Source organism: Pseudoclavibacter sp. Z016, assembly GCF_002931215.1.
Classification (GTDB): domain Bacteria; phylum Actinomycetota; class Actinomycetes; order Actinomycetales; family Microbacteriaceae; genus Pseudoclavibacter.
Genome location: NZ_PSTU01000011.1, coordinates 969,575 through 1,027,245, shown reverse-complemented (window position 1 = coordinate 1,027,245; position 57,671 = coordinate 969,575). Strand labels below are relative to the sequence as shown.

The following is a 57,671-nucleotide window of genomic DNA, read 5'->3' as shown; positions in this document are numbered from 1 at the left end:
CCGCCGCTGAGGCGAACCTCGACCACAGGTGCGAGTGCCCGCCGATGACGAGGTCGACGCGCGCAGCTTCGAAGAGCGGTGCGATGTCGCGCAGCAGGATGCTCTCGGCCAACGGGTAGTCGTAGCGCACGCCGGTCAGCTCACCGAGTCCGTCGCGCTCCTCGAGGCGAACGGGATGCGCGAAGTGCGGCATCGCGTTCACGCCGATGCTGTGCGGGCTCTCGTGCATGACGACCACGCGCAGCCTCGCCTCCGTGAAGGCGGGGCTCGCGAGCTCGCGGCGCAGCCACTCGTACTGCGGGCTCCCGGCCTGCAGGTCGTCGACGATGTGCGACCCGTAGCGCTGAGCCAGCGGATCCTCGAGCGCGTGCGCGGCCTCCTGGTAGCGGCTCGACACGAGGCGAGCGGCGGGGTCGTCGTCGGCCCGGTCGGAGCGCCACACCCGCGTCGCGCTCAGGGCGACGATGCGCACCCCGCCGAAGGTGACCGCGTAGAAGCGGGAGCCGGACGGCGAGGGGAACAGGGTCTCGTAGTTCGAGAGGCTCAGACCGTCGTCGGACACGCGCACGGGCAATGCGCCCTCGAAGGACTCCGAGAGCGTCCGCCCAGGCTCTCGCCTGCCCTGGACCTCGTGGTTGCCGACCACCGAGAAGATCGGCGTGCTCGGCAGGATGTCTCGCATGGACGGGAAGAACGCGGAGCCGCGAGCGTCGTCGAACCACTCCGAGGCGCGGTCGGGGACATTCACGAAGTCGCCCGCGTACAGCACGGCGTCGAAGGGGCCAGCGGCTTCGCTCGCATGCCGCATGGCTACCGGGACGGGAGCGCCGAGCTGGTGGTCGCTCGTCAGCAGCAGACGCAGGAGCGGGGCGTCCGCGGGCGGAGCTGCGGAGAGGCGTGCGACCCGGGAAGCGGCGGCACCGCTCACGACCCGATACGCGCAGCCGACTCCGGGCTCCAGGCCCGAGGCTCGAGCCGACTGGCGCCACACCTCACGCATGACCGTCGTCTCCGTCTCGAGTGCGTTCCGGAGGTCCTCGAGCCCGGCGGGGAGGAAGCTCTCGCGGTCCTCCGCCATCGCGGACAGTCGAACGCCAGCGGATCTCGTCACCTGAGCGCCCGGCAGCGAGCTCGCGAGCGCAGGGTCCCTCAGCTCCTCGACCGACAGCTCCGCGAGACGCTCGCCGAGCTCGATCGGCACGACGATGAGGCGGGAGTCGCGAGCCTCCCCGTCCGTCACCCAGGCGACCTCCACGCCCGAAGCGTCGGGCAGCACCAGATACGGCTCGCACAGCAAGCTGACGTCGTTCTCGTCCCGCATCGTTCCGCCCTCCGCCGACCCCGGCCGCAGATCCGGCCCAGCCAAGCGTAATCACGAGGGCGTCTCCCGCCGCGCCCTCGAGGCCCAAGACGCCATCGCGAAAACATCACAAGGCGAACACGATCTGCGGATGCTGTCATACAGCAGACTCCCAGCCAGGTAGCGTTGCGCTCACAATTCGGTTGCTGCGATCTGCGGCTGCTGACAGACCGGCAGAAGCGGGGGCTGCGCCGGGTACCGCCAGGTTCCAACGCTCCTCCAGAAACTGCCCTGGCCGAGGAGCACGATGCGAACTTCGCTCACCTCACTCCTGCAACGAGTCGCAGACTCACGAAACCAAGTCCTGTCCGTCATCGCGGTCGCACTGCTGCTGCTGTTGACCGGTGGAGCCATCGCGGGAACCGCGCAAGCGGCCACGATCGGCAAGAGCGCGGTCGAGGGACAGACCTACACGATCGCCACCGACACCACGTGGGCGCCGTTCGAGTTCGAGATCGACGGCGAGCTCCGCGGGATCGACATGGACCTGATCAACGCCATCGCGGAAGATCAGGGCTTCAACGTCGAGATCAAGTCGCTCGGCTTCGACGGCGCGCTGCAGGCAGTGCAGACCAACGCCGTCGACGGCATGATCGCCGGAATGTCGATCACCGACGAGCGGAAGGGCACGTTCGACTTCTCGAACCCCTACTTCGACTCCGGCATCCAGATGGCCGTCGCCAAGAGCAACAACGACGTCACCAGCTACGAAGACCTCGAGGGCAAGACCGTCGCCGCGAAGAACGGCACGGAGGGCTTCACCTTCGCCGAGACGCTCGGCAAGGAGATCGGCTTCACCGTCACGGGCTTCCAGGACGCGTCCGACGCGTTCAACGACGTCACGAGCGGCAACTCGGTCGCAGTCTTCGACGACTTCCCGATCCTCCAGTACGGCATCGAGACCGGCGAGATCAACCTCAAGACGGTCACCGAGCCCGAGCGCGCCTCCTCCTATGGCTTCGCCGTCAACAAGGGCCAGAACGCGGAACTCCGCGAGGCCTTCAACGACGGACTCAAGAACGTCGTCGAGAACGGCACCTACCAGGGCATCCTCGACGAGTACCTCGGAGACGGCGCACCGGATGCGACCAAGATCTCCGGCGGCGTCGTCACCCTCGGCAACGAGGTCATCGAGGACGACGGCCCCGGAACGCTGCCCAAGAACCCGCTCTTCGCCGTCGACACGCCCAAGGACAAGGGCTCGTACGTCATCGCGACGGACAACACCTACGCGCCCTTCGAGTTCGAGCAGAACGGCGAACTCCTCGGCATCGACATGGACCTCATCCGTGCCATCGCCGCGAACCAGGGCTTCGAGATCGACATCAAGCCGCTGGGCTTCGACGCCGCTCTCCAGGCCGTGCAGTCCGGCCAGGCGGACGGCATCATCGCCGGCATGACCATCACCGACGAGCGCAAGCAGGTCTTCGACTTCTCGGAGCCCTACTTCACCTCGGGCGTGCAGATGGCCGTCAAGGACGGCGACACCAGCATCACCGGCTACGAGGACCTCGCCGGCAAGAACGTGGCCGTCAAGACCGGCACGGTCGGCGCAACCACCGCCGAGGAGCTGTCCTCCGAATACGGCTTCACGATCCGCACGTTCTCCGACACCGCAGACATGATCGCGGAGGTGCAGACGGGCAACTCCGTCGCGCTCTTCGAGGACTTCCCGGTGCTGCAGTACGGCATCCAGCAGGGCAACGGCCTCATGACCGTGACCGACCCCATCGAGGGCGGCGAGTACGGCTTCGCGGTCCTCAAGGGCCAGAACCCCGAGCTCCTCGAACTCTTCGACGCTGGCCTCGCCAACGCCGAGGACACGGGCGTGCTCGCGACGATCAGCGACCGCTACCTCGGCAGCGAGGAGGAGACGGGCCAGCTCGGCTTCTTCGAGCTCGTCGTCGCCGCCTTCCCGTCGCTCATGGTCGGCCTCGGCTACACGCTGCTCGCCACCGCCCTGTCGCTCGTCTTCGCGATGATCCTGGGCCTCGCGTTCGGCTTCCTGAAGATCTCGAAGAACGTGCTGCTGCGCGGCATCGCCTCCACGTACGTGAACATCTTCCGAGGCACCCCGGTGCTGGTGCAGGCGTTCTTCTTCTACTTCGGCGTGCCAGCCGTGACGGGCATCTCGCTCGACGCGCTCACCGCCGGTGTGATCACGCTGAGCCTCAACGCCGGTGCGTACATCACGGAGACGGTGCGCTCCGGCATCCAGTCGGTCGACCCCGGCCAGATGGAAGCGGCGCGCTCGCTCGGCCTGACCCGCGGCAAGTCGATGCGCCGGGTCGTGCTGCCGCAGGCGTTCAAGATCATGACGCCGTCGCTCATCAACCAGTTCATCATCACGCTGAAGGACACCTCGCTGCTGTCCGTCCTCGGCTTCGCTGAGCTCACCTACCAGGGCCGCATCGTCATCGCCTCGACCTTCCGGTCGTTCGAGATCTGGCTCGTCGTCGGCGTGCTCTACTTCATCGTCATCTACCTGCTGACGGTCCTCTCCAACTACGTCGACAAGAGGTTCAACAAATGAGTGACGTGAACAACTCAGCGTCGGATGCATCAGCCGTGGAGCAGACGCCATTCACCGGTCGCTTCGACGCGGTCAACTCCGGCCAGCCGCGCGTGCGAGTCGTCGAGATGCACAAGTCCTTCGGACCCGTGGAGGTGCTCAAGGGCATCGACCTCGAGATCGCGAACGGCGAGGTCATCGCGATCATCGGCCCGTCCGGCTCCGGGAAGTCGACGCTGCTCCGCTGCCTGAACCGCCTCGAAGAGGTCACGAAGGGGCACGTCTTCGTCGACGACGACGACATCACCGCCCCGAAGACGAACCTCGACAAGGTTCGGCAGCGCATCGGCATGGTGTTCCAGCACTTCAACCTCTTCCCGCACATGACGGTGCTCGAGAACGTGACGCTGGCGCCCCGCGAGATCAAGGGCGTCACGAAGGATGCGGCCAACAAGCGCGGCGAGGAGCTGCTGCGCCGAGTGGGCCTCGACCACCTCATGGACCGCCGCCCCTCGCAGCTGTCCGGCGGCCAGAAGCAGCGCGTGGCGATCGCCCGGGCGCTCGCCATGGACCCGGAGATCATGCTCTTCGACGAGGCGACGAGCGCCCTCGACCCCGAGATGGTGGGCGAAGTGCTCCAGGTCATCCGCGACCTCGCCAAGTCGGGCATGACGATGGCCCTCGTCACCCACGAGATGGGCTTCGCGCGCGAAGTCGCCGACCGTGTCGTGTTCATGGCCGACGGCAAGATCGTCGAGACGGGCACTCCCGACGAGCTCTTCGGGAACCCGAAGGAGCCGCGCACGCAGGACTTCCTCGGCAAGGTCCTCTAGCTGTACATCTGACAGCGACCGCGCTCACCGGCGCTCGACGACGACGTGCCCCCTGTCCAGCGGACAGGGGGCACGCCGCATCCACTAGCCTGTCGTGGTGACGCTCAACGATGCACCCACAGAGGCCCAGTTCGCGAAGGACACCACCCCAGGATCCGAATGGTGGCGCTCAGCCGTCATCTACCAGGTCTACCCGCGCTCCTTCGCAGACGGGAGCGGCGACGGCATCGGCGACCTCGAGGGCGTCACGGCGCACATCCCGGACCTCGCCGACCTCGGGATCGACGCCATCTGGCTCTCCCCGTTCTACCCGTCGCCCCTCAACGACGCCGGCTACGACGTCGCCGACTACTGCGACGTCGACCCCGTCTTCGGCACCCTCGACGAGTTCGACCGGATGCTCGAGGCGGCCCACGAGCGGGGTATCCGCATCATCGTCGACATCGTCCCCAACCACTCCTCGTCGGAGCACGCCTGGTTCAAGGCCGCGCTCGCCGCCGGCCCCGGCAGCCCGGAGCGTGCGCGCTACCTGTTCCGCGAGGGCAAGGGCGAGCACGGCGAGCTGCCGCCGAACAACTGGCAGTCGCTCTTCGGAGGGCCGGCATGGACGCGTCTCACCGAAGCAGACGGCACGCCCGGCCAGTGGTACCTGCACCTGTTCGACTCCACGCAGCCCGACTTCGACTGGTCGAACCCGGTTGTGCACCGCGACTTCGAGGACATCCTTCGCTTCTGGCTCGACCGCGGCGTCGACGGCTTCCGCATCGACGTGGCCCACGGCCTCGCGAAGGAGGACGGCCTGCCGGACTACATCCCCGTCGAGAGCGACCTGCCCATCGTCGGCGACCCCCGCACCCCGTACCTCGGCCAGGAGGCGGTGCACGAGATCTTCCGCGCCTGGCACCTCGTCGCCGCCGAGTACGACGGCGACCGCGTGCTGTGTGGCGAGGCGTGGCTGCCGAGCGTCGAGGAGATGGCCGAGTGGGTTCGGCCCGGCCAGCTGCACCAGACCTTCAACTTCGCCTACCTGCGCGCGCCGTGGGATGCGGACGGCCAGAAGGAGGTCGTGACCCGGTCGCTCGCCGCGTTCGCCGCATCCGGTGCGCCGAGCACCTGGGTGCTCTCGAACCACGACACGGTGCGCCACGCGACCCGCCTCGCCCTGACCGAGCCGAACGCGCACGGAGCCGGCGTCGGCCCGAAGACCCCCGGCCAGCCGGACCCCGTGGTCGGCGAGCGGCGCGCACGAGCCGCGACGGCGCTCATGCTCGGGCTGCCGGGCTCCAGCTACCTGTACCAGGGCGAGGAGCTCGGCCTGCCCGACGTCATCGACCTCGCGGACGAGGCGCGGCAGGACCCGATCTTCATCCGCTCCGAGGGTGAGCTGTACGGCCGCGACGGCTGCCGGGTGCCGATTCCGTGGGAGGCCGATGGCGGCAGCTACGGCTTCAGCGCGACGGGAGAGTCGTGGCTTCCGCAGCCGGAGCTGTGGGCGGAGCTCGCGCGCAGCGAGCAGGTGCACGACCCCTCCTCGACCCTGAACCTGTACCGCTCCCTGCTGGCGCTGCGCCGCGAGCACGACCTCGGCATGGGGGATGCCCGCTTCGCGTGGGTCGACGGCTTCGGCGACGAGGTGCTCGCGTACCGCAACGGCGACGTCACGGTGATCACCAACTTCGGCGCTCAGCCGGTTGCGCTGCCGGAGGGGCTCCGAATGCTCGCCCGCAGCGAGGTGGCGCACGTCGAGGACGCAGGTCTCCTGACGACCGATACGACGGTCTGGCTGGCCGACGCCGAGTAGCCGCCGGGCGTGCACGCGGGGAGGCCGTGGGGCCAGTCAGGGATACAGAACAGGTGAATGCTACGACTGTTCGCTGACCCAGAACACAGCCAACTGTGGATGCGCGGGAGCACACTCGAAGGAGCAACCGGTGACCACCGGCCGCGCACTCTGAGAGGAACAGCAACATGGCATTTGCAGGAAAAGTCGCGATCGTGACCGGCGGCGGTTCGGGAATCGGCGAGGCGATCTCGAAGGAGCTCGCCGCCAACGGCGTCCAGGTGGTCGTCTCCGACATCAACCTCGAGGGTGCGAAGCGAGTGGTCGCCGAGATCGAGGCAGCCGGCGGCACCGCCTCGCCGTTCGAGGCGAACACCGCCGTCGCAGAGGACAGCGTCCGCACGGTCGAGCACGCCGTTGCCACCTACGGCAAGCTCAACTACGCCGTGAACAACGCCGGAATCGGCGGCAAGGCGGCCCCCGCCGCTGACGTCGAGGTCGACGACTGGGACCGCGTCATCAACATCAACCTCAACGGAGTGCTATACGGGCTCCGCGCGCAGATCCCCGCGATCCTCGAGGCCGGCGCCGAAGAGGGAGCCATCGTCAACATGGCCTCCATCCACGGAACGGTCGCGGCGATCGGCAGCGGCGCCTACACGGCCTCCAAGCACGCGGTTGTCGGCATCACGAAGAACTCGGCTGCCGAGTACGGCCCCCAGGGGCTGCGGATCAACGCCGTCGGACCCGGGTACATCTCCACACCGCTGCTCGAGAAGCACCTCAGCGAGGAGCAGCTCGAAGCCCTCGTCGCGAAGCACCCGCTTGGGCGCCTCGGCAAGGCCGAAGAGGTCGCCAACCTCACCACCTACCTGCTCTCCGACAAGGCGAGCTTCATGACGGGCTCCTACGTGCTCGTCGACGGCGGCTACACGGCCGTCTAGCGACGGCCGGCCGGCTCAGCGCAGCCCGGCTCGCGTCCAAGGAATCAGCCAGATGCACGCTCCCGCCACCGGGAGCGCGCATCTGGCTGTTTTTTGCGCTTGGTGGGGTGGATTGCAGCAGGGCGCGATGCGGCAGGGGCCATGCGGCAGAGCGCAGGGGTGCGCTGCCAGGTGCCAGGCGGCGCGCCCGCCCGGCGCTAATTCTCCGCGAGGGCCTGGCGGATGCGCTTCAGCGAGACCGTCTCGGCCGTGCCGAGCTGCTGCGCGAAGAGGCTCACGCGGAACTCCTCGAGCATCCACCTCGCCTGGACGACGGACGCCGGGGCGGAGCGGTTCGCGGGGAACGTGCCGCCCGCCTCCGTGTACAGGGCCGTCGCCTGCTCCACCTGCATGAGGCCGGCCCGCTCGATGCTGGAGTGGCTGAGCACCCGCTCCAGGCGGTAGGTGAGCGCCCGCAGGTAGCGGGGGAGGTGCGCAAGCCGCGTGACGCCGGTCTTCGACACGAAGCCCGGGTAGACGAGCGCCTGCAGCTGCGAGCGGGCGTCGGAGAGCGACGGCAGCACCGAGATGTGGTTCGCCGCCTTGAGCGCCTTGTTGGCCTCGCGGAAGCGGTCGAGGATCTCGGAGACGAGCTTCGTCTGCGCGAACATGCGGTCGAGCAGGGTCGCGTTGAACGTCTCGCGCAGCTCATCGAACGCGGCCCGCGTGCGCACGGGGCCGCCGTGCTCCTGGCTGTACGCGGCAACCGCATCCTGGGCGAGGGCCGCGACGATGTCGCCGAAGAGCGCCGGCGTCGAGTGGTACGGGCTCGTCGCGAGGGCCAGCTTCTCCTTCGCCGTCAGGTGCTCCTGCACGTAGCTCGCAGGGGAGGGCACCGACGCGACGAGGAGGGCAGCGACGCCGATGGGATGCTCGCGCGCCTGGTCCTCTGGCGTCGTCACGAGGCGCAGGTCGATGCTTCCCTTGACGACGGCGAGCGACGGGTAGGCGCGGATCACGCCGTGCTTGCGCTTGATGTCGATGAGCTCGGGGATCTCGTCGAGCGGCCACTCGGTGAGCCCGTGCTGGTCGTAGCGGAGCTCCGCGGTCGACGCGCTCTGCGCGGGCACGGAACCGGCTTCGCGCACGCCGTTCCCGGGGCGGGTGGGCGCCGCGACCTGCTGCGTCGCGCGCAGCACCGACGCCTCCGACGCCTTCTTGAGCTTCTCCTGCAGCGCCCTGAGGTCCTCTCCCGTTCCGAGCTCGCGGCCGCGGTCGTCGAGCACTCGGAAGCGCACCCGAAGGTGCGAGGGGACGCGGCTCCAGTCGAACTCGCTCACGTCGAAGCGGATGCCCGCCTGCCGCTGCATGATCTGCCGCAGCGCGTCGTCGAAGTCCCCGGGAACCTCCTGGCCGAGGTCTGGCCTCGCCTCGCCGAGTTCGCCGAGGAGCTTGTCGGCCCAGTCCGCGGAGGGCACGAAGTTGCGTCGGGTGGCCTTCGGCAACGACTTCAGGAGCGCGATGACCAGCTCCCGGCGCATGCCGGGCACCTGCCAGTCGAAACCGCGGTCGTCGAGGCGCGACAGCAGGGGCAGCGGGATGTTGACCGTCACGCCGTCGTCGGGCGCACCCGGGTCGAAGCGGTACCGGAGGCGGAGGCGCTGGTCGCCCTGCTTCCACTCGGTGGGGAACCCGGCACCCTGCTCGTCGGGGTCGGCGTGCTCCGCGCCGAGCACATCCGCCCTCGTCATGGTGAGCAGCTGCGGGGTCTGCTGCTGCGCGCCCTGCCACCACTTCTCGAACGTGGACTGCGAGACGACATCCCTGGGGAGGCGCTCGTCGTAGAACTCGAAGACGGCGTCCTCGTCGTCGGTGTAGGCGCCGCGCGAACGGGTGCGCTCCTCCAGGTCGGCGAGGCTCTTGCGCAGCGCCCGGTTCTTGGAGTCGAAGCTGTGGCGCCCGTTCCAGTCGCCCTCCACGAGGGCGTGGCGGATGAACAGGTCGCGCGACCAGGCCGGGTCGATCTTCGAGAACTGCACGGTTCGTCCGCGGACGATGGGCACGCCATAGAGGGTCACCCGCTCGATGGCTACCGCGGAGCCCTGCTTCTTCTCCCAGTGCGGGTCGGAGTGGTTGCGCTTCGCGAGGGAGCCCGCGAGCACCTCGGCCCAGGCTGGGTCGATCTTCGCGACGGTGCGCGCGAAGAGGCGGCTCGTCTCGACGAGCTCGGCCGCCATGACGACATCCGGCTGCTTCTTCGCCTTCGCGAGCCCGGAACCGGGGAAGATCTGGAACCGGGTGCCGCGTGCTCCCGCGTAGTCGCGCTTCAGCTCGTCGCGGATGCCGATGTGGCTGAGAAGCCCGGCGAGCATGGAGCGGTGGATGGCGTCGGCGAGGGCGCCGGGCTCCTGCACCTGCCCGGCGGCTGGCCGCTGGACCTTCAAGCCGATGGGGCCGGCGAGCTGGCGGAGCTGACGGAACACGTCCTGCCACTCGCGGAAGCGGACGAAGTTGATGAACTCGTCGCGGCACTTGCGACGGAACGCGCTCGAGCCGAGCTCGTGGCTCTGCTCCTCGAGGTAGTTCCACAGGTTCACGAGCGTGAGGAAGTCGCTGGACGGGTCGCGGAACCGCGCGTGCAGCTCGTCGGCCTTCTGTCGTTTCTCGAGCGGACGCTCACGGATGTCCTGCACCGTCATGCCGGCGACGATGATGAGGATCTCGCGGCTCACGTCGTGCTGCTTCGACTCGATGACCATGCGGCCGAACCGGGGGTCGATGGGGAGGCGGGCGAGGCTGCGGCCCGTCTTCGTGAGGCGCAGCTGGCTGTCCTTCCCGTGGCTGGCCTTGCCGGGTTCCACGGCCCCGAGCTCGCTGAGGAGGTCGGTGCCGTCCTTGATGCCGCGCGCGTCCGGCGGCTGCAGGAACGGGAACTCGGAGAGGGCCCCGAGGCCCAGCTCGAGCATCTGCAGGAGCACGCTCGCGAGGTTCGTGCGGAGGATCTCGGGTTCGGTGAACTCGGGGCGGCGATCGAAGTCGGCCTCCGAGTAGAGGCGGATGGCGACGCCAGCGGAGGTGCGGCCGGCGCGGCCCGAACGCTGCTTCGCGGACGCCTGCGAGATGGCCTCGATCGGGAGGCGCTGCACCTTCGCTCGCGTCGAGTAGCGGGAGATGCGCGCCGTCCCCGTGTCGATGACGGCGACGATGCCCGGCACCGTGAGGCTCGTCTCTGCGACGTTCGTCGCGAGCACCACGCGGCGGCGCACCCCGGGCGGACGCTTCGACTCGAATACACGGTGCTGCTCCGCGGAGGAGAGGCGGCCGAAGAGCGGGAGGACCTCGGTCGACTCCGGGCGAGCGTCGCGCGCGACGTGGGCGCGGATCGCGTCCTGCGCGTCCCGGATCTCCTGCTCGCCGGACAGGAACACGAGCACGTCGCCGGGCAGGTCGCGATCGAGCTCGTCGAGCGCATCCACGATGCCCTCGAACATGTCGCGCTCCGGCGTCTGCGGGGCCGCGTCCTCGTCCTCCTCTCCGGGGAGCGGAGCGTCGGCGACGAGCGGCCGGTAGCGGACTTCGACGGGGAACGTGCGGCCGGAGACCTCGATCATCGGGGCGTCGTTGAAGTGCTTCGAGAACGACTCGGGGTCGATCGTCGCCGACGTGATGATGACCTTCAGGTCGGGCCGCTTCGGGAGGAGCGTCTTCAGGTAGCCGAGGAGGAAGTCGATGTTGAGGCTGCGCTCGTGCGCCTCGTCGATGATGATCGTGTCGTACTTGCGCAGCAGGCGGTCGCGGTGGATCTCGTTGAGGAGGATGCCGTCGGTCATGAGCTTCACGCGCGTCTCGGCCGACACCTCGTCGGTGAAGCGCACCTGGTAGCCGACGAGCCCGCCGATGTCGCCGCCGAGCTCATCCGCGATCCGCTCCGCGATCGTGCGCGCTGCGATGCGTCGGGGCTGCGTGTGCCCGATCATCTGCCTGCCGAGCTCGAGGCAGATCTTCGGCAGCTGCGTCGTCTTGCCCGACCCGGTCTCGCCCGCGACGATGACCACCTGGTTGGCGGCGATGGCGTCGCGGATCTCGTCCCGCATCTGGCTGACGGGCAGCTCCGGCGGGTAGGAGATCTCGAGGGGAGTCGTAGTCATGAGCATTACAGTCTATTGCCGTGTCCGGTCAGCGCGGAACCAGTTCCGCTTGCTAGAACAGAGGGATGACCGCATTGCAGATCCCCAACGTTTCCCTCAACGACGGCACCAGCATTCCCCAGCTCGGCTTCGGCGTCTTCAAGGTCGACCCGGCAGAGACCGAGCGCATCGTGTCCGACGCCCTCGAGGTCGGCTACCGCCACATCGACACCGCCAAGATCTACGGCAACGAGGAGGGCGTGGGCAGGGCCATCGCGAAGTCCGGCATCCCGCGCGACGAGCTCTACGTGACCACGAAGCTCTGGAACGACGAGCAGGGCCGCGACACGCCCCGCGCCGCGATCGACGCGAGCCTCGAGCGCCTCGGCCTCGAGAAGGCCGACCTCTACCTCATCCACTGGCCGACGCCGAAGCAGAACAAGTTCGTCGAGAGCTGGGAGGCGCTCGTCGAGCTGCAGCAGGCCGGCCTGACCACGTCGATCGGCGTGTGCAACTTCTTCGAGTCGCACCTGCGCGACATCATCTCGGCCACCGGCGTGAAGCCGGTCGTCAACCAGATTGAGCAGCACCCGATCTTCCAGCAGCCGGAGCTCGACGCCTACCTGCAGGCCGAAGACATCAAGACCGAAGCATGGGGACCGCTTGGTCAGGCCAAGTACCCGCTCTTCGAGCTGGAGCCCGTCAAGTCGGCAGCGGATGCACACGGCAAGACGCCCGCGCAGGTCGTCATCCGCTGGCACCTCCAGAAGGGCAACATCGTCTTCCCGAAGACCACGTCGCGTGAGCGCATGGTCGAGAACGCCCAGGTCTTCGACTTCGAGCTGTCGGGCGCCGAGTACGACGCCATCACGGCACTCGAGCGCGGCGAAGAAGGACGAGTCGCGGCGCACCCCAACGAAGTGAACTAGCTTCCAGCAGCTGCTGAGACGGCCGGTGCCACAAAGGGGGCGCCGGCCGTCTCGTCGTTGGCGCGGTCGTGCGGGCCGCAGAGGGGGTGCGAACACGGCGTGGGAGGGCCTGTCAAGCGAAGTCCTCACCCAGTTCGACGGCGATAGCGTCGGTGCATGAGTTCCTCCGCACCAACCCGTCGCACGCTCGAGCGCATCGCGCGGGACCGGTTCGGGTGGGAGTCGCTGCTCCCCGGTCAGGGCGACGCGATCCGCTCTGCGGCGGCTGGGCGCGACACGCTGCTCGTGCTCGCGACCGGTGGCGGGAAGTCAGCGGTCTACCAGGTCGCGGGTGCTGCGCGCGGCGGCCTCGTTCTCGTCGTCTCGCCGCTCATCGCCCTGCAGGCAGACCAGCGCGCATCGATCGAGGCCGCCCCGGATGCCCCCGACGTCGTCGCCATCAACTCGTCACGGGGCGCTGCCGCGGTGGCCCGAGCCTGGGATCGAATCGGCGCGGGCGGGTCGTTGTACGTGCTCCTCGCACCGGAGCAGCTCGCGAACGAGGACAACGTCGCCCGCCTCGCAGCGCAGGACGTGTCTCTGCTCGTCGTTGATGAAGCGCACTGCGTCTCCTCGTGGGGGCACGATTTCCGGCCCGACTACCTGAGGCTCGGCGACGTGCGATCGGCGCTCGGCGACCCGCCGGTGCTCGCGATGACCGCGACGGCCTCGAAGCCGGTGCGGGCCGACATCATCGAGCGGCTGCGGATGCAGGATCCGGACGTGCAGGTGCACGGCGTCGACCGACCCGAGATCCGACTGGCAGTCCAGCGCCATGAGAGCGAGGACGACAAGCGGGCCGCGATCGTCGACGAAGCGCGCAGCTGGACCGCCCCCGGTCTCGTCTACGTCGCCTCACGCAGGGAGACGGAGTCGTATGCGGCCCAGCTCGCCGCGGAAGGGCGGGAGGTTGCCGCGTACCACGCTGGCCTCAAGGTCGCAGAGCGCCGAGGTGTGCAGGACCGGTGGCGGGGCGGCGAACTCGACGTCGTCGTCGCGACGTCCGCGTTCGGCATGGGCATCGACCGGGGTGACGTGCGCTTCGTGCTGCACGCGGCGACGACGGAGTCGCTCGACGCCTACTACCAGGAGGTCGGCCGCGCGGGGCGGGACGGCGAGCCCGCGACGGCCGTGCTGCATTACCGCGTCGAGGACCTCGCGCTGCGGCGCTTCTTCGCGAAGCGCTCGGTGGACAAGGCCGGACTGCGCACCCTGTGGCGCGCCATCACGCGCACGCCAGGGGCGAGCATCCGGGACCTCGCCGAGGCCGTCGGCCAGCCCGCAAGAACGGTCTCGAGGCTCGTCAACCAGCTCGTGGATGCCGAACTGGTCGAGACGGCCGGGGGCGTGCATCCGCTGCGCAAGACTCGAGTCGATGTCGTGGTGAAGGCCGTCAAGGAGGCATCCGCCGCGCGGGAGCGAATCGCCGAGTCGCGACTGTCGATGATGCGCGCCTACGCGGAGGAGACGCAGTGCCGCCGGCGCGTGCTGCTCGACTACTTCGGGGTCGACGGTCCGGAATGGTGCGGGAACTGCGACGGCTGCGAGCGGCGCGAGGACACGTCGGACGCGCAGGCAGACAGCGTGCCGGCGGATGCGCCGCTCGCCATCGACGAGACCGTCGAGCACCGTGAGTGGGGAGCAGGCACGGTCATCAGCGTCGAAGAGGACCGGGCGACGATCTTCTTCGAGTCGGAGGGCTACAAGGTCGTCGCCCTCGCGGCGCTCGACTCGAACGTGCTGCGCCAGGTCGCGGACGTCAGCGCGTAGCCGACCGACGTGAGCTAGGTTCGTCGCATGCGCTTCCCGAGGGGCTTCCTGTGAGCGAGACCGCTCAGCGCTACGGTGCCTCCAGCGAGGGCCAAGAGCCTCTCGATGAGGCCGATGGCCCGCTGCGCGCGTGGTTCGCGGTCGCCGCCATCGTCGTGGTCAGCAACTTCCTGTTCTTCTACAGCGGAGGGCTCGCCTCGTTGGAGCTGATGGATTTCCTTCAGCGAGACCCGTCTTTTCCTTCGAATCCGTACCGGCAGGAAGCGCTGTCCATGGCGCTCGGTATGGGAGCCGTTGCGGCTGGGCTGATCGTGCTGTCCGTCTGGCTCGCCGCCGTCGTGGGCCGAGGATTCCGCGTGCCCGCGTGGCTTGCGCCGGGAGTCGTCGCGACCGCACTGGCACTGCACGCGGTCTCCTGGATCGTGGTCGCGATCGTCAACGGTCGTTGAGCTGGATCTCCTGCTTCTCCTGCGCCCACGGGATACGGAGGGACTTCGGATGGCTCGCTCAAGGAGGCGTCCTAGCCTCGCACGATGACGAATTCAAAGACTCGTTCACAGACTCGCAAATTCGCAGGGCTCAGCGGACTCGCCGCGGTCGGCGCGCTCGCGGGATCGCTCTTCGCCGCCACCCCCGCCAGCGCCGCCGGTTCGGCCTACTACGCCTTCGAGACGCAGGCGGCGTGCATGACGAAGTGGGGAGCCGTCGTCGGCGGTTCCGTTGGTACCGGATCGAACGTGTACATCGGGCCGAACGCCTGCTCGCAGGACACGACGGGCACGTTCGCAGGCATGTACCGCCTCTACGTCGCCTACCCGTAAGCGATTGTGGCGCGGCGCGGCTGTGCAGCGGGGCCGTGCAGCGCCGCTGCTGCACGGCGTGGTCGTGCCGCGCCGCGGCTACGCCAACCGGCCGGCGATCGAAGCGAGCTCGGCCACTGAACCGTCGGCGATGACACGGACATGCTCCGTGATCGCCTCGAGGGGCCAGTCCCACCAGGCGACCTCGAGGAGCGTCCGGACGTCGTCGTCATCGAAGCGGCGGCGGATGAGCGTCACCGGGTTGCCGCCCACGATGCCGTAGTCGGGCACATCCTTTGTCACGACGGATCCAGTGGAGATGATCGCCCCGTCGCCGATACGCACCCCCGGCATGATGGTGACGTCCCCGCCGATCCAGACGTCGTTGCCGACGACCGTGTCGCCGCGGCTCGGCAGGTCGCTGACGAGGTCGACGTGCTGCCCCCAGGCTCCGCCCATGATGGGGAACGGATACGTGGACGGCCCAGACATGCGGTGGTTGGCGCCGTTCATGATGAACCGCACGCCGGAGGCGATGGCGCAGAACTTCCCGATGACCAGACGCTCAGGCCCGTAGTGGTGCAGCACGTTGCGCGTCTCGAACGCCGAGGGGTCGTCGGGGTCGTCGTAGTAGGTGAAGTCTCCGACGCTGATGAGCGGGCTGGTGACGAGCGGCTTCAGGAGGATGACCCGCTCCTGACCGTCGATCGGATGCAGCGTGCTGGGGTCAGGGGCAGACGCGGGTTTATTCACCGAACCAGTGTAGAACCGCGCCATTCTGGGCCTGCGGTGCGCATCCCGAACCGCGCGGCCATGGAATAGCTATCGCGGCAGCCTCGTTGCACCCCTGATGACCTCGAACTCGAACAGCACCACCAACGCACCGAGGACCGCGCTTGTTGTGGGCGCCTCCGGCATCACCGGCTCCGCCCTCGTCGATCGCCTGAGCCAGGACGGATGGGAGGTGCTCGCTCTCTCCCGCCGCGCCGTGACGAGCGGCACCGTGCGGGGCATCGCCGCCGACCTCCGCGACCCGGCGAGCCTGCGCGCTGCGCTCGCGGACGAGCGCCCCACGCACGTGTTCTTCACCGCGTGGCAGCGACAGGCGACGGAGGCGGAGAACATCGCCGTGAACGGCGCCATGGTCCGTGACCTGCTCGCGGCGCTCGACCACGCCCCCGTGGAGCACGCCGCCCTGGTCACCGGACTCAAGCACTACCTGGGCCCATTCGAGGCCTACGCCGCGGGCGAGATGCCCGACACCCCGTTCCGTGAGGAATCCCAGCGGCTCGACACCCCGAACTTCTACTACGCGCAAGAGGACGAGCTCTTCGCAGCAGCAGCAGCCCGCCAGCAGTTCACGTGGTCGGTGCATCGGTCGCACACTGTCATCGGGCATGCCGTCGGCAACGCCATGAACATGGGCCTGACGATCGCCGTGCAGGCCACGATCGCGAAGCACCTCGGCGTGCCCTTCGTGTTCCCCGGCAGTGCGGCGCAGTGGAACGGCCTCACCGACATGACCGACGCGGGGGTCCTCGCCGAGCAGATGGTGTGGGCGTCGACGGAGCCAGCTGGCCGCAACGAGGCCTTCAACATCGTCAACGGGGACATCTTCCGTTGGCGGTGGATGTGGCCTCGCCTCGCCGAGATGCTCGGCGTCCCCGCCGAGCAGGTCGTCGGGTTCGACGGGCAGGCGCGCCCCCTCGAGGAGCAGATGGCGCAGCTCGAGCAGCACTGGCCGGCCATCGCCGCCGAGCACGACCTCGTCGAGTCGGACATCTCGCGGCTCGCATCCTGGTGGCACACCGACGCCGACCTCGGACGCGAGATGGAGGTCGTCACCGACATGGGCAAGAGCCGCGCCGCCGGTTTCCTCAGCTTCCGCCGAACCGACCAGGCCTTCGCCGACCTCTTCGCGCGCTACCGCGCCGACCGCCTCATCCCCTGAGCGCATTCCCTGGCCGCCTCCCGGCTGAGCGCGCTCCCGGCTGAGCGCGCTCCCGGCTGAGCGCCTCCCGGCTGAGCGCGCTCCCGGCTGAGCGCCTCCCGGCTGAGCGCGCTCGGCAGATGGGCCAGGTAGGTCGCTTTCACCCCTCCAGATGTCTCCGCCTGGGCTACTTGGGTCACTTTCGCCCTGCCGACGGCTCCGCCTGGGCTACTTGGGTCACTTTCGCCCCTGCCGACGGCTCCGCCTGGGTCATTTGGGTCAGTTTCACCCTTCCAGACGGCTCCGAACGGGGTGAAAGTGGCCCAAGTGGGCCTCTGCGCTGCGCGCTACCGGGTTACCGCGCTACCGGGACAGCGCCGCACGCAACCGCGCGAGGAAGGCGGCGGCGTCGGGGAACAGGTCAGCGTGGGTGACGCGGATGACGCGCCATCCGGCCGCGATCAGCGCCTCCGTGCGGGTTATGTCGCGCCGGAACTGCGCGGGGCTCAGGTGCACTTCGCCCTCGTACTCCACGACGACGCGCTGGGCTCGGAAGACGAGGTCGCCTCGTGCCAGGAAGCGTCCGCCCGCGTGGATATCGGCGTTGACGGCGGGTTCCTCGATGCCCGCGTCCACGATGAGGCAGCGAAGCCAGCTCTCCGGTGGCGAGGCAACGTGCTCCCGAAGGCGCGGCAGGGCGCCGCGCAGCACCGAGCAGCCACGGAGTCGGCCCCAACGCTCTACGGCGTCCTCCAAGCAGGTGAGCTGGGTCAGCGAGCCGGACGAAACCCGCCCCGGGTAGCGGTCGAAGTCGCTGATCATCGCGTCGCCGACCGTGATCAGCTCCGTCTCGCTGAACGAACTCCCGAGCAGAGCGAAGAGCAGCGGCGCGGGAACGACCCGGACCCCCTCGATGAGGTCCGCCTCCCAGAGGTCATCCCGGATGCGCCGCGCACGGACCCCCGACGCTCGCGGTCTCGAAGTCGACTGCCTGGCAAGCACGTCGACGGTGTCGGAGCGATGGCGCCGCGGTACCGGCAGCCCGTAGACCCGCAGCACGGAGCGCCCGCTCAGCGCCTGGCCACCGCGAAGTCGCGGCCCGAAGCGGAGGACCTGCTCCCTGCTGGTGAGTGCGGGTTCCGTCGCTCGCACTCCGCGGTAGGGCCGAGCGAGGCTCTGACGGGCGAGGGCTTTCTTGGTGAGACCCGCGGCGTTCCCCTCCGCGATCCCGAACGCGCGGTCTCTGAGCTCCTCGGGGATCGGGATGCGCGCGGCCATGCCGGAAACCTACGTATGTCGGCGTCGTCGCGCTGAAGTTCTCCACAGCCCGCCGCCCCCAGCCCACCGTCCCACCGCCCGACGCCTCCGCAGACGGCCGCTTCCGTTTCCGTTTTTGGCGTCGGGCCCCTCGTGAAGAGGTCACTTTGAGCCCATGTTGCGCGGTCTGTTGGGGGGAAAGTGACCCATTTGGCGTGGGGTCGTGTGTGCGGGGATGCGCGCGCGCATGCGGGAAGTCCATGCACGTCGGCGTCCCGGCGTCGCGGCGCCTCTTCAGGAGGTCACTTTGAGCCCATGTTGCGCGGCTCGATGGGGGCAAAGTGACCCATTTGGCGTGGGGTCGTGTGTGCGGGGATGCGCGCGCGCATGCGGGAAGTCCATGCACGTCGGCGTCCCGGCGTCGCCGTGTCGCGGAGTCGCGGCGCCTCGTGAGGAGGTCACTTTGGGCCCGTGTGGCGCGGCCCGATGGGACGAAAGTGGCCCATTCGGCGCGGGGGCGCGTGCGGGGGATGCGCGCGGCCATGCCGGGAACCTGCGCAGGTCGGCGTCGCCGCGCCTGAAGAGGTCACTTTGGGCCCGTGCTGCGCGGTTCGATGGGGGCAAAGTGACCCATCCGGCACGGGGGTCGCGGATGCGGGGCGCGCGGGGCGCCGGCCGCCGCGCGCCTACCGCCAGCTGGGCAGCCAGTGCGTGAGCGACCAGTAGGAGGTGGAGATCATCTGGCCGGTCCACACGGGCCAGAAGAGCACGGAGACGAGCGCCATGATCACGAGCAGCACCCCGACCGCGGAGACGCCGATGGTCCTGGAGGGGCGCGGGGTCTCGCGGTCGCCGGCGATGGTCTGGATGACCACGAGGGAGGCGAGGATCATGAACGGCAGGAACGCGATCGCGTAGAAGTGGAAGACGGCCTGGCGCTCGAGGTACGCGAGCCACGGGAAGTAGCCGGCCCCGTAGCCGACGAGGATCGCGAAGTACTGCCATTTCGGGCGCAGGAAGCACATGATGATGAGGAACAGGATCGACACGGTGCCGAACCAGAAGATGATGGGGTTCGAGATCGACGTGATCGCCTCGACGCACTGTCCGACGTCGCAGGATGAGCCGTCGCCCGCCTCCGAGTAGACGTAGCTGAACGCGGTGGGGCGGATGAGGAACGGCCACTCCTGCGGCCCAGACTGGTAGGGATGCTCGGCGCTGAGTCCGCGGTGGAAGTTGTACGCCTCGACCTGGTAGTGCCAGAGGCTCTGCAGGGGCAGCGGCACCCACGAGAGCAGTCCGGTCCACGCGTTGCCGGCTTCCTCGGCCCAGCCGCGGTAGAAGCCGCCCGTGGTGGTGAGCCAGCGGGTCCAGGTCGCGAGGTAGGTGAGGGCTGCGAGCGGCACGGTCAGGAGGAACGACACGGGGCCCTGCATGAGGATCGCGGCGGATCCCCAGAAGGTCACGCCGAGCCGCTTCCGCTCGACCATGTCGATAACGAGCGTGTAGACGCAGAACGCGGCGAGGAAGTAGAGGCCTGACCACTTCACGGCCGACGCGGCGCCGAGGGTGACGGCCGCCGCCATGAGCCAGGGCCGCCACCAGAGGCGGGGCCCCCAGTCGGGTCCGACGGGCTTCACGTCGGGCGCTCGCGAGGTGGTCGTGGCCTTCGTCGGAATCGGGTCGCCGTCGAGGCCCTCCTCCGCGCGCCAGGCCATGATCTTCGTGCGCAGCTTGCGCTGCTGGTCCTCGCGGTCGAGGAGCACGAAGAGGAAGGCGAGCAGCACGAAGAACATGAGGATGCCGTCGAGGATCCCGACGCGCGACATGACGATCGCGTGCCCGTCGATGGCGAGCATCCCGGCGCCGATCGTGGCGAGCACGGGCGAGCGGAACAGCTTCTTGGCGATGACCCAGAGGAGCGGCACGGCGAGGGTGCCGAGCAGGGCGACGGCGAATCGCCAGCCGAAGGGGTTGTCGGCACCGAACACGAGCATTCCGAGCCCGATGAGGTACTTCCCGAGGGGCGGATGCACGACGTACGACGGGTCGGTCGTATACCCGTTCGGGTCTCCTGCATTGAACGCGTCGTTCGGGTTCTCGGGCCACTCTGCCTCGTAGCCGAGGTTGAGGAGGGTCCACGCGTCTTTCACGTAGAACGTCTCGTCGAAGATCAGGAAGTGCGCGCCGCCGAGGTTCCAGAACCGGAGGACGGCGGCGAGGAGGGTGACGACGCCGAGGAGGATCCACTCGGTGCGCACTCGCAGCCTGGGGGTGCTCGTGACTCGCGCCCACAGGTCGTCGAACACCGAGCCGCGCGCCACCGGGGCCACCGGCACCTTCGCCGCCGGCGCGGCAGGGGCAGCGGATGCGGTCACCGTGCCGCTCGTCGCCGTCGCGGGGGCCGTCGTCGGGGACGACTCGGCCGCCTCGTCTGGTGTTCCCGTGTCTGCTTGCTCGCTCACCCAAGCAATCGTAGGGGGCCGCGGGGCGAGCGCGTGGGAGGATCGCAGCCATGATCATCCTGGCCGGCACCCCCATCGGGAACCTCGGCGACGCTTCGGCGCGCCTCATCGACACGTTCAAGAACGCCACCCTCGTGGCGTGCGAGGACACCCGTTCGACGGCGAAGCTGCTCGGGATGCTGGGCGTCGAGAACCGCCCGCGGCTCGTCGCGCTCCACGAGCACAACGAGGACGAGCTCGCGAAGACCATCGTCGAGCAGGCTCGCGAGGCCGATGTGGTGCTCGTCAGCGACGCCGGCATGCCGGGAATCTCCGACCCGGGCTACCCGATCGTGGCGCTCGCGGCGAAGGAGGGGGTGACGGTGACGAGCGTGCCGGGGCCGAGCGCCGTCATCACGGCGCTCGCGATCTCGGGGCTGCCGACCGACCGCTTCACATTCGACGGCTTCCTGCCTCGCAAGGCGGGGGAGCGGGAGACGTTCCTGCGCTCGCTCTCGAGTGAGCCGCGCACGGTGGTCCTGTTCGAGTCGCCGCACCGCCTGGCGCGCACGCTCGCCGACATGGCCGCGATCTGGCCGGCCGATCGTCGCATCGCCGTCTGCCGGGAGCTGACGAAGCTCTACGAGGAGGTCAGGCGGGGGACCGCGGCTGAGCTGGTTCCGTGGGCGGAGGAAGGGGTGCGCGGCGAGATCGTGATCGTCGTGGAGGGTGCGGCCCCCGCAGTCGTCGACGAGGCTGGGGCCCAGGCGATGGTCGCGGAGCTCGTAGCGGGCGGGATGCGCCTGAAGGACGCGGCCGCGCAGGTCGCCTCCGAGACAGGCATGAGCAAGCGAGACCTCTACCAGGGCCAGCTCGCGAAATAGTGGGCCAGGGGTGGCGCTCAGGGGCACCTCGCGTCGTAACAGTGCTCGGCCGACAATAGGATGATCCCCATGGCTTCCGGCGAATCGTTCTACATCACGACACCGATCTTCTACGTCAACGACGTCCCCCACATCGGTCACGCGTACACGGAGGTCGCCGTCGACGCGCTCGCCAGGTGGCACCGTCAGCGTGGCGACACCACGTGGCTGCTCACGGGCACCGATGAGCACGGTCAGAAGATCATGCGCTCGGCGCTCGCGAACAACGTCACTCCGCAGGCGTGGGCCGACAAGCTCGTCAACGAGGCGTGGAAGCCCATGCTCGAGACGCTCAACATCTCGAACGACGACTTCATCCGCACGACGGACGAGCGCCACGAGACTCGCGTGCAGCGCTTCCTGCAGAAGCTCAACGACGCCGGCTTCATCTACGACGCCGAGTTCGAGGCGCTCTACTGCGTGGGCTGCGAGGAGTTCAAGCCGGAGTCCGAGATCGTCGCCGGCACCGGCCAGTACGAGGGCGAGAAGGTCTGCGCCATCCACTCGAAGCCGCTCGAGCTGCTGCAGGAGCAGAACTACTTCTTCAAGCTCAGCGAGTTCCAGGACCGCCTGCTGGCGCTCTACGAGGAGAACCCGGAGTTCATCCAGCCGTCGTCGGCGCGCAACGAGGTCATCTCGTTCGTGCGCTCGGGACTCCGCGACCTGTCGATCTCGCGCACCACGTTCGACTGGGGCGTGAAGGTGCCGTGGGACGAGTCGCACGTCGTCTACGTGTGGTTCGACGCGCTCCTCAACTACATCACGGCCATCGGCTACGGCGACGACGAGTCGGAGCTCGAGAAGTTCTGGCCGGCGCACCACATCGTCGGCAAGGACATCCTGCGCTTCCACGCCGTCATCTGGCCGGCGATGCTCATGGCCGCCGGCCTGCAGGTTCCGGCCGGCATCTTCGCTCACGGCTGGCTGCTCGTGGGCGGCGAGAAGATGTCGAAGTCGAAGCTGACGGGCATCGCGCCGACGGAGATCACCGATGTCTTCGGCTCCGACGCGTTCCGCTACTACTTCCTGCGCGCCATCCACTTCGGGCAGGACGGCTCGTTCTCGTGGGAGGACCTGTCGGCTCGCTACCAGGCTGAGCTCGCGAACGGGTTCGGGAACCTCGCGTCGCGGGTCATCGCGATGGTGAACAAGTACTTCGACGGGGTCGTCCCGGAGCAGTCCACGATGCTGGAGTCGGAGCAGGTCATCATCGACCTCGCGACCGAGGTCGCGGCGAAGGCCGACGAGGCGATGCTGGCGTTCGACATCGATGGCGCTCTCGCGCACATCTGGCGGCTGGTGGATGCGCTCAACGGGTACATCACGGAGCAGGAGCCGTGGGCGCTCTCCAAGCAGGGCGATGAGGGCCGTGCGCGCCTCGCCGCGGTGCTGGAGGTCACGACCCGCTGCCTCGGCCACCTGGCCGTGCTGCTCAACCCGTTCGTCCCGATCGCGGCCGAGAAGCTGTGGTTCGCGATCGGCGGCAACGGCGAGCTCGCCTCGACCCGCATCGACAACGCCTACGCGCTTGTTGGCTCGCGGCCGCTGAGCGAGCTGCCGCCGCTCTTCCCGCGCATCGAGCAGGAAGTCCAGCGCTAGCGGTGACCGAATCCCAGCACGACGCCGGGGCCCAGGACGCCGGGGCGCCGGGTGACGCCGAGAGGCTGCGCCGCCGCTCTGCGACCAGCGAGTCCGGGCACACGCGCATCCTGGCGTACCCGCCGTATCCCGAGGCGCTTGCCGTGCCCTGCTACGACAACCACACGCACCTCGAGATCGAGGATGGTGAGGAGGACGAGCGCTTGACGCTCGACGAGCACCTCGCCGCCGCAGTCGCAGCTGGCGTCAAGGGGGTCGTGCAGGTCGGCAACGACGTGCCGTCGAGCCGGTGGTCGGCGCGCGTCGCGGCGACGCACGAGCGCGTGCTGGCGGCGGTCGCGCTGCACCCGAACGTCGTGCCGGAGCTCGCCGCTGCTGGCACTCTGGAGGACGCGATCGTCGAGATCGACCGCCTCGCGGCCGAGCCGCGGGTCCGGGCCATCGGGGAGACGGGGCTCGACTACTTCCGCACGCCGGAGAAGGCCGACCAGCTGCTGCAGGTCGAGGCGTTCGAGCGGCACATCGGGCTCGCGAAGAAGCACGGCCTCGCCATGCAGATCCACGACCGGGATGCGCACGACGACGTCATCTCGACCCTCAAGCGGGTCGGTGCGCCTGAGCGCACGGTCTTCCACTGCTTCTCCGGCGACGCGGACATGGCGCGCATCGCGGCGGCGGAGGGCTGGTACCTCTCGTTCGCGGGCACGGTCACGTTCAAGAACGCCGCGTCCCTGCGGGAGGCGCTGTCGGTGACGCCGATCGAGCGCATCCTCGTGGAGACGGATGCTCCGTTCCTCACGCCGGTGCCCTTCCGTGGCCGCCCCAACGCGCCGTACCTCATCCCGGTCACGCTGCGGGCGATGGCCGAGCACCTGGGGATCGCGGTGGATGACCTGAGCGCCCAGGTCGCCTCGAACACCGAGGCCGTCTACGGCAGCTGGCACCAGGCACCAGGCCAAGGCGCCCTCGCCGGTGACCTCACCTCCGACGAGAGAGAGACCGCATGAGCGTCAGCCTGCTCGGCGCCAACGAGATCCGCGAGCTCGCGGCCGAGCTCGATGTGACGCCCACGAAGAAGCTCGGACAGAACTTCGTGCACGACCCGGGAACGGTGCGGCGCATCGTGCAGACCGCCAAGGTCCGCTCGGGGGAGCACATCCTCGAGGTGGGGCCCGGCCTCGGCTCGCTCACGCTCGGTCTCCTCGAGACGGGCGCGAGTGTCACGGCCATCGAGATCGACGAGCGCCTCGCCGCCCGCCTGCCGCAGACGGTGGAGGAGCACGCGGCTGGCGCGCATCTCGACGTGATCGTCTCCGACGCCCTGCAGGTTCAGGAGGTGCCGGGCGAGCCGGTCGCGCTCGTCGCGAACCTTCCGTACAACGTGTCGGTGCCCGTGCTGCTGCACCTCCTCGAGCGGTTGCCGTCGCTGCAGCGCGGGGTGGTCATGGTGCAGGCCGAGGTGGGGGAGCGCATCGTCGCCGGACCCGGATCGAAGGTGTACGGCTCGCCGAGCGTGAAGGCCGCCTGGTACGGCACGTGGTCGAGTGCGGGCCTCGTGGGCCGCAAGGTGTTCTGGCCGGTGCCGAACGTCGACTCCATCCTCATCTCGTACACGGAACGTGCTGAGCCGCGCGGCTCGGAGGAGCTGCGTCGCAAGGTGTTCCGCATCGTGGATGCCGCGTTCGGTCAGCGCCGCAAGATGCTGCGCCAGGCGCTGTCGCCGTTGCTCGGCGAGAACGCGGCTGCGACCTCGCTTGTGCTCGAGGCATCTGGCATCGACCCCACCGCCCGCGGCGAGACGGTCGGCATCGACGACTACGTGCGGCTCGCGGAGGCCTGGACTCCCGAAGACTGAGCTCGGCGAGGGGCACCCGGGCCCTCGTGACTCCATCGGATCAGGGAACGCCGGGAACGGATGGGGACGCCTGGGAATGCGGCGCGCATCGTCGAGCCGACTGGGGCAGACTAGCTTCGGGCACCACAACGAGGTCGGTGCTCGCGCAGCGCGGCGAGGGAGCGGTCATGGGCGACACATCTGCAGCCCCTCGCGAGCCTCAGGCGTCTTCGCGTCGTGCGCGCACCATCACGATCGTCGCCATCGTGACCGTCCTGATCCTCGCCGCCGGCTGGGTCGTCCTCGCGTTCACGGACGAGTCCGACACCTCGCCGACGGATGCGGTGAGCGAGTCGACGCTGCCCGGCTACCCCACGCGGGGTCCCCGAGCCGACCTCGACGACCAGCGTGCGCTTGTGGCCGCCGCCGACCTCTGGCGGGAGGGCGGCGCGGACGACGTGACCGACAGCGCCGACGTGACGGGCGGGAGTGACGGCATCGAGATCCCGGACGGGCAGGTGATCGAGCTGCTCTGGGCCGGCGATGTCGACTCTCTTGCGCTCGGTTCGGTGCCGGGGCTCCGCAGCTCGTTCTCGGCGCGGCTCGTGATCCTCCGCTCCGACAACGCCGTCGCGGCCCTTGCGCGTCCGCTCGACGGTGCCGGCAGCGACGACGCAACGGCGTTCACGATGCTCGGGGCCTCCTCCATCACGACGAGCCGCTACGAGCGCGGGTTCACGGTCGCGCGGGGCGTGCTGCTCTTCCATGAGCGTATGCAGCGCGGCATGTCGCTCGAGACGGCGACCTTCTCCACCGAGACGGCACCCGCGCTGAGCGAGACGCCGACCTCCGACGGGCTCCTCCTCCTGTCGGCGCGTGCGCTGCTGCGCATCCCGGACGCGGGAGGCACGGCTGCGGCGGACGTCTACGCGGGGTTCGCCTACGTGCATCCCAGCTCGGGGCTGACGATGCTGCAGACCGAGGACGCCGACCGGGACTGGAGCGCGGTCACCGATCCCAAGCGCGGCAACTCGCGCTTCGCGGCGCTCTCGCGGGGCATCATCACGGCACGAGATGAGCAGCACGGGTACCGGCTGCGGGCGTCCATCCTCGACGATCAGCCGCTGCCATCCGGTGAATCGCTCGCGCTCGCCGCGGTCTCCCATCTCGAGAGCCAGGGCCGCGGGTCCGGGGTCCTCTGGGCGGCGGTCATCGCCGTGCGCGGCGACGAGGACCCGGTCGTGCTCGGGGCGGGGGACGTCGCGAGACCGGTGAACGGCGCACCGCAGCTGCCCGTGATCGCGGCCAGGTGGCTCCGAGATGACGGTGTGGATGTGCTCGTCGTCGCGGGCACCCGCGAGATCACCTCGTTCGACATCGCCGCGTCCGGCGGCACGACCAGCTTCGCCGGTTCTGGCGGTTTCGTCGACCGCTCGCGCCTCGCCCTGACCTGGGAGGACGAGGCCGGGAACGCGGTGAGCCGACCGGCGCTCGTGGTCATCGGGATGTCGGGCGCCGGGCCGGTGCCGTCGCTCGAGCCGGTCAGCTGAACGGTGAGCTAACCGGCGAGCTCGAGGGTGAGCGCGAAGATCTGCGTCCAGCTCTCCTCGCCGTGCTCGAGCTCGGGCCGGCGCTCGAAGCCGAGCTGCTCAAGGAGGCGCTGCATGGCGACGTTCTCCTCCGGCACGTAGGTGTCGATTCCGGCAGCCAGGTGCAGATCCGCCCAGGTGATGGCGGCCCTCGTCACGCGGGTCCCGATGCCGGTTCCGCGCACGTCCGGGGCGACCCAGAGCTCGTCGAACACGAGCTCCGAGCCGACGGCGTCGAGGGGGCCGGAGAGCGCGGCGCTCGCGACGACTCGTGTGCCGTCGAAGGGAATGGCGTGGAACTCGACGCGGCCGCTGCCCGCTCGGGTCGTGGTCACACGGACGGCATTGCCGATCGACGTGTGCAGCCCGAGGCTCATTGCAGGACCGGCCTGCCAGTCTCGACGCGCTGCTGGCACATGAAGTTCAGGCCTGTTGTCGTGTGTGTCATCTTCATGCTCCTTCCACGGTCGGGGTTGTGCGGTTCGCTCCAGTGCGGGGCGGGCTGCTGCTTCGTTGGTGGGTACCGTACGCCTCACTTCACGAGGCCCGCACCCAGTGTTGCGCCAGAAGTCCTCCCGGGGCGGCAGGTGAAGCGTCGACATCCAACCGGCGACGTGCGCTTCCTAGTCTTCGAGGCATGACTCACGAGAACCCGCCGTTTGCCATCGCCGTCGAAGCGGGCAGCGAAGGCGTCGGCCCACAGCGAATCCGCGCGGCGATCGCCGCGCTCGAGCGCTTCGGCGTGACCATCGCCACGTTCGAGGACATCGGCTTCCGCGACCTCAGGGCGGCGGCTCCGCGGCTGGACGCCATCGAGCAGGCCGCGTTCGCCGCCCCGCTCTCCGGGGCGACCGGCCTCGTGCCGCTCATCCGGGTCTCGGCGGTCGAGCCGTTCCACCTCGCGACGCAGCTCGCGACGCTCGACTACGCGTCGCACGGCAGGGCAGGGTGGATCGGCGGCGTCGACGGCAGCGAGGTCGAAGCGGCCGCGTTCGACCGGCCTCCGCTCGACGGGCCTGAGGCCCGCCGCACCGAACTCGACGACACCATCGAAGTGCTCGGCAGGCTCTGGGACTCCTGGGAGGACGACGCCGTCATCCGCGATGTCGAGACCGGCCGCTACCTCGACCGCGACAAGCTCCACTACGCAGATTTCGAGGGCGCGCGCTTCAGCGTGAAGGGCCCGTCCATCATCCCGCGCCCGCACCAGGGGCAGCTGCCGACCTTCGCGCCGTACGGCTCGGCAGCGCCCGAGCTCGTCGACGTCGCGCTCATCCGCGAGCGCACGGTCCTCGAGGCGAGCGCCGCGGCCGGGCAGGCCGACTCCCAGGGCATCGCCCGCACGATCGTCGAGGTCTCGTTCGCGCTCGACGCGCCAGGACGCCCCGCAGCCGACCGGGCCGGTGCGCCCGCGGCCGACACGCAGGCGGCGGGTCGCATCCACTACTTCGGGGACGCGGCCGGTCTCGTCGAGCTCATCACCGAGGTCGCGTCGTTCGCGAACGGCGTGCACCTGCTGCCCGCCGACTTCGGCGCGGATGTGCAGGAGCTCGGCCGCGCCGTGCTCCCAGCGCTTCGCCGCGCAGGCGTCTTCACCTCGCCGCGCGCCGGCGAGCATCTGCGCGACGCTCTCGGGCTCGCGCACCCCGCCAACCGCTACGCCGCCCAGGCCCTCTGAACGCGAAGGATCACGACGATGACACAGCACAGCACAGGTCCGACGCGGCCTGCCTCGGGAGCGGCGGGCGCAGGCCAGATCCAGTTCGGGGTCTTCTTCCAGGGCGTGAACTCGACGACCATCTGGTCGAGCGAGCAGAGTGGATCGCAGACCGAGTTCGAGTCGTTCCGCCGCATCGCGCAGACCGCCGAACGTGGACTCTTCTCCGCCTTCTTCCTGGGTGAGGGGCTGCGGCTGCGCGAGCATCTCGGCAAGATCCACGACAACGACGTGGCCGGGCGACCGGATGGCATCACGCAGCTCGCCGCGCTCGCGCCCATCACCGAGAAGATCGGCCTCGTCGCCACGCAGAACACGACCTACAACGAGCCGGCCGACCTGGCCTACCGGCTCGCGAGCCTCGATCTCCTCAGCGAGGGGCGCGCGGCGTGGAACATCGTCACGACCGACAACGCGTGGACCGGCGCGAACTTCCGCCGCGGCGGTCACCTCGCGCACGAGCACCGCTACGACCGGGCGGCTGAGTTCGTGCGGGCAGCCAAGGAGCTGTGGGCGAACCGGGGCCGCGTCGATTTCGATGGTGAGTTCATCCGCTTCGTCTCCGAGCGGGTCCTCCCGCAGAGCCCGCAGTCGCGGCCCGTGCTGTTCCAGGCTGGCGACTCCAGCCAGGGGCGCGATTTCGGTGCCGAGCACGCCGACGTCATCTTCTCCGCGCACCCCGAGCTCGAGGGAGCGACGGTGTTCGCCGCCGATCTGCGCGAGCGGCTCACCAAGTTCGGCCGTGCACGCGACGAGCTCGCGTTCTTCCCCGGCGCGACGATCATCGTCGCCGGAACTCCCAAGGAGGCGGAGGAGAAGGCCCGTTGGGTGCGCGAGCATCAGATCTCGCCCTCGACGTCGCTTCGCTATCTCGAGCAGTTCTGGGGCAAGGATCTCTCCCACCTCGACCCGGACGGTCCGCTGCCGGTGGAGGATCCGGTGGTGGCCGTCACCGACGGCACCCGCGGCAGCGCGTTCCAGAACGCGAAGGCGCTCGAGCTCGCGCAGCAGTGGCGGGAGAAGTCGGAGGCGCTCGGACTGTCGATCCGCGAATTCGTCATCCACCTCTCCTCGCAGCGTGGCTTCGTCGGCGGCGTCGACGAGGTCGCCGACACGCTCACCGAGCTGGCCCGCAGCGGAGCCGTGACGGGCATCAACCTGACCCCGTACCTCGTGCCCTCGGGGCTCGACGACATCGTCGACCAGCTCATCCCGGCACTCCAGGAGCGCGGCTCCTACCGCACCGAGTACCCGGGAACGACGCTGCGCGAGAACCTCGGTCTGCCCGCGGTCGTCGGCGATCTGGTGCCCGCGAGCGTCTGAGCCATGGCACCCCGGTGAAGGTGGAGCGGCGCGCCAGGAGGGGCCGCGTGAGCCCGTGCAGCCTGGCGCGTTACTCCGCGCAACGCTCCGGCGCGCGCCTCGGCCCCCTTCCGCCGAGGATGGGGGAATGACTTCGCTTCGCGACGAGACCGTCACCCTCCTGCAGCAGCTCATCCGCGCCGAGACCGTCAACGACGGTGCGCTCGACTCGGGCAACGAGTGGCGGGCCGTGGCGGTCATCGAGGAGTTCTTCGCCGGCAGCGGCGTCGAGCTCGCGCGCGTCGAGCCGTTCCCCGGTCGTGTCTCCGTCGTGGCACGCCTCGCGGGCAGTGACCCTGCCGCGGAGTCGCTGGCCCTCGTCGGCCACACCGACGTCGTTCCCGTGAAGGCGAGCGACTGGGTGCATCCGCCGCATTCGGGCGAGCTCGTCGACGGCGAGGTCTGGGGCCGCGGTGCGGTGGACATGCTGTTCCTCACCGCCTCCTACGCGGTCATCTTCAAGCGCCTCGCGACGAGCGGCTTCGCCCCCACCGGCGACCTCGTGTTCGCGGCCGTCGCCGACGAGGAGCAGGGCAGCCGGGCGGGGGTCGGCTGGTTCTCCGAGCACGACTGGGCCACGATCGCCGCCGACAACGTGCTCACCGAGTGGGGAGGCGCGCGCCTCGGCGGCATCGGCAGCACCGCCATCACGGTGGGCGTCGGCGAGAAGGGGGCAGCCCCACGGCGCATCGTCGTGCGCGGCGACGCGGCGCACGCCTCGGCCCCGTGGGGCAGATCGAACGCGGCCGTCACCCTCGCCAAGGTCATCGACCGCCTCCAGGCCAATGCGCCGAAGCCCCGCATCAGCGAGCAGTGGCTCGACACGCTCGCAGCCCTCGACCTGCCGGCCGAGCTGAGCACGCGGCTTGCGCATCCGGACACCATCGACGAGGCCATCGACGAGCTCAGCGCGCACCCCGAGCTCGGCGAGCTCGCCCCGTTCGTCCACGCCTGGACGCACACGACCGTCGCCGTCACCGTCGTCGACGCCGGGTCGAAGGTCAACGTCATCCCTGACAGCGGGTCGATCTCGCTCGACATCCGGGTGCTGCCCGGCGTGACCGAGGACGACGTCGAGGCACACCTCGCCGCCGTGGTCGCCGAGTTCCCGGGCCTCGTGAACGTCGAGGGGAAGTGGTTCTCGCCGGCGAACGAGTCACCCACCACGACTCGCCTCTACGGGCAGATCGAGGAGGCACTCGCCGAGTTCGTGCCAGGAGCGAAGCCCGCCCCCATCCTCGGTGTCGGCGGCTCCGATGCGCGCTTCTACCGGCTGCACGGCGCGAACGCCTTCGGGTTCGGGATACTCAGCTCAGAGCTGACCTTCTCGGTCGCCCGCAACAGGTTCCACTCCGCGAACGAGCGGCTCGACCTCGAGTCCATCGACCTCACGGTGCGCGCCCTCGATCACGTCGTTCGAGGGTTCCTGTCCGCCTGACGCGAGCTTGACGGGCTTGACGAGCTTGATGCACCCGTTCGGGGGCTCGGGCAATCTCGTGCACCCGCTTGACCTTGACGCAGCGTCAACTTCTACAGTCGTTCTCGAGCGGTTCGGATCTCCCGAGAACGGGGGAGCCGCCCACACGATCTGAGCGAGAGGACGCCCGCCATGGAATGGTCGATCGGCGAAGTAGCGAAGCGGTCGGGGGTGACCTCGCGGACGCTGCGGCACTACGAGAGCATCGGCCTGCTTCGGCCGAGCCGGACGGGCGCCAACGGCTACCGCTACTACGACGAAGGCGCGCTGGTTCGGTTGCAGCGCATCCTGCTCCTTCGCGAGCTGGGCGTTGGCCTGTCAGCGATCGGAGACGCCCTCGCCGGCCGGAGCGACGACGTCGCTGCGCTCGAGACGCACCTCGGCTGGCTGCACGACGAGCGCGGCCGCCTCAGGACGCAGATCGGATCGGTGCGTGCGACGCTCGCCGCGCTCAAGGGAAAGGAACAGCTCATGCCCGAGCAGATGTTCGACGGATTCGACCACACGCAGTACAAAGGCGAGGTCGAGGAGCGGTGGGGTGCCGAAGCCTCTGCCGAGAGCGACACGTGGTGGCGCGGCCTCGGCGTGGACGGCAAGAAGGGCTTCCTGGAGGAGCAGACGCGGATCCAGGATGCGTTCAGCGCAGCCCAGTCGGCGGGGCTCGGGCCGGACAGCGATCAGGCGCAGTCGGCCGCCGCCCGCCAATTCGCGTGGATCAGCGACAGCTGGCAGGGCAAGGCGCCAACGGCCGAGCTGTTCACGAACCTCGGCGAGATGTACGTCGCCGACGAGCGCTTCGCCAAGAACTACACGCGCGTCCACGCGACGGGCGCCGAGTTCGTGCGCGACGCGATGAGCATCTACGCCGAGCGCACCCTCGCGCAAAGCAGTTGAACGCTGAATTGCAGTTACGTCTGTATTCCGCAGGTCACCAATGTTTGAGCGCCTTATCTCGAATATTTGCTTTCGCGATGGCGGTTAGGCGACTCTTTGCTATTGAACCTCGTGCACCGAAGCGATCTCAACTGAGTAGATGGTATTCGAGTTTCTTTCGGCCTCTGCCCACAGGTTCACTTCGAGGTCAATTTCGTGCTCGCTTGAGTTGGCCAGATGTACGCGGCCCATGATTAGGCATAGAATGTGATTCTCGAAGTTGTAAGTCCGCCGATTAGTAGCGGAAGTAAAATGCAACTCATCACGCCGAATCTCTTCAGCTTCCAGTGGTATGGATAGATGCGCCTTGCCGTCGCGGAGGAGGGTGTCGACCAGCTCATCACGGGCTGCTGCTGAAAGCTCGGCAAGATCTAAGGAAATGTGCTCAGACTTTATGGCAAGAACATCCAGGAGTTCTTGAGTGCTGGTTGCGTACGTGAGTCCGGCGGTACTTGCTTCTGCCGCTAACTCTGGGTGAATGTCAGAAGACTTCTTGACGCCGAAGTCTGAGGTGTTAGAGCTCACGAAGACTGCACCCTGGCCGCTCGCTGCTACTCGAATGGCACTCAGCCAGATGGCGGAATCTCTAGCACCTTTACCGTTCCGAGCGGGGCGCTGGCGGACGGCTTCTCGACGGAGTGCCCGCGGAGCGTCTTCGGGTTCGATCTCGATGACCTCGAAAGACGACCTAAGGTCCCTCTCCCATTCGCTCACGATATCGTCAATGTCAGGCACGTAAACAGCTTCCACCTGGAACATTTTACTCAATGCGCTCTGTGCTGCGATGAACCGAGCGTGTGCCGCCTCGGCCTTTGCTCGTCTAAGGTTTAGCGCCTCAAGCAGTACCAACTCGGGCATGCATAAGCGTATAGATTGAAGTGAGCATAGTTTCTGGATGCTTAACCAGATAGGACCGTCGAGATTTCCGTACTGTGGAAGAATGTTCGTATCGACGACGATCGCGTCAATCATTGACTCGTGCCTGCAATTATTCCGCTGGCAATATTTGTGAAAAGTTCTAAAGTGTCCTGCGCTCTGGTGTACTGCGCGCCGCGTGCTTGAGCGCCGCCCAACTCAAAAATAGCACGATTGTTTTGCTGTGCGATCGGGATGAGGCTGGATAAGTTCTTAACCTCACCCAAAAGGGCGGGGCCGTCAGGAATTGGCACGTGAGCGTCGTCGCGCATTGGCTCCAAGATGCCCTTTTGGTAGGCGGATGGAATTTTGTCGCTCCACCTTCGGAAAGCTGCTGCGGGGCGTTTTCTGTATGTTACAAACTGCTGGCTCACGTACCCGAGTGGTGAGGGGCGGCCTCCGGGGAGGTCGATGCTGAGTTCAAGACGAGCACGTTTTGCTGCTCCCAAGGCTGCATCCCAGTCCATGATCCAGCGTGTGGTGCTTGCTCCCACACTAGGAAGTGCTGTAAGGGAAAATAGATCGGGGGATAGGGGGACGACAAAACCGTCGCAGCCAATTAAGATTGTTCGGTTCAGGGCTCCAACGTTCGGGCCGAGGTCGAATAGCACGAAATCTGCAGAGACAGATTCGCCCAGTCTGCTAGCGAGCCGAAACATCGCCGTGGAAATCTGGAAGCCCCGATACTGGCCTGCGAGCGCCTCGGTCCACGCTTGGGGCAGGATCTCTTCAAATGCGCTGAGCCTGATGTCTCCCGGCAATATATAAGCTCGATCACGAATCTTGACGGGTTCAACAGGATCGAAATCCCCCACGTTGTTGATTATGGGTAGAAGAGCTCCGTAGATTGTCTGCTGGGCCCCAAGTAGATCCTCGTATTGGTCGACGTCTATTGCTGCGCTAGTGAGATTAGTTTGCGCATCTGCGTCGATGAAGAGCACGGTGTAACCCATGCGTTCGAGCGCCAAGCCGACGTTGAAGACCAACGTGGTCTTCCCAACCCCACCCTTGTGATTGAAGAAAGCGACTTTTTTCACGAGACTCCTTTGACTCGAGAAGACTACTGCAGATAGTCGCACGACATAAGGTCTGATTCAGGCTACGCCTCGAGGATCTCGGAGAGCTCGAGCCAGCGTTCCTCGAGCGCGTCGATGTCGGCCGCGAGGGCTTGCCGCTTGGCGGTGATGGTCCCGAGTCCCTCGTAGTCGCCCTGGTCGTGGGCGGCGAGTTCGGCGTCGACCTTCTTCATGGACTGCTCGATCTTCTGGATCTTGCGGGCGATGCCCTGCACCTCTTTCTCGGCGCTGCGGCGGTCGGCGCCGCCGATGGAGAGGCCGGAGGCGCTGGAGGCTGAGGCCGACGAGGAACCGCCGGCGGTCGCATCCGTCGTGCTGGAGAGCGTCGCGGGGGCTGAGCCCTTGAGGCTGTTGGCGCGCAGCTCGAGGTACTGGTCGACGCCGCCGGGAAGGTGGCGGAAGCCGCCGTCCCACACGGCGTACTGCTGGTCGGTGACGCGTTCGAGCAGGTACCGGTCGTGCGACACGACGAGGAGGGTGCCCGGCCACGTGTCGAGGAGGTCTTCCATGGCAGCGAGCATGTCGGTGTCGAGGTCGTTCGTGGGCTCGTCGAGGATGAGCACGTTCGGCTCGTCGAGGAGGATGAGGAGCAGCTGGAGGCGCCTGCGCTGACCACCGGACAGGTCCTTCACGGGGGTCTGGAGCTGCGTGGTCGTGAAGCCGAGGCGCTCGAGCAGCTGCGACGGCGTCATCTCCTTGCCGCCGGACACGTAGCTCGACTTCTGGCGCGCGACGACCTCGCGGACGCGGTCGTTCTGGTGCTTGTCGAGTTCGGCGAGGCGCTGCGAGAGGGTCGCGATCTTGACGGTCTTGCCGCGCTTCACCTTGCCGCTCGTCGGCTCGAGTGTGCCCGCGACGAGGTTGAGGAGCGTCGACTTGCCCGCCCCGTTCACGCCGAGGATGCCGGTGCGCTCGCCAGGTGCGATGCGCCACTCGATGTCGCGGAGCACCTCCTTGTCGCCGAAGGTGACGCCGACGTCGAGGAGGTCGACGACGTCCTTGCCGAGGCGCGCCGTCGCGAGCTGCGACAGCTCGACGGGGTTGCGCACGGGAGGTTCGTCCTCGATGAGCTGCGTCGCGGCCTCGATGCGGAACTTCGGCTTCGCCGTGCGGGCTGGGGCGCCGCGGCGCAGCCACGCGAGCTCCTTGCGCATGAGGTTCTGCCGCTTCGACTCGATGGCGGCAGATTGCCGGTCGCGCTCGACGCGCTGCAGGATGTACGCCGCGTAGCCTCCCTCGAACGGGTCGAGAACGCGGTCGTGCACCTCCCACGTCGTCTCGCAGACCGCATCGAGGAACCACCGGTCGTGCGTCACGACGACGAGCCCGCCCTGGTTCTTCGACCAGCGGCCGTTGAGGTGCTTGGCGAGCCAGGCGATGCCCTCGACGTCGAGGTGGTTGGTGGGCTCGTCGAGCATGATGATGTCGTCGTCGCCGATGAGCAGGGCCGCGAGGGCCACGCGGCGCTGCTGGCCACCGGAGAGGTCGCCGATCTTGTCGGTCCATTCGAGGTCGCCCGCGAGCCCGTTCACGACGTCGCGGATCTTCGCGTCGGAAGCCCAGTCGTGGTCGTCCATGTCGCCGACGATGGCCTGCTTGACGGTGAGCTCCGGGTCGAGGGTGTCGGCTTGGTCGAGCATCCCGACGCGCACGCCCCGCCGCCGTGTGACCTTGCCGCCATCGGGCTGGATGCGGTCGGCGAGCAGCTTGAGCAGGGTCGACTTGCCGTCGCCGTTGCGTCCGACGATGCCGATGCGGTCGCCCTCTTGGATGCCGACGGAGACGCTGTCGAAGACGACTCGAGTCGGGAACTCGAGGTGGAGCGCTTCCGCGCCGAGGAGATGGGCCATCAGACCAGCTTAAGGCCGGGGAGGCCCGGTGGCCTCCGAGCGAGGGCGGTGGGGGCTCAGTGAGCGGGGTCGTCCATCCGAAGCGAGAGGGTGCGCAGGGCGGTCGCGAGGTCGTCCCGCGTCTCGAGATCGAGCTCGGCGAGCAGCTCACGCTCGGCGGCGACGAGCCGAGTGAGGGCCTGGTCGACGAGATCGCGCCCGTTTGCGGTCATGGTGACGAGGATGCCGCGGCCGTCGTTGGGGTCGACCTCGCGGGTCACGAGGCCCCGGCTGACGAGGCGGTCGATGCGGTTCGTCATGGTGCCGCTCGAGACGAGGTTCGACGCGAGCAGGTGCTTGGGGCTGAGGCGGTGCGGGGAACCGGCGCGGCGCAACGCCGAGAGGACGTCGAATTCCCACAGCTCAAGCCCGGTCTCCGCGAACGCGGCCTTGCGGAGCGCGTCGAGCTGCTTCGCGATGCGCTTCACGCGGGAGAAGATGCGCAGCGGGTCGACGTCCAGGTCGGGCCGTTCCCGAGACCAGTCGCGCACGATCGTGTCGACGGTGTCGGTCGGATGCGCGGCGTGGCCGCCGTGCCCGACCTCGCCGTGCCCGACCTCGCCGTGCCCGCCCCCGCTGAGCTCGACCGTCGCGCGCGGAACGTCACGCTGGTGAGCTGCACGTCTGGGGGCATCCATACGTCCCATTATGGCGAGTCCCGCGGGTGCACGTTGACGAGCCCGGGGTGGGGCCTTCGTTCCGCTGGGGCGGCGCGTCCGCCGACTCGTCGCGGCGCGGTCTCCCTGCCGCGGAGGAACGCTCGGTTCCTAGGAGTTCGGGTGGTGCGCGTCCACGTCGCGCTTCGTCACGACGAGGCCGTCGTCGGCGCCGACGGGCGCTGAGGTGTGCTCGTGCGCGACCACCCAGTCGCCCTTGTGCTGCACGATCGCCCAGGTGAGGCGGTTGTCCATCCACTCGAGCTCGCCCTCGGGGCTCTGCCAGGAGTAGCGGACGAAGCTCTCGACGACCACGACGTCGTGGTCTCCGTAGGCCCGCAGATCGGTGAAGGTGGCCGCGTGCGTGCCCGACTCGATGGAGTCGAACCAGGCGTCGAGTGAGGTGCCCCAGGCATCAGCTCCCTCGTGGGACCAGGTGCTCCAGAGGTCGAAGACGCGCACGTCGGGCGCGTAGAGCGACATGATGGCGGCTTTGTCGCGACCTGCGACGGCTGCCGAGTAGGTGTCGGTGAATCGCCGCGCGATGGACAGGGCTTCGGACATGACGCCTCCTTGTGTCTTCTGCTTCGCAGTCTGGCCCAATCCCCTCCACAGCACCAGCGGCGCTTGCCCGCGGTCTCTCCGGTTCTGGCACAATTGGCGAGTGCGCGCGTGAGCGGGCACGTTCCTCCTTGGTGTAACGGCAGCACGACAGCCTTTGGAGCTGTTAGGTCCAGGTTCGAATCCTGGGGGAGGAGCGGCGCGGGGGTGCTGCATGCCACCGTGGACCGTGATGGCGTTCGAATCACGGCGCCCACAACGAGGAGGATCTGTGACCGATCGAGAACTCGCAATCGTCATCCTGGCGGCTGGCCAGGGCACGCGGATGCGCTCGAGCACCCCGAAGGTGCTGCACCGGCTCGGTGGCATCCCGCTCGTGGGGCACGTGCTGCACACGGCCGCCGAGCTTGGCCCCGCGCACACCGTCACGGTGGTCCGGCACGATCGCGACCGCGTCGTCTCGGCGATCCAAGATCTGGCCCCCGACACGCAGTTCGCCGACCAGGACGAGGTCCCCGGCACCGGTCGTGCCCTCGAGGTCGGCCTCGAGTCGCTCCCCGCTGACTTCGACGGCGTCGTCGTCGTGCTCTCCGGCGACGTGCCGCTGCTCGACTCCGGCACGATCGGGCGGATGATCGAGCAGCACCGTCGCGCGCAGAACCAGCTCACGCTGCTGAGCGCCTTCGTGCAGGAGCCCGCGGGCTTCGGGCGCATCGTGCGCTCCGCCGGCGGCGACTTCGACGAGATCGTCGAGCACAAGGACGCGAGCGAGGAGCTGCTGCGCATCTCCGAGATCAACGCCGGGGTGTACGCGTTCGACGCCCGCACGGTGCGTCAGGTGCTCGGCCGAATCGACGACTCGAACTCGCAGCGGGAGAAGTACCTCACCGACGCGGCGAAGCTCATCAAGGCGGATGCGGGGCGCATCGAGGCGATCGCCGTCACCGACCCGGAGATCGTGCAGGGCATCAACGACCGCGTGCAGCTCGCGGAGGCGCAGCGCTACTACAACGCCCGTCAGATCCGGCACTGGCAGCTCGAGGGCGTCACGGTGCACGACCCGGCGACGACCGTCATCGAGGGCAACGTGTCGCTCGGCCGAGACGTCGAGCTGCTGCCCGGAACCCAGCTGCGCGGGGCGACGTCCGTCGCCGAGGGTGCCATCATCGGGCCGGACACGACGCTCGTCGACTGCGAGGTCGGCGAGGGCGCCGTCGTGAAGCGCACCGACGCGACCCTCAGCGTCATCGGCGCTGGTGCGACCGTCGGCCCGTGGGCGTACCTTCGGCCGAACACGATCCTGGGGGTCGGAGGCAAGATCGGCACGTTCGTGGAGACGAAGAACGCGCAGATCGGCGACGGCTCGAAGGTCCCGCACCTCTCCTACATCGGGGACACCGAGGTGGGTCAGAACTCGAACGTCGGCGCTGGCACGATCACGGCCAACTACGACGGGGTGAACAAGCACCGCACCACGGTGGGCAGCAACGTCCGCTCCGGCTCGCACAACGTCTTCGTCGCCCCGGTTAGGATTGGCGACGGAGCCTACACAGGGGCCGGGACCGTCGTCCGCAAGGACGTTCCGGCTGGTGCACTCGCGATCAACGTCGCACCTCAGCGCAACGCTGAGGGGTGGGTGCTGAAGAACCGAGCGGGCACCGCCGCGGCAGAGGCCGCCGAGGCAGCCTCTGCTGCAGATTCCACACCGAACGCGTAACAACAGAGCAAGCACAGGAAACGGGCGGTACAGCGTGTCTGGCATCATCACCTCCACGGAGAAGCGACTTGTTCTCGTCTCGGGCAGAGCTCATCCTGAGCTCGCCGAGGCAGTCGCCGCAGAACTGGGCATCGAGCTCGGAGAGACCGAGTCGCGTACCTTCGCGAACGGCGAGATCTACGCTCGCTACGGCGAGAGCATGCGAGGGGCCGACGTGTTCGTGCTCCAGTCGCACTGCCCGCCCATCAACGAGTGGCTCATGGAGCAGCTCATCATGCTGGACGCGCTCAAGCGCGCGTCGGCGAAGCGCATCACGGTCGTCGCACCGTTCTACCCCTACGCGCGTCAGGACAAGAAGGGTCGCGGCCGCGAGCCGATCTCGGCCCGTCTCGTCGCCGACCTCTTCAAGGCGGCCGGCGCCGACCGCATCATGTCGGTCGACCTGCACGCCCCGCAGGTGCAGGGCTTCTTCGACGGGCCCGTCGACCACCTCTTCGCGATGCCGGTGCTGCTGCAGCACTTCCGCGAGAAGCTCGACCCGGCGACCCTCACCGTCGTGTCCCCGGACATGGGGCGCGTGCGCGTCGCCGACGTGTGGAGCGATCAGCTGGATGCGCCGCTGGCGATCATCCACAAGCGACGCGACCCGAGGGTCGCGAACCAGGTGAGCGTGCACGAGATCGTGGGTGACGTGAAGGGTCGCGTCTGCCTGCTCGTCGACGACCTGATCGACACGGGCGGAACCATCGTGAAGGCCGCCGAGGCGCTCAAGGCCGCCGGTGCCATTGGTGTCGTCGTCGCGGCCACGCACGCCGTGTTCTCGCACCCGGCCGTCGAGCGTCTGAGCTCGGATGCGATCGACGAGGTCGTCGTCACCGACACGCTGCCGTTGCCGCCCGAGAAGCGCTTCGACAAGCTCACGATCCTGCCGATCGCCCCGACGCTCGCTCGCGCGATCACCGAGGTCTTCACCGACGGATCGGTCACCTCCATGTTCGACGGCGCCGCCTAGCCACCACGGGTTGCCGCACGCACGTCACACGCCCCGCCTGAACCACTCGGTTCCGGCGGGGCGTCTGCGTGTGCGGCGCTTTCTCTGCTGATGCGCTGTGACTCCCGCCCGCTGCTGGCACCGCCAGGTCTCTGCACCGCCTCTTCTCCGTGCTCTCCGGTGAGTCGCTGTGCTCCCCAGACGTGTCTCAGTGCCCTCCAGGTGACAGGAGCCCGCTCTCGTAGGCGATGATCACCAGCTGCGCCCGGTCATGGGCGTGGACCTTCGCCATGATGCGGTTCACGTGCGTCTTCGCCGTGTGTGGCGAGATGAAGAGCAGCTCGGCGATCTCGGCGTTGGCGTGTCCGCGAGCGACGAGGAGCAGCACCTCGCGCTCGCGATCCGTCAGCTGCTCGAGCTGCTGCGGCACGATGGAGGTGCCTGTTGGCTGCGAGCGGAGCACGTATCTCGTGATGAGGCTGCGGGTCGCGGCCGGAGAGAGCAGTGCGTCGCCGGCGTGGACCGCGCGGACGGCTCGGACGATGTCGTCGGGTTCGGCACCCTTCCCGATGAAGCCGCTCGCTCCGGCGCGGAGGGCGGCCAGCAGGTACTCGTCCTCTTCGAAGGTGGTCAGGATGAGCACGCGCACCTCGGTGTTCCGCGGATCGCCGCAGATGGCGGCGGTCGCCTCGATCCCGTCGAGCTCCGGCATCCGGATGTCCATCAGCACGACGTCGGGTCGCAGGGAGGCGACGAGCGCCACGGCCTCCCTGCCGTTTCGTGCCTCGCCGACGACGTCGATGCCGGGCTCCTGGCCCAGGATGTCGGAGACGGCCTGCCGGATGAGGGCCTGGTCGTCGACGACGAGCACGCGGGTCATCGGGGGTCTCCGTGGGTGGCTGCGCCGAGGCGCGGGCGGTCCTGCCGGGGGAGGGTCACAGCCACACGGTAGCCGCCCGCGGCTGTGCCCGTCGTGACGGTGCCGCGCACCGAGGCGACCCGCTCGCGGAGGCCGAGGAGCCCCAGCCCGCCCGACGCGCGGGCGTCCGTCTCGTCCGTGGCAAGGGGCGAGTCCGCCGCCGCGACTGGGCCCGACACGGGGTTCGTGACCACGACGCGCAGCTCCGTCTCCGTGAGGGCAAGCAGGACGTGCGCGCGGTTCTCGGCGCCGTGCTTATGCGCGTTCGTCAGTGATTCCTGGATGACGCGGTACGCGACGAGGCTCGTCGCGCCCGTGACCTGCTGCAGCTCGCCCTCAGCTCGCACCTTGACGTGGAGTCCTGCTTCGCCGAACGACTCGACGAGGGCGTCGAGCCGTTCGAGTCCAGGCTGTGGGGCGGCGGATGCGTGTCCCGTGTCGTCGGCGCGGAGCACGGCGAGCAGGTCGCCGATCTCGGCGAGCACTGAGCGTGCAGCCCCTCGGATGGTGAGGAGCGCGTCCTCGGCTCGCTCGGGGCGGTTCCGGAGGGTGCTCGAGGCGACCCCGGCGTTCAGGCTGATGACGGAGATCTGGTGGGCGACGGCGTCGTGCAGGTCGCGCGCGATCCGGAGCCTCTCCTCGGTGACACGGCGGCGTGCCTCCGATTCGCGGGTCTGCTCGGCGCGTTCGGCTCGCTCGGTGATCGCGACGATGTACTCGCGCCGGGAGCGGGTCGCGTCTCCGGCGGCCGCGGCGAAGGCGATGGTGACCGCGAACTGGATCGCACGCGGATCGAAGACGCTTCCGAGCGCTGCGAACAGACTGAGCAGGGCGACGCCGAGGACGGCGAGGGCCGCGGTGAGGGCCGCCCGGCGGCGGGTCGACTGCGTCGCGACGCTGAACATCGCCATCGCTGCGGCCAGGACGACGCCGGGTGAGAGGGTTCCGGTCAGGGCGGTGGCTCCGTAGATCACGAGCGTCGCGACGAGCACGGTGACCGGGTAGCGGCGGCGGAACGGCAGGAGGGCGGCCGGGGCCAGGACCATCGCGAACGCGAAGGGTGTGCTCGGTCGAAACTCATCCCCGCCGAACGGCATGACGGCGACGCCGACGATGAAGAGCGCAGCCAGCACGTCGACGACCCAGGATGGCGCTCGGGGGAGCGTCCTGGCGCGGCCTGCCATCGGCGAGTGCGGCCTGCCCTGGCCGGGCGCGGTGCTGCGGGATTCCTGCATGGACCAAGTGTGCCCGCCGCATCTTGCTCGCGCGTCCCCCGTCGAGAGCACGGCTGTACCGCATCCGCAGTACTCGGTGACCGCGGTCGGGGGACGCGCGGCGCTCGGGGAGCCGCGAGCATCAGAGGGTCGAGACCTCGGCACCAGCTAGGAGGCAGCATGCCAGCACCGATCATCTCCGTCCGCGACGTCCGTCGCTCGTACGGTCGGGGACAGAACCGCTTCGAAGCCCTGAAGGGCGTGAGCTTCGACATCCGCGAGGGGGAGAGCCTCGCCATCGTCGGGAAGAGCGGCTCGGGGAAGTCGACCCTCATGCACGTGCTCGCGCTCTTGGACGTGCCGACCTCGGGCACCGTGGAGTTGGAGGGCACCGACACCCGGACGCTGCGGGGGAAGAGGCTCAACCGAACCAGGAACAAGACGTTCGGCTTCGTGTTCCAGCAGTTCTTCCTCACCCCGAACGTCTCCGTGCTCGAGAACGTGGTGCTCCCCATGAAAATCGCCGGCGTTCCGCGCGGCGAGCGGCGCAAGCGCGGGCTGGCGGCGCTCGAGCAGCTCGAGCTCGATGACAAGGCGAGGAGCAAGGCCCTCAACCTGTCTGGCGGCCAGAAGCAGCGGACCGTGATCGCGCGTGCGCTCGTCAACAATCCGAGGATCATCTTCGCGGATGAGCCGACGGGCAATCTCGACACCGGCACCGGCGGAGTTGTCGAGGACATCCTGTTCCGTCTGAACCGGGAGAACGGCATCACCTTGATCGTCGTCACCCACGATGAGGACCTCGCGGCGCGCTGCGATCGCCGCATCCTGATCCGCGATGGCCTGATCGTCGAAGACTCTGCGCAGGTGGCGGCATGAGAACCATGGACCTCATCGGCACCGCCGTCTCGAACACGTTCCGCTCGAAGACTCGCCTGCTCCTCACGATCCTGGCGATCTTCGTCGGAGCGTTCACGCTGACGCTCACGAATGGGCTCGGCACGGGCATCAACGCCTACATCGACGACACCGTCAACGGGGTGGGGGCGGCGGACACCTTGACGGTGACGAAGACGAGCGACGCGACGGGCTTCGGCAGCGGCGAGTCCGGCCCGCTCGAGTACAACCCGGACGCCGTTGCGAGCGCAGGCCCTCCAGGGTCGACCGTCACCGCGCTCCTGCCCGCCGACCTGGAGTCGCTCGCGGGCATCGAGGGCGTCGTCGACGTGCAGGCCACGAAGTCGCTCTCGGTCGACTTCGTGCAGGCCGGTACCGGCACGAGGTTCGCGGTGGGGGCGGGAAGTCTCGTGGAGGGTCAGACCGTCCAGCTGCAGGCCGGCTCCGATCCCGATGATGCGAGCGGCGAGCTGCAGGTGCTGCTGCCGACGTCCTACGTCGAACCGCTCGGCTTCGCCGACGCGGATGCGGCGGTCGGCCAGACCGTGACGATCGGCAGCACGGATGCGCTCCGCGGCACCCACGAGACCCAGGCGGTTGTCGTCGGCGTCGCCGAGGAGAGCATCGCCTCGCCGACGGGGGCAGCGCTCGTGCCGAACGACGCGCTCACGGATCAGCTCTACGCCACGCAGAACATCGGGATCCCTGCGGATCAGGTTGAGCGCTACGCACAGGCCACGGTCTGGTTCAGCCTGGATGCGAGCAGCGGCGACATCGATCTCCTCAAGCAGCGGCTCTCGGATGCCGGCTACACGGGGAGCACCGTCGCCGATCAGCTCGGCACGATCAAGACGGTGATCGACGGGATCGTGCTCGTGCTGAACGCCTTCGCGGTGATCGCGCTCCTCGCTGCGAGCTTCGGCATCGTCAACACGCTGCTGATGTCCGTGCAGGAGCGAACTCGCGAGATCGGGTTGATGAAGGCCATGGGGATGGGCAGCGGCCGCGTGTTCACGCTCTTCAGCATCGAGGCGGCGTTCATCGGCTTGCTGGGGAGCGCGATCGGTGCGGTCGTCGCGGTGGTCGCCGGGACGGTCATCAGTGCCTCGCTCGCGACGACGCTGCTGGCGGACCTGCCGGGGCTGACGCTCATCGCGTTCGACCCGGTCTCGATCGGCGTGGTCATCCTCGTCGTCATGGTCATCGCGTTCCTGGCAGGGACGCTGCCTGCGGCTCGAGCCGCACGAGCCGACCCGGTGGAGTCGCTGCGCTACGAGTGACGGTGGCAGTGAACCTGAACGAGAACGGGGATGAGTCCCGGTGGAGCCGCTGGAACCGCCGGAACTCAGCGACTACCCGAGCTGCTCGAGCGGGTTCGCCGCGAGCTTCTGGAGGAGGCCGCCGTCGACGAGCCTGCGGGCGGAGGTCGTCGGCTTCCTCGCCGCCTGGTCGGTCACGCATGCACCGAACTCGGCGGCGATCGCGCCTCGCGGATGCGCTGCCAGGACCTCCCGCAGGAATCCCTCCGGCAGGGCATCCGGCCCGCTCCCGGTGATGTCGAGGCCGGTTGCGCGTTCGAGCAGGTACCCCTCGAGATCCAATCGTGGGTCGACGCTCGTCCAGTTGTGGCGCACGATCACGTCGAGGACCCGCGCTCGACGCTCCGCGGCCCAGCCCGCACCGGCCGTCAGGGCGACGGCGACGTGCCCGCCCGCGTGCTCGTAGGAGACGGTGTGGTTGTCGTACTCCGTCACCGTCCCGATGTCGTGGAGGAGAGCTGCGACGTAGAGCAGCTCGTGGTCGACGGAAGCTCGGCCCTCGACCGCGGCGATGCCCTCCGCCCACAGCCACGAGCGGACGGCGTGGGCGGTGAGCGACGCCGTCTGGTACTGGAGCGCCAGCTCGAGCGCGCCTCGGGCGGCGGCGGAATCAGGGACGGGGAAGTCGGCGATGCGCATGGCCAACTGTCCCACGTGATCCGAGATCCGTGCCGCTGCTCACTGCTGTGTTCGTGCGCGGCTCAGCGGAACACTCGGGAAGATCTGCTCCGTCACCGTCTGCGTGCCGTCGGCGAGGAAGATCTCGATGACGGTCGCGTCCACCACGATCCTGACGTCGATGGGTGACGCGATGTGCGCGCCGATCGGCACTCGGTTGGGGGCCGCGAACCGGGGGTGGAAGTCCACGATGCCGCTGCTCCCGCGCTCGACGGTGAGGCTGGCGGAGTCCCCGTCGCGATCGAAGTGGACCAGCACCTGCTCGTCGGTAGCCCCGTCGCTGTCGAGCACGATCGTCGACCTACTGCCCGGCTCGACGGCGATCGTGTGCTCCGAGATGGTCATGCCCGCGTGGCCTTCCCCGATGACCGGAACCTGGCCCAGCCGGTGGCGGCCGTCGGCACAGCGCACGAGCCTCATCTCGCGGACGAGCGACATCGCGGAGCGCCACGGCGAGGTCGGCGTCTCGTTGGCGTAGTCCCAGTTGCTCGCCCAGCCGATCATGAGGCGGCGGTTGCCCGGGGCGTTGTCGAAGGAAACGGCCGCGTAGTAGTCCCGCCCGTGGTCGAGCCAGTCGTACTCCTCAAGATCGTCGGAGGCGGTCAGGCGCTCGGCGACGAAGGTGGTGCCGTCGAAGTCGCCGACGAAGTACTGCGTGCCGGACCCGCCGGCCCGCGCTCCGGGGTTCATGCTCACGATCAGCACCCACCGCGTCTCCCCGGTCGCCTCGACTCGGAGCGGGAAGAGGTCGGGGCATTCCCAGACGCCACTCGTCGCGTGCGCGGGCCCGAAGTCCGACGCGAACGTCCAGTCGATGAGGTTGTTCGAGGTGTAGAACAGTACCTTCCTGGCGACCGCATCCACCACCACCATGACCCAGTTGCCGTCGTCGCCGCCGTGCCAGAAGACCTTCGGGTCTCGGAACTCGGACGAGCCGATGTCGAGGACCGGGTTCCCCGCGTACCGCGTCCAGGTGGCGCCGTCATCGGTGCTGAAGGCGAGCGACTGCGCCTGCAGGCCGGGCTTCTCTCCCACGGGTGGGCGTGCGCTCGTGTAGATGGCGACGAGGGCCGTCTCGCCGTCGTTCGCGAAGCCGGCCGTGTTGCGGGTGTCGACGACGGCGCTTCCCGAGAACGCCATCTCCTCGTCGGTTGCGGGAATCGCGACGGCCTGCTCCGTCCAGGACACGAGGTCGGTGGACGTGGCGTGCCCCCAGGAGATGTTGCCCCAGGTGCTGCCGAACGGGTTCGTCTGGAAGAACAGGTGGTAGACGCCCTGGTGGTAGACGAGTCCGTTCGGGTCGTTCAGCCAGGACGTGTGGGACGTGAAGTGAGCGGATGGCCGCAGCGGGGTGACGGCCGTGGTCGTCGGGGGAGTCATGGTCATGGATGCGTTCCGTTCTTGAAGGTGAGCACTCACGGGTGAGCGCTCACGGGAGATCTCTTGCACGTGAGCTCAGGCAGCTGATCTCTGCCGGTGGCAGCTCGTGCGGGGCGGTTCTGCGCTTCGGACGGGGTAGGCGCGATGGCGGCGGGACCGGGAGAGTCCCGCCGCACCTCGGCTACTCGCCGCCTTGCTGGAACCGGTCGTAGGCCTGCTGGTAGATGTCGGTGACCTCTGCGACGCCGAGACCCTCGAGCTGAGACGTGTAGCTGTCCCATTCGGCGTCGATGTTCCCGTTCACGACCCAGCTCGCGAACTTCTCCTTCACGAGGCTGTTGATGTCGGTGAGCGCGAAGGCGGTCTGGTCGAGCTCCTCGTTCGACAGCAGCACTGGTGGGTACGCCTCGTTGGCGGCGTATGGCGCGTAGTTCTCGTTCACGAGGTCCTGGCGCAGCTTCGCGCGGGGCTCTGGCGCGACGACCGTCTCGAAGTCCTCGGCTGTCGTGATCTTGGGGCCGCCCGGGGCGACCTTCTGGCGTCGTTCGCCTTCGGACTCGCCCTCCGGGGCGGGGATCTGCACGAGGATGCCAGCTGCGTCCTCTTCCAGCGTCACGCCGATGGGTCCCCAGCTGGTCTGGGCCGACATGACCGGGTCGAAGAGGCGATCTGCCCAGCGGATGGTCGCGGACGGGTACTGGTTGGCGCGGGTGAGCGCCATGGCGCCGCGGTTGATCTCCTGGTTGTTGGAGACGCTCGCGAGGCGCTCGCCGTTCGCGCCCTCGAGGACGCCGACCAGCTCGTAGTCGCCGCTCTTGTCCTCGCCGACCATCTCTTCGAGCTCCCACCAGAAGAAGGACCCGAGGATCGGCGTCTCCGCCTTGCCCTTGGACAGGTAGGCGACGTCGTCCTGCGAGAACGATTCGGGGTCGATGAGCCCGTCCGCGTACCACTCGCCGAGCGCTTCGACGCCGGCACGGTACTCGCTCGTGTTCGCGGTGAATTCCACGGTCCCGTCGCGGACGATGCGGTGGTCGTTGTTCTCCGGCTGGCCGCCGAGGGCGGTGATGAGGTCGGAGGGGTTGGCGGCGAAGGAGTCGGTTCGGAACGAAAGTGGGACCTCGTCGGCCTTGCCGTTGCCGTTCGGGTCGCGTGTCTTGAACGCCTCGAGCGCAGCCTGGTATTCGTCGATCGTGGTCGGCATCGGGAGGCCCAGGGTGTCGAGCCACTGCTTGTTGATGTAGAGGAAGTTCGGGTACTGGAGGATGCCGAGCTCCTCGACGGAGGGGAGCGTGTAGATGTGCCCGTCGGATGCGGTGAGCGCGGCCCTGATGTCAGGTCGAGCGTCGAGGATGCCGGAGAGGGTGGGCGCGTGCGCTGCGATGAGGTCCTCGAGCGGGATGAGGGTGCCGTTCGAGCCGTTCTGGACGATCTCGGAGTCGCTCAGGCCCGAGTTGAAGAGCACGTCGGGGAGCTCGTCTCCGGCCAGCATGAGGTTCTTCTTCTCGGCGTAGACCTGCTCGGGCAGGTTGCGCCAGTCGATCGTGATGTTGGTGTCCGCTGCCCATTGCTGGACGAGTTCCATGGAGGCGTAGTCGGGGGCGAGCGCTGACTTGGTGCCGCCGAACGTGAGACTCAGGGGCTCGGTGACGATGGGTAGCCCTTCGGCGTTGAATCCGTAGTCGGAGGAGAGGTCGGTGAGCTCGCCGCTGCCGCTGCCGCCTGTGCATCCGGTCAGCAGGAGGCCGCTCACGGTCACGAGGGCGATCGAGGTCGCGAAACGTCGCTGTTTCATGTTCGTTCTGTCTTTCTTGTCGAGCGATGGTGGGATGAGGAGCTGTTCAGCTCTTGACGGCGCCGAGAAGGGCGCCCTTGGTGAAGTGCTTCTGCATGAAGGGCAGAACGATGAGCAGCGGCAGGCTCGAGATGACGATCATTCCGTACTTCATGAGCTCGCCCAGGCGTTGAGCGGCGGCGTAGGAATCGACTGCGCCCGTGCCTCCTGCGGAGTTGACCTCCGACTGGATGAGCACGTTTCGGAGGACAAGCTGGAGTGGGTACTTGCTCTCGTCGTCGAGGTAGATGAGGGCGTCGAAGAAGGCGTTCCAGTTCGCGACGAGGTGGATCATGATCATGAGGAAGATGAGGGGCTTCGAGAGCGGGAGCACGATCTGGAAGAAGAAGCGGAAGTCGTTCGCTCCATCGATCTGAGCGGCTTCCCGGAGCTCGCTCGGGACGTTGTTCTCGAAGAAGGCCCTCGCGATGATGAGGTTCCAGACGCCGACCGCACCGGGGAGCACGACGGCCCAGATCGTGTCCAGCATGCCGAGGTCGCGCACGACGAGGTAGCGGGCGATGAGGCCGCCGTCGATGAACATCGTGAGGATGAAGACGAGCATGAGGACCTTGCGCCCGTACAGGTCCTTCCGCGAGAGCGCGTACGCGCCGCAGAGGATCGACACGACGCTGATGAGGGTGCCGACGCTCGTGTAGAGCACGGAGTTCCCGAAGCCCTGCCAGATGGCCGCGTCCGCGAAGATCCTGGCGTAGCCCTCGAGGGTGAACCCCTGGGGCCACAGCCAGACGTTGCCGTTGAGGGTCTCGGCGGGTTCGCTGACGGAGGCGATCACGATGAAGTACAGCGGGTACAGGACGGCGGCGATGGCGAGCAGCAGGGTCCCAACCGCGAAGGTGTTGAAGACCGGGTCTGCCATGCGCTTGCGCCAGGGGTCCCGTCGGCGCGGCACAGGGCGGGGAGCCACCCGGGGTCGCGCGCCGTGGTCGAGCGGCGCGGGTGCATCGGATTGAGGGCGTGAGGCCGTTGAAGTCATGTTCATCACCAGAGAGTCGACTGGCCTGCACGCTTCGCGACCCAGTTGAAGGTCAGGAGCAGCACCATGTTGATGAGGGAGTTGAAGAGGCCGATGGCGGCCGAGTAGCTGAACTGGGCCTGCTTGAGGCCGGCTTGGTACACGTAGGTCTGGATGACCTCGGAGGTCGGCAGGTTGAGGTCGGTCTGCATGAGGAGGACCTTCTCGAAGCCGAGGTTGAAGAGGTTCCCGATCGCGAGGATGAAGAGGATCGTGATGACGGGGAGGATCCCGGGGATGTCGATGTGCCGGATCCGCTGCCATTTGTTGGCCCCGTCGACGCGCGCCGCTTCGTGGAGCGACGGGTCGATGGCGGTCAGGGCGGCGAGGTAGACGATCATCGAGAATCCCGCGTTCTGCCAGATGTCCGAGCCGATGTAGAGGGGCCTGAACCACTCCGCCGAGCCCATGAAGAAGATGGGGTCGCCGCCGAACACCGTGATGGCGTTGTTGACGATTCCGGATCTCGGCGAGAAGAGCAGGTAGATCATGCCGACGACGACCACCACCGAGATGAACGACGGCGAGTAGAGGACGGTCTGCGTGAACTTCTTGAAGCGCTCGCTCTGCAGCTGGTTGACGATGAGCGCCAGGATGATCGGCACGGGGAACGCGATGAGCAGCCCGAGTGCGTTCAGCGTCAGGGTGTTCGCGATGAGCCGCTCGAACTGGAACGAGGTGACGAAGCGTTCGAAGTGCTCGAGCCCCACCCAGGGGCTCCCGGCGAATCCGTCTGCCGGGTTGTAGTTGCGGAAGGCGATCTGCGCGCCGTACATGGGCCAGTACTTGAAGACCAGCACCGAGGCAAGTGCGGGGAGAAGTAATACGTATAACTGCCAGCTCCGCATGGCGCGGCGGACTTCAGTTCTGAAATCTCGTCGCGGGCGGCGCGGCTGCCGGGACTGCCGTGGTTTGCGTGCCGGGAGGGTGATCTTCGTGGTCATGCTTTGGCCTTTGCTACAGACCCGCGAGTCACGACGGTGCACTCGAGTGGGATGTGAAGGGATGGGGAGGATGTCGGTTCGAGGAGCAGGTCGATGGCGGTCCGCGCCATCTGCTCGTAGGGAAGGGCGACCGTGGTCAGGCCGGGGTCGAGGTGGGGCGCGAGCATCTCGTGGTTGTCGAAGCCGATGATGGAGCAGTCGTCTGGCACGCTGAGGCCGAGGGCCTCGAGGGCGCGGTAGGCGCCCCAGGCGGTTCGGTCGTTGCCGCAGAAGATCGCCGTCGGTCGGTCGTCGCCCGCCATGAGCTCCTTCGTGAGTCGCAGGCCATCCTCGACGATTCCGGTGCCGGGGAGGATCCACTCGGGCCTCGGTGAGAGGCCAGCTTCGGTGAGCGCTCGCCGGAACCCGGCGAGGCGTCCGATACCGGCCGGCAGGTCGCTGATCTGGGGCTGGATGTTGATCATCGCCAGCTTCGTGTGGCCCGCGTCGAGCAGCTGGCGCGTTGCCGCGTAGCCACCCATCTCCTCGTCGGGGAACACGCTCGGCACGAGGCTGGCGCGGTCCTGCGCGTTGACGACGACGGTGGGTACTCCGCTGAGTGCCTCGGGGACATCGAGGACCCGGTGGTACATCGAGGCGTAGACGACGCCGCGCACTCGGTAGGACTGCATCATCTCGACGGCGGCCTGCTCGAGTCCAGCGTCGTTGTAGGTGTCGACGGTCAGGATCACGTTGCCGTTCTCCCAAGCGAGGCGCTGTGCGCCTTTCAGGAGCCCGCCGGCGAAGGGGGAGCTGGCCACTTCGTCGGAGATGAAGCCGATCATCTCGGACTCGCCGCTCCGCAGGGTCTTCGCGAAGGCGTTCGTCCGGTAGTCGAGCTCGCGGACCGCTTCCAGAACGCGCTCCTTGGTGGCTTCGGCGACGCGGGAGCCCGCGACGTTGTTGAGGACCAGCGACACCGTGGCCTGCGATACACCGGCGTGCTCTGCCACCTGTGACATCGTCGTCGTCTTGGGACGTCTCGCCATTGCCCACCTCCTCGTGGATCAGTTAATCGTATAACGCATGCTAGCACGGGGGCGGAGATCCGCAATGGCGGTGTGGAGCAACGACGCAGGACATCGGTGCGTGATCGAGCCGCGCACGACGCCACCCGCGGATCATCCGGGTGGCGTCGTGCGTGAGCTGCAGTGCTGTCGCGCTGCGCGGGTTACGCGGAGAGCCGCGGGTAGTCGGTGTAGCCGACCGCCCCTTCGCCGTAGAAGGTCGCCGGGTTCGGCTCGTTTTCGGGGTGGTCGCCCTGCCAGCGCTCGACGAGGTCGGGGTTCGCGATCGCGAGGCGGCCGACGGCCACCGCATCCGCGTTGCCCTGGCCGACGAGGTTGAGGGCCTCCTCGCGGGTCGTGACGCTGCTGAAGCCGCTGTTCGCGATGAAGGCGCCCCCGAAGCGGGCCCGCAGGTCCTGCACCAGCGCGCCTTCCGGGTCGGCGTGCAGCACGCTCAGGTACGCGAGGCCGAGTGGGGCGAGGCCATCGGCCACCGCGTCGTAGGTTGCGCGCACGTCAGTCTCGTCCGTCTCGACGACGTCCTGGATGTTGTGGGCGGGCGACAGGCGCACGCCGACGCGTCCCGCGCCGATCGCCTCCGCGACGGCTGCCGTCACCTCGACGACGAACCGGGCGCGGGCCGCAGGCGAGCCGCCGTACTCGTCGGTGCGCTGGTTCGATACGGGCGAGAGGAACTCGTGCAGGAGGTAGCCGTTCGCGCCGTGGATCTCGACGCCGTCGAGGCCGGCCTCGATGGCGCGCCTGGCGGCATCCACGAACTCCTCGCGGACCTCGGCGAGCTCAGCCGTCGTGAGTGCGTGCGGAACCGGGTAGGGGAGCTTCCCGTTCGGGGTGCGCACCTCGCCGTCGATCGCGATGGCGCTCGGAGCGACGATCCGGTCGGTGCCCGTGATCTCGGTGTGCGAGACGCGGCCGCCATTCATGAGCTGCATCACGATGCGCCCGCCGCGGGCGTGCACGGCCTCGGCGACTCGGCGCCAGCCCTCGGCCTGTTCGGGGGTGACGATGCCGGGCTGGCCCGGGTAGGCGCGCGACTCGGCGCTCGGGTAGGTGCCCTCGGTGATGATCAGGCCAAGGCTCGCGCGCTGCGCGTAGTGCTCCGCGACGAGCTCACCCGGCACGCCTGCAGCGTCTGCGCGGGTGCGGGTCAGTGGCGCCATGACGACACGGTTGGCGAGCTCGATGTCGCCGAGAGTCAAGGGGGAGAAGAGGTCCACTGGGACTGCCTTTCGGATCGCGGGACCCGCTCATGCGCGGCCCCACAGATCGAACAGCGGCCCGCCCGCTCGCATTCCGTGCGGGCGTGTTGCGCGCTCAGGCGGCCCGCGTTAAGGGAGTCCTCGTTCGGGGAGCTCCTCGTTCAGAGGTCGAGGATGCTGCCCCTCACGGAGCTGAGGGCGTGCTGCACGGCGCCGATCGACACGACACCGGCACCGAGCTCTGAGCGCACGAGTTGCGGCACGGGCAGGTGCAGGAGCGCGGGGAGTTCCTCCCGGGCCGCCGCGATGATGCCGTCGGCACCCGGCGCGACGCCTCCCGCGATGATGACCCGCTCGGGGTCGAAGAGGCTTGCGACGAGGCCGACGATGCGGGCCAGCACTCCGCCGACTTCCGTGACGACCCGACGAGCGTCCGGGTCTCCGTCCCTGGCCGCTTCGAGCACGAGCTTGCCGTCGATCTGCTCCGGCCCCACCCGCAGGAGTGCGCTCCCGGGCAGCACGTTCCCGTCGGCGACGGCCGCCCTGGCGAGCCGCGCCGCGCGCAGCCCGAGGCCGTCGACGCCTCCCGCGCCGACCACGAGGTCGAGGCCGAGCATCTCGCCGACCCCGCCGTGGGCGCCACGGAGCAGTCGCCCATCGACGACGATGCCCGCACCGAAGCGTTCGCCGCTCAGGAAGGTCACGAAGTCGCTGCTCCCGACGCCTCCACCCACGCTGCCCTCCGCGACGGCGGCGAGCAGGGCGTCGTTCTCGACGCGGATGATCGGGATCTGCTCCTCGAAGACCGTCACGAAGTCCGGGTTGGTGCGCTGCCAGAACCTGTCGACGTGCGTGGGGGAGGTGCCGCGCGCGTCGACGGGCGCTGGGACGCCGATGCAGATCGCCGCGACCTCCTCGAAGGCGTGCCCGGTCACGCCGAGCTGGTCGGTGACGACCCGGCGCAGGAGATCCCGCCTCGTCTCGGGGGAGTCGGCCTCCGGGTCGACCTCGACCTGGCCGGTGCTGATCGTCGAGCCGCGCAGGTTCGACACGGTCGTCGTCAGATGCTCGCGTCCGGCGTCGACGCCGACGACGACTCCCGCGTCCGCCGCGAACTCGAAGCGGCGCGCGGGTCGCCCCTTCTGATAGCTGCCGTCCTGTCGCGAGTTGGGGAGCTCGGTGATGAGCCCACACGAGGCGAGCTCGTCGAGGAGGTCGATGATGGTCGACCTCGTGAGGCCGATGCTCATGGCATCCGTCGCGGTGAATGCCTCGGAGCTCCAGGCGTACTCGAGCAGCAGCTGCAGGTTGGTGCGCTTCAGGGGAGGTGGGGTGCTGGGAAGGCTGAACACGGTGTTGACCTTTCGCTGGCCGTGGGTTTACATTACCTCCAGCAGTAAATTTAGACACAAAATTTAGTGTTCGTTTCAATGTCTGGCCAGCGTCCGCAGCGGCCAGCTCAGCCCAAGGGACAACGACGTGCCAACACCTTCGAAACGCTTCCGGCCCCGCGCCCTGCTGCGTGCGCTTGTCGCCGCGCTCGTGATCGCGCTCGCCGGCTCAGGACTCGCAGCCTGCACCAGCACAGGGCCCACCGAGGTGCGCTTCTTCCTCAGCAAGCCGGAAGCCATCCCGTACTTCCGAGAGCTCATCCAGGACTACAACTCCTCGCAGAGCGAGGTGCGAGTCGTCCTCGACACCTCCTCCAACCTGCAGGCCGGGTTCCTTCGCGGCAACCCGCCGGACCTGGGGCTCCTCAACTACAACATGGAGATGGCCCGCTTCATGGAACGCGGCGCGCTCTCAGACCTGTCCGACCTGCCCGAGGCCGACCGCATCCTCCCGGAGATCCAGGGCCTCGTCGACCAGTACGCCAGCTACCCGGGGCGCACGAGCGTGCTGCCCTACTCCGTCATGGCCGCATCCGTCATCTACAACAAGGACATCTTCGAGGAGCAGGGCCTCGAGGTGCCGACCACCTACAGCGAGCTCATCGAGGTCTGCGATCAGCTCAAGTCGGCCGGCATCGACCCGTTCTACGCCACCTTCAAGGACCCGTGGACGGTGAGCCAGGGATGGTTCGACTACACGGTGGGCGGCTCCATCGACGTCGCGGGCTTCTACGACGAGCTCAACGAGCTCGGCACCGACGTCGGACCGGACTCGCCCGTCTCGTTCGAGTCGACCATGACCGACCCGGTCACGCGGATGACGGAGCTCGCCAGCACCTACACGAACGCGGATGCGGGCAGCCGGGGCTACGGCGACGGCAACGTGGCCTTCGCCGAGGGCAAGGCGGCCATGTACCTCCAGGGTCCATGGGCGCTCGGCGAGATCGCCAAGACCAACCCGGACGCGAACCTCGGCATGTTCCCCCTCCCGATGACGGAGAACGCCGACGACCGCGAGGTGCGCGTCAACATCGACCTCGCAGCCTGGATACCGGAGGCCTCAAAGCACAAGGAGGAAGCGCGCGAGTTCCTCCAGTACCTCTTCCAGCCGGAGGTCATCAACGCCTACAACGCGGCCCAGCTCGGCTTCGGCACGACCGTCGACGCCGACCCGGTCACCGACCCGCGGCTCGTCGAACTCCAGCCCTACTACGAGAACGCCGCCTTCTATCAGGGGCCGTCGAAGGCGATCCCGCTGACGATCCCCACCGAGAACTACATGCAGGGACTCGTCACCGGGGGAGCGAGCGTCGACTCGACGCTCAGCACGCTCGACGCCGACTGGGCCCGCCTCGCGCTGCGCCAATGACGGCCAGCCCAACTCGATCAAGAACCGGACCGGAGACACCAATGTCGACCACCATCGAGGCAACCACCACGGAGGCGATCCGCACCGAGGAAGCCGCCCGCGAAGGCAAGAAGATCAGGCCGAGAAGCTCACGTCGCATCGACCGCGTCCACTACCTCTTCCTCGTCCCGACGCTCGTGCTCTTCACGATCGCCATCACCATCCCCGCCGTCATCGGCATCTTCTTCAGCTTCACGAACTCCATCGGCTTCGGCGAATGGAACTTCGTCGGCATCACCAACTACATCGCCATGTTCGGCGACCCCGCCATCTGGCAGAGCTACGGGTTCACGATGGGCTTCGCGGCCGTCACGGTGATCCTCGTCAACGTGCTCGCGTTCCTCCTCGCGATCGGCCTCGTCGCGCGCATCCGCCTCAAAGCTCCGCTGCGCACCGTGTTCGTGATCCCCATGGTCATCTCGGGCATCGTCATCGCGTTCGTGTTCAACTTCCTGTTCTCCAACGCCGTGCCGGCACTCGGGCAGAGCCTGAACATCCCGTGGCTGTCCGAGAGCATCCTCGCGAACCCGAACCTCGCTTGGATCGGCATCGTCATCGTGACGGCTTGGCAGGCGATCCCCGGCACGCTGCTCATCTACATCGCCGGTCTCCTCGCGGTCCCCGGCGACGTCTACGAGGCGGCCGACCTCGATGGGGCCTCGAAATGGCAGCAGATGCTGCAGATCACGCTGCCGCTCGTCGCCGGCTACGTCGTCATCAACGTGATCCTCGGCTTCAAGAACTTCCTCAACGCCTACGACATCATCGTCGGCCTCACGGACGGCGGCCCGGGCACGTCGACCAGAAGCATCGCCATGACGATCTTCACCGGCTTCAGCGGCGGCGACTACGCCTACCAGATGGCCAACGCGACGTTCTTCTTCGTCCTCGTCGTCGTCATCTCCCTCCTACAGCTCCGCCTCACCCAGGGAAAGAACCAACTCTGATGGCACTTCAACAGCCCATCGTCAGCCGCGCACGAGTGGCCCCCGCGAGCAGGAACCGTGGCGGACGAGGTCGATGGTCGACGACGATCATCCTGCTCCTCTGCGCCGTGACCGTGCTCATCCCGCTCTACGTGACCGTGGTGACCGCCTTCAAGACCACCTCTCAGGCCGTCAGCGGCAACGTGTTCGCGCTGCCTGCGCCCTTCAGCTTCGACGGATTCGTCGAGGCTTGGAACCTCACCAACTTCCCGCAGGCGTTCAGCGTCTCCGTGTTCATCACGGCGGGCACCGTCGCGGGCGTCATCCTGCTCGCGGCTCTCGCCTCGTACGCCATCACGCGCAACTGGAACAACCGGTTCTTCCGGGGCTCCTTCTACTACCTGCTGGCGGCGATGTTCCTGCCCTTCCCGGCTGTCGCCCTCCCGCAGATCCAGATGAGCGGACTCTTCGGGCTCGACAACCCGGTCGGCGTCATCATCCTCCACGTCATGTTCCAGCTCAGCTTCTCGATCCTGCTCTTCACCGCGTTCCTGAGGTCGATCCCGGGCGAGCTCGAGGAGAGCGCCCGCATCGACGGCGCCAGCACGTGGCAGACGTTCTGGCGGGTCATCTTCCCGCTCCTCGCCCCGATGAGCGCGACGGTCGGCATCTTCGCCTTCCTCGCCTCCTGGAACGACTTCATGATGCCGTCGCTCATCATCTCCGACCCGGCGATGCAGACCCTGCCCGTGGTGCAGAAGATCTTCCAGACCCAGTTCAGCAACAACTACAACGTGTCCTTCGCCTCCTACCTGATGGCGATGGCGCCGGCGCTCATCGCCTACCTGTTCACGCAGCGGTGGGTCATGGAGGGCGTCACGCAGGGCGCCGTCAAGGGATGACCGCTTCGCGGACGCTGCACGCGCTTCCACAGGAGCATCTCGCACCCACCGCGAGTCCTCTCGAACCCAGAACCCTCTCTCAGTCACAGACCACCAACAACCCGAGGAATACCCAACTATGAGCTCGACCTTCTCCGCAGAGACCGACGTCCTCACCCGCGCCCGCCCGCAGGACGCCAACTGGTGGCGTCAGGCGGCGGTCTACCAGATCTATCCGCGCAGCTTCGCGGACGCCAACGGCGACGGGCTCGGCGACCTGCCGGGCATCACCGCGAAGGTGCCGTACCTGCAGGCGCTTGGCATCGACGCCGTCTGGCTCAGCCCCTTCTATCCGTCTGAGCTCGCCGACGGCGGCTACGACGTTGCCGACTACCGCAACGTGGATCCCCGCCTGGGCACGCTCGAGGACTTCGACCGCATGGTCGCGGCCCTGCACGGGGCCGGGATCCGCGTGATCGTGGACATCGTCCCGAACCACTCGTCCGACCAGCACGAGTGGTTCCAGGCGGCTCTTGCCGCTGGGCCGGGCTCCCCGGAGCGCGACCGCTACATCTTCCGCGACGGCAATGGGCCGGACGGGGCGGAGGCGCCCACGGATTGGGAGTCGGTGTTCG

At 68.1% G+C, this 57,671-nt stretch carries 47 protein-coding genes and 1 tRNA gene (2 of these 48 running past the window's edge); 27 read left to right on the top strand and 21 right to left on the bottom strand.

Annotated features, from left to right (window positions below; translation table 11 throughout):
* Nucleotides 1-1,321, bottom strand: the 5' portion of a protein-coding gene (locus C5B99_RS10850; RefSeq protein ID WP_104241763.1) for a metallophosphoesterase. 377 nt of this gene lie to the left of the window's left edge; 1,321 of the gene's 1,698 nt are visible here — the first part of the coding sequence; its start codon is at nt 1,319-1,321; the stop codon falls past the left edge of the window.
* A 286-nt stretch (nt 1,322-1,607) separates the two neighbouring features.
* On the opposite strand from C5B99_RS10850, the gene C5B99_RS10845 reads away from it, so the two are divergent.
* The 4 genes from C5B99_RS10845 to C5B99_RS10830 all read left to right on the top strand — a co-directional run bounded on the left by C5B99_RS10845 (nt 1,608) and on the right by C5B99_RS10830 (nt 7,429).
* Entirely contained in the window at nt 1,608-3,893 is a 2,286-nt protein-coding gene (locus C5B99_RS10845) for an amino acid ABC transporter substrate-binding protein/permease (protein ID WP_104241761.1), read from the top strand.
* Between the two features lie 107 nt (nt 3,894-4,000).
* Entirely contained in the window at nt 4,001-4,705 is a 705-nt protein-coding gene (locus C5B99_RS10840) for an amino acid ABC transporter ATP-binding protein (RefSeq protein ID WP_181057946.1), read from the top strand.
* Between the two features lie 97 nt (nt 4,706-4,802).
* Nucleotides 4,803-6,506 carry a glycoside hydrolase family 13 protein gene (locus C5B99_RS10835; RefSeq protein WP_258063149.1) on the top strand — a complete coding sequence of 568 codons (1,704 nt, stop codon included), beginning with the start codon at nt 4,803-4,805 and terminating at the stop codon, nt 6,504-6,506.
* A 167-nt stretch (nt 6,507-6,673) separates the two neighbouring features.
* The gene (locus C5B99_RS10830; RefSeq protein WP_104241755.1) at nt 6,674-7,429 is read left to right on the top strand and encodes an SDR family NAD(P)-dependent oxidoreductase; all 756 of its coding nucleotides are present in this window, start codon (nt 6,674-6,676) and stop codon (nt 7,427-7,429) included.
* 197 nt (nt 7,430-7,626) lie between these two features.
* On the opposite strand, the gene hrpA is transcribed toward C5B99_RS10830, so the two are convergent.
* A complete protein-coding gene (gene hrpA, locus C5B99_RS10825; RefSeq protein WP_104242153.1) occupies nt 7,627-11,556 on the bottom strand; it encodes an ATP-dependent RNA helicase HrpA in 3,930 nt (1,309 codons plus the stop codon).
* Nucleotides 11,557-11,621: 65 nt separating this feature from the next.
* Here hrpA and C5B99_RS10820 point away from each other — a divergent pair, with 65 nt between their 5' ends.
* From C5B99_RS10820 to C5B99_RS10805, 4 genes are all read left to right on the top strand, one after another.
* Nucleotides 11,622-12,464 carry an aldo/keto reductase gene (locus C5B99_RS10820; protein ID WP_104241753.1) on the top strand — a complete coding sequence of 281 codons (843 nt, stop codon included), beginning with the start codon at nt 11,622-11,624 and terminating at the stop codon, nt 12,462-12,464.
* Between the two features lie 156 nt (nt 12,465-12,620).
* Nucleotides 12,621-14,273 carry a RecQ family ATP-dependent DNA helicase gene (locus tag C5B99_RS10815; protein WP_104241751.1) on the top strand — a complete coding sequence of 551 codons (1,653 nt, stop codon included), beginning with the start codon at nt 12,621-12,623 and terminating at the stop codon, nt 14,271-14,273.
* 50 nt (nt 14,274-14,323) lie between these two features.
* Complete coding sequence (locus C5B99_RS10810; RefSeq protein WP_104241749.1) at nt 14,324-14,722, top strand: hypothetical protein; 399 nt, start codon at nt 14,324-14,326, stop codon at nt 14,720-14,722.
* 84 nt (nt 14,723-14,806) lie between these two features.
* A complete protein-coding gene (locus tag C5B99_RS10805; protein WP_104241747.1) occupies nt 14,807-15,094 on the top strand; it encodes a hypothetical protein in 288 nt (95 codons plus the stop codon).
* Nucleotides 15,095-15,172: 78 nt separating this feature from the next.
* On the opposite strand, the gene C5B99_RS10800 is transcribed toward C5B99_RS10805, so the two are convergent.
* The gene (locus C5B99_RS10800; RefSeq protein ID WP_258063148.1) at nt 15,173-15,826 is read right to left on the bottom strand and encodes a CatB-related O-acetyltransferase; all 654 of its coding nucleotides are present in this window, start codon (nt 15,824-15,826) and stop codon (nt 15,173-15,175) included.
* Between the two features lie 97 nt (nt 15,827-15,923).
* Between C5B99_RS10800 and C5B99_RS10795 the strand changes: the two genes are divergently transcribed.
* Nucleotides 15,924-17,024, top strand: a complete 1,101-nt coding sequence (locus tag C5B99_RS10795; RefSeq protein ID WP_104241743.1) for an SDR family oxidoreductase — start codon at nt 15,924-15,926, stop codon at nt 17,022-17,024.
* Nucleotides 17,025-17,366: 342 nt separating this feature from the next.
* On the opposite strand, the gene C5B99_RS10790 is transcribed toward C5B99_RS10795, so the two are convergent.
* Together C5B99_RS10790 and C5B99_RS10785 are read right to left on the bottom strand one after the other, a co-directional pair.
* The gene (locus C5B99_RS10790) at nt 17,367-18,281 is read right to left on the bottom strand and encodes an endonuclease domain-containing protein (RefSeq protein WP_104241741.1); all 915 of its coding nucleotides are present in this window, start codon (nt 18,279-18,281) and stop codon (nt 17,367-17,369) included.
* 665 nt (nt 18,282-18,946) lie between these two features.
* Complete coding sequence (locus C5B99_RS10785; protein WP_258063147.1) at nt 18,947-20,725, bottom strand: dolichyl-phosphate-mannose--protein mannosyltransferase; 1,779 nt, start codon at nt 20,723-20,725, stop codon at nt 18,947-18,949.
* Between the two features lie 50 nt (nt 20,726-20,775).
* Between C5B99_RS10785 and rsmI the strand changes: the two genes are divergently transcribed.
* The 5 genes from rsmI to C5B99_RS10760 all read left to right on the top strand — a co-directional run bounded on the left by rsmI (nt 20,776) and on the right by C5B99_RS10760 (nt 26,610).
* Entirely contained in the window at nt 20,776-21,588 is an 813-nt protein-coding gene (gene rsmI / locus C5B99_RS10780; RefSeq protein WP_104241739.1) for a 16S rRNA (cytidine(1402)-2'-O)-methyltransferase, read from the top strand.
* A gap of 69 nt (nt 21,589-21,657) precedes the next feature.
* Entirely contained in the window at nt 21,658-23,226 is a 1,569-nt protein-coding gene (gene metG / locus C5B99_RS10775) for a methionine--tRNA ligase (RefSeq protein WP_104241737.1), read from the top strand.
* 2 nt (nt 23,227-23,228) lie between these two features.
* Complete coding sequence (locus C5B99_RS10770) at nt 23,229-24,233, top strand: TatD family hydrolase (RefSeq protein WP_374953465.1); 1,005 nt, start codon at nt 23,229-23,231, stop codon at nt 24,231-24,233.
* Entirely contained in the window at nt 24,230-25,081 is an 852-nt protein-coding gene (gene rsmA, locus C5B99_RS10765) for a 16S rRNA (adenine(1518)-N(6)/adenine(1519)-N(6))-dimethyltransferase RsmA (protein WP_104241735.1), read from the top strand. The genes C5B99_RS10770 and rsmA overlap by 4 nt, the downstream gene beginning before the upstream one ends.
* Before the next feature lie 167 nt (nt 25,082-25,248).
* Nucleotides 25,249-26,610, top strand: a complete 1,362-nt coding sequence (locus C5B99_RS10760; protein ID WP_146081985.1) for a hypothetical protein — start codon at nt 25,249-25,251, stop codon at nt 26,608-26,610.
* Nucleotides 26,611-26,618: 8 nt separating this feature from the next.
* Here the strand turns inward: C5B99_RS10760 and C5B99_RS19290 are convergent, their stop codons facing one another.
* The gene (locus C5B99_RS19290) at nt 26,619-27,026 is read right to left on the bottom strand and encodes an N-acetyltransferase (protein WP_181064987.1); all 408 of its coding nucleotides are present in this window, start codon (nt 27,024-27,026) and stop codon (nt 26,619-26,621) included.
* 260 nt (nt 27,027-27,286) lie between these two features.
* Here C5B99_RS19290 and C5B99_RS10750 point away from each other — a divergent pair, with 260 nt between their 5' ends.
* The 4 genes from C5B99_RS10750 to C5B99_RS10735 all read left to right on the top strand — a co-directional run bounded on the left by C5B99_RS10750 (nt 27,287) and on the right by C5B99_RS10735 (nt 32,099).
* Nucleotides 27,287-28,327, top strand: a complete 1,041-nt coding sequence (locus tag C5B99_RS10750; protein ID WP_104241729.1) for an LLM class flavin-dependent oxidoreductase — start codon at nt 27,287-27,289, stop codon at nt 28,325-28,327.
* 18 nt (nt 28,328-28,345) lie between these two features.
* Nucleotides 28,346-29,689, top strand: a complete 1,344-nt coding sequence (locus C5B99_RS10745) for an LLM class flavin-dependent oxidoreductase (protein ID WP_104241727.1) — start codon at nt 28,346-28,348, stop codon at nt 29,687-29,689.
* Between the two features lie 127 nt (nt 29,690-29,816).
* On the top strand, nt 29,817-31,166 hold the full coding sequence (locus tag C5B99_RS10740) for a M20/M25/M40 family metallo-hydrolase (protein ID WP_104241725.1): 1,350 nt from the start codon (nt 29,817-29,819) through the stop codon (nt 31,164-31,166).
* A gap of 171 nt (nt 31,167-31,337) precedes the next feature.
* Nucleotides 31,338-32,099, top strand: coding sequence for a MerR family transcriptional regulator (locus C5B99_RS10735; RefSeq protein ID WP_104241723.1), 762 nt, complete (start codon nt 31,338-31,340; stop codon nt 32,097-32,099).
* Nucleotides 32,100-32,198: 99 nt separating this feature from the next.
* On the opposite strand, the gene C5B99_RS10730 is transcribed toward C5B99_RS10735, so the two are convergent.
* From C5B99_RS10730 to C5B99_RS10710, 5 genes are all read right to left on the bottom strand, one after another.
* Nucleotides 32,199-33,110: a PIN domain-containing protein gene (locus tag C5B99_RS10730; RefSeq protein WP_146081984.1), complete on the bottom strand. Its 912-nt coding sequence runs from the start codon at nt 33,108-33,110 to the stop codon at nt 32,199-32,201.
* Nucleotides 33,107-34,090: a ParA family protein gene (locus tag C5B99_RS10725; RefSeq protein ID WP_181064986.1), complete on the bottom strand. Its 984-nt coding sequence runs from the start codon at nt 34,088-34,090 to the stop codon at nt 33,107-33,109. Before C5B99_RS10725 ends, C5B99_RS10730 begins: the two co-directional genes overlap by 4 nt.
* 62 nt (nt 34,091-34,152) lie before the next feature.
* Entirely contained in the window at nt 34,153-35,979 is a 1,827-nt protein-coding gene (locus C5B99_RS10720) for an ABC-F family ATP-binding cassette domain-containing protein (protein ID WP_104241717.1), read from the bottom strand.
* A 56-nt stretch (nt 35,980-36,035) separates the two neighbouring features.
* Entirely contained in the window at nt 36,036-36,656 is a 621-nt protein-coding gene (locus tag C5B99_RS10715) for a MarR family winged helix-turn-helix transcriptional regulator (RefSeq protein WP_104241715.1), read from the bottom strand.
* Between the two features lie 129 nt (nt 36,657-36,785).
* Entirely contained in the window at nt 36,786-37,238 is a 453-nt protein-coding gene (locus C5B99_RS10710) for a nuclear transport factor 2 family protein (protein ID WP_104241713.1), read from the bottom strand.
* A gap of 122 nt (nt 37,239-37,360) precedes the next feature.
* On the opposite strand from C5B99_RS10710, the gene C5B99_RS10705 reads away from it, so the two are divergent.
* From C5B99_RS10705 to C5B99_RS10695, 3 genes are all read left to right on the top strand, one after another.
* Nucleotides 37,361-37,432 (top strand) — tRNA-Gln (locus tag C5B99_RS10705).
* 74 nt (nt 37,433-37,506) lie between these two features.
* Nucleotides 37,507-38,952: a bifunctional UDP-N-acetylglucosamine diphosphorylase/glucosamine-1-phosphate N-acetyltransferase GlmU gene (glmU, locus tag C5B99_RS10700; protein ID WP_104241711.1), complete on the top strand. Its 1,446-nt coding sequence runs from the start codon at nt 37,507-37,509 to the stop codon at nt 38,950-38,952.
* A 34-nt stretch (nt 38,953-38,986) separates the two neighbouring features.
* Nucleotides 38,987-39,964, top strand: coding sequence for a ribose-phosphate diphosphokinase (locus C5B99_RS10695; RefSeq protein ID WP_104241709.1), 978 nt, complete (start codon nt 38,987-38,989; stop codon nt 39,962-39,964).
* A 187-nt stretch (nt 39,965-40,151) separates the two neighbouring features.
* Here the strand turns inward: C5B99_RS10695 and C5B99_RS10690 are convergent, their stop codons facing one another.
* Nucleotides 40,152-40,823 (bottom strand): response regulator transcription factor, encoded by a 672-nt coding sequence (locus C5B99_RS10690; protein WP_104241707.1) that lies wholly within the window; start codon nt 40,821-40,823, stop codon nt 40,152-40,154.
* Nucleotides 40,820-42,097, bottom strand: a complete 1,278-nt coding sequence (locus C5B99_RS10685; RefSeq protein ID WP_258063146.1) for a sensor histidine kinase — start codon at nt 42,095-42,097, stop codon at nt 40,820-40,822. Before C5B99_RS10685 ends, C5B99_RS10690 begins: the two co-directional genes overlap by 4 nt.
* 159 nt (nt 42,098-42,256) lie before the next feature.
* Here C5B99_RS10685 and C5B99_RS10680 point away from each other — a divergent pair, with 159 nt between their 5' ends.
* Complete coding sequence (locus C5B99_RS10680; RefSeq protein WP_104241706.1) at nt 42,257-42,955, top strand: ABC transporter ATP-binding protein; 699 nt, start codon at nt 42,257-42,259, stop codon at nt 42,953-42,955.
* Nucleotides 42,952-44,253 (top strand): ABC transporter permease, encoded by a 1,302-nt coding sequence (locus C5B99_RS10675; RefSeq protein WP_104241704.1) that lies wholly within the window; start codon nt 42,952-42,954, stop codon nt 44,251-44,253. The genes C5B99_RS10680 and C5B99_RS10675 overlap by 4 nt, the downstream gene beginning before the upstream one ends.
* Nucleotides 44,254-44,325: 72 nt before the next feature.
* Here the strand turns inward: C5B99_RS10675 and C5B99_RS10670 are convergent, their stop codons facing one another.
* The 8 genes from C5B99_RS10670 to C5B99_RS10635 form a co-directional block, all read right to left on the bottom strand.
* Nucleotides 44,326-44,931, bottom strand: coding sequence for an HD domain-containing protein (locus C5B99_RS10670; protein WP_104241702.1), 606 nt, complete (start codon nt 44,929-44,931; stop codon nt 44,326-44,328).
* A 39-nt stretch (nt 44,932-44,970) separates the two neighbouring features.
* Nucleotides 44,971-46,356, bottom strand: coding sequence for a glycoside hydrolase family 32 protein (locus C5B99_RS10665; protein ID WP_104241700.1), 1,386 nt, complete (start codon nt 46,354-46,356; stop codon nt 44,971-44,973).
* 175 nt (nt 46,357-46,531) lie between these two features.
* A complete protein-coding gene (locus C5B99_RS10660) occupies nt 46,532-48,145 on the bottom strand; it encodes an ABC transporter substrate-binding protein (RefSeq protein ID WP_104241698.1) in 1,614 nt (537 codons plus the stop codon).
* Between the two features lie 46 nt (nt 48,146-48,191).
* Entirely contained in the window at nt 48,192-49,064 is an 873-nt protein-coding gene (locus tag C5B99_RS10655; RefSeq protein WP_258063145.1) for a carbohydrate ABC transporter permease, read from the bottom strand.
* A 122-nt stretch (nt 49,065-49,186) separates the two neighbouring features.
* Nucleotides 49,187-50,164: a sugar ABC transporter permease gene (locus C5B99_RS10650; protein WP_104241696.1), complete on the bottom strand. Its 978-nt coding sequence runs from the start codon at nt 50,162-50,164 to the stop codon at nt 49,187-49,189.
* Nucleotides 50,161-51,192: a LacI family DNA-binding transcriptional regulator gene (locus tag C5B99_RS10645; protein WP_104241693.1), complete on the bottom strand. Its 1,032-nt coding sequence runs from the start codon at nt 51,190-51,192 to the stop codon at nt 50,161-50,163. Before C5B99_RS10645 ends, C5B99_RS10650 begins: the two co-directional genes overlap by 4 nt.
* Before the next feature lie 182 nt (nt 51,193-51,374).
* Entirely contained in the window at nt 51,375-52,448 is a 1,074-nt protein-coding gene (locus tag C5B99_RS10640; RefSeq protein ID WP_104241691.1) for an alkene reductase, read from the bottom strand.
* Between the two features lie 143 nt (nt 52,449-52,591).
* Nucleotides 52,592-53,782 carry an ROK family protein gene (locus C5B99_RS10635; protein WP_258063144.1) on the bottom strand — a complete coding sequence of 397 codons (1,191 nt, stop codon included), beginning with the start codon at nt 53,780-53,782 and terminating at the stop codon, nt 52,592-52,594.
* A gap of 127 nt (nt 53,783-53,909) precedes the next feature.
* On the opposite strand from C5B99_RS10635, the gene C5B99_RS10630 reads away from it, so the two are divergent.
* The 4 genes from C5B99_RS10630 to C5B99_RS10615 all read left to right on the top strand — a co-directional run.
* Nucleotides 53,910-55,190 (top strand): ABC transporter substrate-binding protein, encoded by a 1,281-nt coding sequence (locus C5B99_RS10630; protein ID WP_258063143.1) that lies wholly within the window; start codon nt 53,910-53,912, stop codon nt 55,188-55,190.
* A 41-nt stretch (nt 55,191-55,231) separates the two neighbouring features.
* The gene (locus tag C5B99_RS10625; protein ID WP_104241689.1) at nt 55,232-56,176 is read left to right on the top strand and encodes a carbohydrate ABC transporter permease; all 945 of its coding nucleotides are present in this window, start codon (nt 55,232-55,234) and stop codon (nt 56,174-56,176) included.
* Nucleotides 56,176-57,057: a carbohydrate ABC transporter permease gene (locus C5B99_RS10620; RefSeq protein ID WP_104241687.1), complete on the top strand. Its 882-nt coding sequence runs from the start codon at nt 56,176-56,178 to the stop codon at nt 57,055-57,057. The genes C5B99_RS10625 and C5B99_RS10620 overlap by 1 nt, the downstream gene beginning before the upstream one ends.
* 118 nt (nt 57,058-57,175) lie before the next feature.
* Nucleotides 57,176-57,671, top strand: the beginning of a protein-coding gene (locus tag C5B99_RS10615) for a glycoside hydrolase family 13 protein (protein WP_104241686.1). The gene runs 1,202 nt beyond the window's last position; the window shows 496 of its 1,698 coding nt (coding positions 1-496); its start codon is at nt 57,176-57,178; its stop codon lies beyond the right edge, outside the window.

Coding starts and splice junctions, on each gene's coding strand:
- C5B99_RS10660 (WP_104241698.1), bottom strand. CDS start 48,145: ATGAAACAGCGACGTTTCGCGACCTCGATCGCCCTCGTGACCGTGAGC.
- C5B99_RS10685 (WP_258063146.1), bottom strand. CDS start 42,097: ATGCAGGAATCCCGCAGCACCGCGCCCGGCCAGGGCAGGCCGCACTCG.
- C5B99_RS10665 (WP_104241700.1), bottom strand. CDS start 46,356: ATGACCATGACTCCCCCGACGACCACGGCCGTCACCCCGCTGCGGCCA.
- C5B99_RS10740 (WP_104241725.1), top strand. CDS start 29,817: ATGACTTCGCTTCGCGACGAGACCGTCACCCTCCTGCAGCAGCTCATC.
- C5B99_RS10715 (WP_104241715.1), bottom strand. CDS start 36,656: ATGGATGCCCCCAGACGTGCAGCTCACCAGCGTGACGTTCCGCGCGCG.
- C5B99_RS10815 (WP_104241751.1), top strand. CDS start 12,621: ATGAGTTCCTCCGCACCAACCCGTCGCACGCTCGAGCGCATCGCGCGG.
- C5B99_RS10760 (WP_146081985.1), top strand. CDS start 25,249: ATGGGCGACACATCTGCAGCCCCTCGCGAGCCTCAGGCGTCTTCGCGT.
- C5B99_RS10645 (WP_104241693.1), bottom strand. CDS start 51,192: ATGGCGAGACGTCCCAAGACGACGACGATGTCACAGGTGGCAGAGCAC.
- C5B99_RS10735 (WP_104241723.1), top strand. CDS start 31,338: ATGGAATGGTCGATCGGCGAAGTAGCGAAGCGGTCGGGGGTGACCTCG.
- C5B99_RS10655 (WP_258063145.1), bottom strand. CDS start 49,064: ATGGCAGACCCGGTCTTCAACACCTTCGCGGTTGGGACCCTGCTGCTC.
- C5B99_RS10830 (WP_104241755.1), top strand. CDS start 6,674: ATGGCATTTGCAGGAAAAGTCGCGATCGTGACCGGCGGCGGTTCGGGA.
- C5B99_RS10680 (WP_104241706.1), top strand. CDS start 42,257: ATGCCAGCACCGATCATCTCCGTCCGCGACGTCCGTCGCTCGTACGGT.
- C5B99_RS10845 (WP_104241761.1), top strand. CDS start 1,608: ATGCGAACTTCGCTCACCTCACTCCTGCAACGAGTCGCAGACTCACGA.
- C5B99_RS19290 (WP_181064987.1), bottom strand. CDS start 27,026: ATGAGCCTCGGGCTGCACACGTCGATCGGCAATGCCGTCCGTGTGACC.
- C5B99_RS10625 (WP_104241689.1), top strand. CDS start 55,232: ATGTCGACCACCATCGAGGCAACCACCACGGAGGCGATCCGCACCGAG.
- C5B99_RS10690 (WP_104241707.1), bottom strand. CDS start 40,823: ATGACCCGCGTGCTCGTCGTCGACGACCAGGCCCTCATCCGGCAGGCC.
- hrpA (WP_104242153.1), bottom strand. CDS start 11,556: ATGACTACGACTCCCCTCGAGATCTCCTACCCGCCGGAGCTGCCCGTC.
- C5B99_RS10670 (WP_104241702.1), bottom strand. CDS start 44,931: ATGCGCATCGCCGACTTCCCCGTCCCTGATTCCGCCGCCGCCCGAGGC.
- C5B99_RS10795 (WP_104241743.1), top strand. CDS start 15,924: ATGACCTCGAACTCGAACAGCACCACCAACGCACCGAGGACCGCGCTT.
- C5B99_RS10650 (WP_104241696.1), bottom strand. CDS start 50,164: ATGACCACGAAGATCACCCTCCCGGCACGCAAACCACGGCAGTCCCGG.
- C5B99_RS10675 (WP_104241704.1), top strand. CDS start 42,952: ATGAGAACCATGGACCTCATCGGCACCGCCGTCTCGAACACGTTCCGC.
- C5B99_RS10620 (WP_104241687.1), top strand. CDS start 56,176: ATGGCACTTCAACAGCCCATCGTCAGCCGCGCACGAGTGGCCCCCGCG.
- metG (WP_104241737.1), top strand. CDS start 21,658: ATGGCTTCCGGCGAATCGTTCTACATCACGACACCGATCTTCTACGTC.
- rsmI (WP_104241739.1), top strand. CDS start 20,776: ATGATCATCCTGGCCGGCACCCCCATCGGGAACCTCGGCGACGCTTCG.
- C5B99_RS10840 (WP_181057946.1), top strand. CDS start 4,001: ATGCACAAGTCCTTCGGACCCGTGGAGGTGCTCAAGGGCATCGACCTC.
- C5B99_RS10745 (WP_104241727.1), top strand. CDS start 28,346: ATGACACAGCACAGCACAGGTCCGACGCGGCCTGCCTCGGGAGCGGCG.
- C5B99_RS10730 (WP_146081984.1), bottom strand. CDS start 33,110: ATGATTGACGCGATCGTCGTCGATACGAACATTCTTCCACAGTACGGA.
- C5B99_RS10790 (WP_104241741.1), bottom strand. CDS start 18,281: ATGGCCGCGCGCATCCCGATCCCCGAGGAGCTCAGAGACCGCGCGTTC.
- C5B99_RS10710 (WP_104241713.1), bottom strand. CDS start 37,238: ATGTCCGAAGCCCTGTCCATCGCGCGGCGATTCACCGACACCTACTCG.
- C5B99_RS10820 (WP_104241753.1), top strand. CDS start 11,622: ATGACCGCATTGCAGATCCCCAACGTTTCCCTCAACGACGGCACCAGC.
- rsmA (WP_104241735.1), top strand. CDS start 24,230: ATGAGCGTCAGCCTGCTCGGCGCCAACGAGATCCGCGAGCTCGCGGCC.
- C5B99_RS10805 (WP_104241747.1), top strand. CDS start 14,807: ATGACGAATTCAAAGACTCGTTCACAGACTCGCAAATTCGCAGGGCTC.
- C5B99_RS10750 (WP_104241729.1), top strand. CDS start 27,287: ATGACTCACGAGAACCCGCCGTTTGCCATCGCCGTCGAAGCGGGCAGC.
- C5B99_RS10720 (WP_104241717.1), bottom strand. CDS start 35,979: ATGGCCCATCTCCTCGGCGCGGAAGCGCTCCACCTCGAGTTCCCGACT.